General features: G+C 44.8%; 53 protein-coding genes (1 of these 53 cut by a window edge). 41 read left to right on the forward strand and 12 right to left on the reverse strand.

Features of this window, described 5'->3' with window-relative positions; all coding sequences use genetic code 11:
• Nucleotides 1-220, reverse strand: partial view of a bifunctional 2-polyprenyl-6-hydroxyphenol methylase/3-demethylubiquinol 3-O-methyltransferase UbiG gene (gene ubiG / locus C8D85_RS14720; RefSeq protein ID WP_133564099.1) — the start only. The gene continues 509 nt to the left of window position 1, outside the view; the window shows 220 of its 729 coding nt (coding positions 1-220); its start codon is at nucleotides 218-220; the stop codon falls past the left edge of the window.
• 340 nt (nucleotides 221-560) lie between these two features.
• Between ubiG and gyrA the strand changes: the two genes are divergently transcribed.
• From gyrA to rpsA, 6 genes are all read left to right on the forward strand, one after another.
• The gene (gyrA, locus tag C8D85_RS14725) at nucleotides 561-3,248 is read left to right on the forward strand and encodes a DNA gyrase subunit A (protein WP_133564101.1); all 2,688 of its coding nucleotides are present in this window, start codon (nucleotides 561-563) and stop codon (nucleotides 3,246-3,248) included.
• Nucleotides 3,249-3,320: 72 nt separating this feature from the next.
• A complete protein-coding gene (gene serC / locus C8D85_RS14730; protein WP_133564103.1) occupies nucleotides 3,321-4,403 on the forward strand; it encodes a 3-phosphoserine/phosphohydroxythreonine transaminase in 1,083 nt (360 codons plus the stop codon).
• A 22-nt stretch (nucleotides 4,404-4,425) separates the two neighbouring features.
• On the forward strand, nucleotides 4,426-5,547 hold the full coding sequence (gene pheA, locus C8D85_RS14735) for a prephenate dehydratase (protein ID WP_133564105.1): 1,122 nt from the start codon (nucleotides 4,426-4,428) through the stop codon (nucleotides 5,545-5,547).
• 27 nt (nucleotides 5,548-5,574) lie between these two features.
• Nucleotides 5,575-7,779, forward strand: a complete 2,205-nt coding sequence (locus C8D85_RS14740; protein ID WP_133564107.1) for a prephenate dehydrogenase/arogenate dehydrogenase family protein — start codon at nucleotides 5,575-5,577, stop codon at nucleotides 7,777-7,779.
• A gap of 15 nt (nucleotides 7,780-7,794) precedes the next feature.
• On the forward strand, nucleotides 7,795-8,478 hold the full coding sequence (gene cmk / locus C8D85_RS14745) for a (d)CMP kinase (RefSeq protein WP_133564109.1): 684 nt from the start codon (nucleotides 7,795-7,797) through the stop codon (nucleotides 8,476-8,478).
• 166 nt (nucleotides 8,479-8,644) lie between these two features.
• Nucleotides 8,645-10,327, forward strand: coding sequence for a 30S ribosomal protein S1 (gene rpsA / locus C8D85_RS14750; protein WP_133564111.1), 1,683 nt, complete (start codon nucleotides 8,645-8,647; stop codon nucleotides 10,325-10,327).
• 142 nt (nucleotides 10,328-10,469) lie between these two features.
• Here the strand turns inward: rpsA and C8D85_RS14755 are convergent, their stop codons facing one another.
• Nucleotides 10,470-10,730 carry a hypothetical protein gene (locus C8D85_RS14755; protein WP_133564113.1) on the reverse strand — a complete coding sequence of 87 codons (261 nt, stop codon included), beginning with the start codon at nucleotides 10,728-10,730 and terminating at the stop codon, nucleotides 10,470-10,472.
• Entirely contained in the window at nucleotides 10,699-11,448 is a 750-nt protein-coding gene (gene tsaA / locus C8D85_RS14760) for a tRNA (N6-threonylcarbamoyladenosine(37)-N6)-methyltransferase TrmO (protein WP_133564115.1), read from the reverse strand. The genes C8D85_RS14755 and tsaA overlap by 32 nt, the downstream gene beginning before the upstream one ends.
• 131 nt (nucleotides 11,449-11,579) lie before the next feature.
• Between tsaA and C8D85_RS14765 the strand changes: the two genes are divergently transcribed.
• The 13 genes from C8D85_RS14765 (at nucleotide 11,580) to C8D85_RS14825 (ending at nucleotide 23,611) form a co-directional block, all read left to right on the forward strand.
• The gene (locus tag C8D85_RS14765) at nucleotides 11,580-12,836 is read left to right on the forward strand and encodes a glutamate-5-semialdehyde dehydrogenase (RefSeq protein WP_133564117.1); all 1,257 of its coding nucleotides are present in this window, start codon (nucleotides 11,580-11,582) and stop codon (nucleotides 12,834-12,836) included.
• Nucleotides 12,826-13,488: a nicotinate-nucleotide adenylyltransferase gene (gene nadD, locus C8D85_RS14770; RefSeq protein ID WP_228191095.1), complete on the forward strand. Its 663-nt coding sequence runs from the start codon at nucleotides 12,826-12,828 to the stop codon at nucleotides 13,486-13,488. The genes C8D85_RS14765 and nadD overlap by 11 nt, the downstream gene beginning before the upstream one ends.
• A gap of 14 nt (nucleotides 13,489-13,502) precedes the next feature.
• Entirely contained in the window at nucleotides 13,503-13,856 is a 354-nt protein-coding gene (gene rsfS, locus C8D85_RS14775) for a ribosome silencing factor (protein ID WP_133564121.1), read from the forward strand.
• Nucleotides 13,857-13,865: 9 nt separating this feature from the next.
• Entirely contained in the window at nucleotides 13,866-14,333 is a 468-nt protein-coding gene (rlmH, locus tag C8D85_RS14780; protein ID WP_133564123.1) for a 23S rRNA (pseudouridine(1915)-N(3))-methyltransferase RlmH, read from the forward strand.
• A gap of 117 nt (nucleotides 14,334-14,450) precedes the next feature.
• Nucleotides 14,451-16,220 carry a penicillin-binding protein 2 gene (gene mrdA / locus C8D85_RS14785; RefSeq protein ID WP_244937030.1) on the forward strand — a complete coding sequence of 590 codons (1,770 nt, stop codon included), beginning with the start codon at nucleotides 14,451-14,453 and terminating at the stop codon, nucleotides 16,218-16,220.
• Nucleotides 16,217-17,338 (forward strand): rod shape-determining protein RodA, encoded by a 1,122-nt coding sequence (rodA, locus tag C8D85_RS14790; RefSeq protein WP_133564129.1) that lies wholly within the window; start codon nucleotides 16,217-16,219, stop codon nucleotides 17,336-17,338. The genes mrdA and rodA overlap by 4 nt, the downstream gene beginning before the upstream one ends.
• The gene (gene mltB, locus C8D85_RS14795; protein ID WP_133564132.1) at nucleotides 17,338-18,366 is read left to right on the forward strand and encodes a lytic murein transglycosylase B; all 1,029 of its coding nucleotides are present in this window, start codon (nucleotides 17,338-17,340) and stop codon (nucleotides 18,364-18,366) included. The genes rodA and mltB overlap by 1 nt, the downstream gene beginning before the upstream one ends.
• Nucleotides 18,353-19,261, forward strand: a complete 909-nt coding sequence (locus C8D85_RS14800) for a septal ring lytic transglycosylase RlpA family protein (protein WP_133564134.1) — start codon at nucleotides 18,353-18,355, stop codon at nucleotides 19,259-19,261. Before mltB ends, C8D85_RS14800 begins: the two co-directional genes overlap by 14 nt.
• An 82-nt stretch (nucleotides 19,262-19,343) precedes the next feature.
• Nucleotides 19,344-20,492, forward strand: coding sequence for a D-alanyl-D-alanine carboxypeptidase family protein (locus tag C8D85_RS14805; RefSeq protein WP_133564137.1), 1,149 nt, complete (start codon nucleotides 19,344-19,346; stop codon nucleotides 20,490-20,492).
• A gap of 18 nt (nucleotides 20,493-20,510) precedes the next feature.
• Nucleotides 20,511-20,816, forward strand: coding sequence for a YbeD family protein (locus C8D85_RS14810; protein WP_133564140.1), 306 nt, complete (start codon nucleotides 20,511-20,513; stop codon nucleotides 20,814-20,816).
• 3 nt (nucleotides 20,817-20,819) lie between these two features.
• Nucleotides 20,820-21,458, forward strand: a complete 639-nt coding sequence (gene lipB, locus C8D85_RS14815) for a lipoyl(octanoyl) transferase LipB (protein ID WP_133564142.1) — start codon at nucleotides 20,820-20,822, stop codon at nucleotides 21,456-21,458.
• Between the two features lie 8 nt (nucleotides 21,459-21,466).
• Entirely contained in the window at nucleotides 21,467-22,426 is a 960-nt protein-coding gene (lipA, locus tag C8D85_RS14820) for a lipoyl synthase (RefSeq protein ID WP_133564145.1), read from the forward strand.
• Nucleotides 22,427-22,732: 306 nt separating this feature from the next.
• Nucleotides 22,733-23,611 (forward strand): GNAT family N-acetyltransferase, encoded by an 879-nt coding sequence (locus tag C8D85_RS14825; RefSeq protein ID WP_133564147.1) that lies wholly within the window; start codon nucleotides 22,733-22,735, stop codon nucleotides 23,609-23,611.
• Here the strand turns inward: C8D85_RS14825 and C8D85_RS14830 are convergent.
• Entirely contained in the window at nucleotides 23,608-24,285 is a 678-nt protein-coding gene (locus C8D85_RS14830) for a hypothetical protein (protein ID WP_133564150.1), read from the reverse strand. The genes C8D85_RS14825 and C8D85_RS14830 overlap by 4 nt on opposite strands.
• Nucleotides 24,286-24,472: 187 nt before the next feature.
• Here C8D85_RS14830 and parC point away from each other — a divergent pair, with 187 nt between their 5' ends.
• The 3 genes from parC (at nucleotide 24,473) to bfr (C8D85_RS14845) (ending at nucleotide 27,780) form a co-directional block, all read left to right on the forward strand.
• Nucleotides 24,473-26,740 (forward strand): DNA topoisomerase IV subunit A, encoded by a 2,268-nt coding sequence (gene parC, locus C8D85_RS14835; protein ID WP_133564152.1) that lies wholly within the window; start codon nucleotides 24,473-24,475, stop codon nucleotides 26,738-26,740.
• 78 nt (nucleotides 26,741-26,818) lie between these two features.
• The gene (gene bfr / locus C8D85_RS14840; RefSeq protein ID WP_133564154.1) at nucleotides 26,819-27,286 is read left to right on the forward strand and encodes a bacterioferritin; all 468 of its coding nucleotides are present in this window, start codon (nucleotides 26,819-26,821) and stop codon (nucleotides 27,284-27,286) included.
• Nucleotides 27,287-27,297: 11 nt separating this feature from the next.
• Nucleotides 27,298-27,780, forward strand: coding sequence for a bacterioferritin (bfr, locus tag C8D85_RS14845; RefSeq protein WP_133564156.1), 483 nt, complete (start codon nucleotides 27,298-27,300; stop codon nucleotides 27,778-27,780).
• Between the two features lie 13 nt (nucleotides 27,781-27,793).
• On the opposite strand, the gene C8D85_RS14850 is transcribed toward bfr (C8D85_RS14845), so the two are convergent.
• From C8D85_RS14850 to C8D85_RS14860, 3 genes are all read right to left on the reverse strand, one after another.
• The gene (locus tag C8D85_RS14850) at nucleotides 27,794-27,991 is read right to left on the reverse strand and encodes a (2Fe-2S)-binding protein (RefSeq protein WP_133564158.1); all 198 of its coding nucleotides are present in this window, start codon (nucleotides 27,989-27,991) and stop codon (nucleotides 27,794-27,796) included.
• Between the two features lie 144 nt (nucleotides 27,992-28,135).
• Nucleotides 28,136-28,780, reverse strand: coding sequence for a DsbA family oxidoreductase (locus C8D85_RS14855; RefSeq protein WP_133564160.1), 645 nt, complete (start codon nucleotides 28,778-28,780; stop codon nucleotides 28,136-28,138).
• A 10-nt stretch (nucleotides 28,781-28,790) separates the two neighbouring features.
• Nucleotides 28,791-29,468: a DNA-3-methyladenine glycosylase I gene (locus C8D85_RS14860; protein WP_211342208.1), complete on the reverse strand. Its 678-nt coding sequence runs from the start codon at nucleotides 29,466-29,468 to the stop codon at nucleotides 28,791-28,793.
• Nucleotides 29,469-29,602: 134 nt separating this feature from the next.
• On the opposite strand from C8D85_RS14860, the gene C8D85_RS14865 reads away from it, so the two are divergent.
• From C8D85_RS14865 to C8D85_RS14885, 5 genes are read left to right on the forward strand one after another with little or no spacing between them, the layout of a single operon-like run.
• Nucleotides 29,603-30,328, forward strand: coding sequence for a pyridoxine 5'-phosphate synthase (locus tag C8D85_RS14865; RefSeq protein WP_133564164.1), 726 nt, complete (start codon nucleotides 29,603-29,605; stop codon nucleotides 30,326-30,328).
• Nucleotides 30,328-30,972, forward strand: a complete 645-nt coding sequence (locus C8D85_RS14870; RefSeq protein WP_133564166.1) for a tRNA-uridine aminocarboxypropyltransferase — start codon at nucleotides 30,328-30,330, stop codon at nucleotides 30,970-30,972. Before C8D85_RS14865 ends, C8D85_RS14870 begins: the two co-directional genes overlap by 1 nt.
• Nucleotides 30,965-31,261, forward strand: a complete 297-nt coding sequence (locus C8D85_RS14875; RefSeq protein WP_133564168.1) for a DUF1244 domain-containing protein — start codon at nucleotides 30,965-30,967, stop codon at nucleotides 31,259-31,261. Before C8D85_RS14870 ends, C8D85_RS14875 begins: the two co-directional genes overlap by 8 nt.
• A 6-nt stretch (nucleotides 31,262-31,267) precedes the next feature.
• A complete protein-coding gene (locus C8D85_RS14880; RefSeq protein ID WP_244937031.1) occupies nucleotides 31,268-31,960 on the forward strand; it encodes a transglutaminase-like cysteine peptidase in 693 nt (230 codons plus the stop codon).
• Between the two features lie 10 nt (nucleotides 31,961-31,970).
• Nucleotides 31,971-33,923 (forward strand): bifunctional diguanylate cyclase/phosphodiesterase, encoded by a 1,953-nt coding sequence (locus tag C8D85_RS14885; RefSeq protein ID WP_133564170.1) that lies wholly within the window; start codon nucleotides 31,971-31,973, stop codon nucleotides 33,921-33,923.
• A 17-nt stretch (nucleotides 33,924-33,940) separates the two neighbouring features.
• On the opposite strand, the gene C8D85_RS14890 is transcribed toward C8D85_RS14885, so the two are convergent.
• Nucleotides 33,941-34,291 (reverse strand): hypothetical protein, encoded by a 351-nt coding sequence (locus tag C8D85_RS14890; RefSeq protein WP_133564172.1) that lies wholly within the window; start codon nucleotides 34,289-34,291, stop codon nucleotides 33,941-33,943.
• 137 nt (nucleotides 34,292-34,428) lie between these two features.
• On the opposite strand from C8D85_RS14890, the gene C8D85_RS18250 reads away from it, so the two are divergent.
• The 12 genes from C8D85_RS18250 to C8D85_RS14950 all read left to right on the forward strand — a co-directional run bounded on the left by C8D85_RS18250 (nucleotide 34,429) and on the right by C8D85_RS14950 (nucleotide 52,275).
• Entirely contained in the window at nucleotides 34,429-37,935 is a 3,507-nt protein-coding gene (locus tag C8D85_RS18250; protein WP_133564174.1) for a type I secretion system permease/ATPase, read from the forward strand.
• A gap of 2 nt (nucleotides 37,936-37,937) precedes the next feature.
• Entirely contained in the window at nucleotides 37,938-39,272 is a 1,335-nt protein-coding gene (locus C8D85_RS14900) for an HlyD family type I secretion periplasmic adaptor subunit (protein WP_133564176.1), read from the forward strand.
• 98 nt (nucleotides 39,273-39,370) lie between these two features.
• A complete protein-coding gene (locus tag C8D85_RS14905) occupies nucleotides 39,371-40,039 on the forward strand; it encodes a response regulator transcription factor (RefSeq protein WP_133564178.1) in 669 nt (222 codons plus the stop codon).
• A 338-nt stretch (nucleotides 40,040-40,377) separates the two neighbouring features.
• Nucleotides 40,378-41,739, forward strand: coding sequence for a CmpA/NrtA family ABC transporter substrate-binding protein (locus tag C8D85_RS14910; RefSeq protein ID WP_211342214.1), 1,362 nt, complete (start codon nucleotides 40,378-40,380; stop codon nucleotides 41,737-41,739).
• 61 nt (nucleotides 41,740-41,800) lie between these two features.
• On the forward strand, nucleotides 41,801-42,775 hold the full coding sequence (locus C8D85_RS14915) for an ABC transporter permease (protein WP_133564183.1): 975 nt from the start codon (nucleotides 41,801-41,803) through the stop codon (nucleotides 42,773-42,775).
• Nucleotides 42,776-42,785: 10 nt separating this feature from the next.
• The gene (locus C8D85_RS14920; protein ID WP_133564185.1) at nucleotides 42,786-43,628 is read left to right on the forward strand and encodes an ABC transporter ATP-binding protein; all 843 of its coding nucleotides are present in this window, start codon (nucleotides 42,786-42,788) and stop codon (nucleotides 43,626-43,628) included.
• A gap of 1 nt (nucleotide 43,629) precedes the next feature.
• The gene (locus C8D85_RS14925; protein ID WP_133564187.1) at nucleotides 43,630-44,844 is read left to right on the forward strand and encodes an NAD(P)/FAD-dependent oxidoreductase; all 1,215 of its coding nucleotides are present in this window, start codon (nucleotides 43,630-43,632) and stop codon (nucleotides 44,842-44,844) included.
• A 66-nt stretch (nucleotides 44,845-44,910) separates the two neighbouring features.
• Nucleotides 44,911-47,472, forward strand: a complete 2,562-nt coding sequence (gene nirB, locus C8D85_RS14930) for a nitrite reductase large subunit NirB (RefSeq protein WP_133564189.1) — start codon at nucleotides 44,911-44,913, stop codon at nucleotides 47,470-47,472.
• Nucleotides 47,473-47,481: 9 nt separating this feature from the next.
• Nucleotides 47,482-47,805, forward strand: coding sequence for a nitrite reductase small subunit NirD (nirD, locus tag C8D85_RS14935; protein WP_133564191.1), 324 nt, complete (start codon nucleotides 47,482-47,484; stop codon nucleotides 47,803-47,805).
• Nucleotides 47,806-48,018: 213 nt separating this feature from the next.
• Nucleotides 48,019-50,682: a nitrate reductase gene (locus C8D85_RS14940; protein WP_133564193.1), complete on the forward strand. Its 2,664-nt coding sequence runs from the start codon at nucleotides 48,019-48,021 to the stop codon at nucleotides 50,680-50,682.
• On the forward strand, nucleotides 50,679-51,686 hold the full coding sequence (locus C8D85_RS14945) for a glycosyl transferase family protein (protein WP_133564195.1): 1,008 nt from the start codon (nucleotides 50,679-50,681) through the stop codon (nucleotides 51,684-51,686). The genes C8D85_RS14940 and C8D85_RS14945 overlap by 4 nt, the downstream gene beginning before the upstream one ends.
• Nucleotides 51,687-51,690: 4 nt before the next feature.
• A complete protein-coding gene (locus C8D85_RS14950) occupies nucleotides 51,691-52,275 on the forward strand; it encodes a molybdenum cofactor guanylyltransferase (RefSeq protein ID WP_133564197.1) in 585 nt (194 codons plus the stop codon).
• Here C8D85_RS14950 and C8D85_RS14955 read toward each other — a convergent pair.
• Genes C8D85_RS14955 through purM form a run of 3 tightly spaced genes read right to left on the reverse strand, consistent with a single transcriptional unit; the run spans nucleotide 52,247 to nucleotide 54,745 of the window.
• Nucleotides 52,247-53,023 carry a DUF3108 domain-containing protein gene (locus C8D85_RS14955; protein WP_133564199.1) on the reverse strand — a complete coding sequence of 259 codons (777 nt, stop codon included), beginning with the start codon at nucleotides 53,021-53,023 and terminating at the stop codon, nucleotides 52,247-52,249. The genes C8D85_RS14950 and C8D85_RS14955 overlap by 29 nt on opposite strands.
• Nucleotides 53,024-53,033: 10 nt before the next feature.
• Nucleotides 53,034-53,693: a phosphoribosylglycinamide formyltransferase gene (gene purN, locus C8D85_RS14960; protein ID WP_133564201.1), complete on the reverse strand. Its 660-nt coding sequence runs from the start codon at nucleotides 53,691-53,693 to the stop codon at nucleotides 53,034-53,036.
• Nucleotides 53,690-54,745, reverse strand: coding sequence for a phosphoribosylformylglycinamidine cyclo-ligase (gene purM, locus C8D85_RS14965; protein ID WP_133564203.1), 1,056 nt, complete (start codon nucleotides 54,743-54,745; stop codon nucleotides 53,690-53,692). Before purM ends, purN begins: the two co-directional genes overlap by 4 nt.
• Nucleotides 54,746-54,865: 120 nt before the next feature.
• Between purM and C8D85_RS14970 the strand changes: the two genes are divergently transcribed.
• Nucleotides 54,866-55,957: a DUF2066 domain-containing protein gene (locus C8D85_RS14970; RefSeq protein ID WP_133564205.1), complete on the forward strand. Its 1,092-nt coding sequence runs from the start codon at nucleotides 54,866-54,868 to the stop codon at nucleotides 55,955-55,957.
• Nucleotides 55,950-56,183: a hypothetical protein gene (locus C8D85_RS14975; RefSeq protein ID WP_133564207.1), complete on the forward strand. Its 234-nt coding sequence runs from the start codon at nucleotides 55,950-55,952 to the stop codon at nucleotides 56,181-56,183. The genes C8D85_RS14970 and C8D85_RS14975 overlap by 8 nt, the downstream gene beginning before the upstream one ends.
• Nucleotides 56,184-56,246: 63 nt before the next feature.
• On the opposite strand, the gene gltA is transcribed toward C8D85_RS14975, so the two are convergent.
• Nucleotides 56,247-57,530, reverse strand: coding sequence for a citrate synthase (gene gltA / locus C8D85_RS14980; RefSeq protein WP_133564208.1), 1,284 nt, complete (start codon nucleotides 57,528-57,530; stop codon nucleotides 56,247-56,249).
• Between the last annotated feature and the right edge of the window lie 141 nt (nucleotides 57,531-57,671).

A 57,671-nucleotide genomic window follows, 5' to 3' on the forward strand; every position in this document is an offset into this window, starting at 1 on the left:
GAGCAAGCGCTTCTGACAGGATGCCGCCACCACAGCCTACATCAATGGCTTTTTTTCCGTGTAGTGATGCGCGTTCATTGATGTAGTTGGCGCGTAGGGGGTTGATGTCGTGTAGAGGTTTGAACTCACTGTTTTTGTCCCACCAGCGACTTGCAAGCGCTTCAAACTTTGCGACTTCGTCTAAATCTACGTTGGTGCTGTTGGTTTGGTTAGAGGTCATCTCTTAATCCTATTCTGTTAGGGCTACTGCAGTAACGTGTGGTTACTTCCTAGTATTCGTGCGAGTGTTGTTCTTTGGATCAACGCATTATAGCGATTATGTTCATGGCAACAAACTTTGCGTGCCCAAAGTTTGATGTGAAGGAACTTTTTTTCGATGATTTTTATGTGGCGGCTTTGGCTATGATTATGGTGAGCTCATAGTTCATTGATCGTTAAATAAAACCTCTATTGATGATGGGTGTTCACGAAATGCTTGTGGTATAATGCCGCGCTTACAAAAAGATGGCCGGAGCGGTCGTATTGTTATCTCGCTCCAAACATAAGGAACGGTAGTATCTATGGGTGAATTAGCCAAAGAAATTATTCCCGTCAGTATCGAAGATGAGCTGAAAGGTTCTTATCTTGATTACGCGATGAGTGTAATCGTTGGGCGTGCATTGCCTGATGTTCGAGATGGTTTGAAACCAGTTCACCGTCGTGTTTTATACGCGATGAATGAGCTTAAGAACGATTGGAATAAGCCCTACAAAAAATCGGCGCGTATCGTCGGTGATGTGATCGGTAAATATCACCCTCATGGTGATTCAGCTGTGTATGAAACCATCGTTCGTATGGCACAGCCATTTTCAATGCGCTATATGCTGGTTGATGGCCAAGGTAACTTTGGTTCGGTAGACGGTGACAGTGCAGCAGCAATGCGTTACACCGAGATCCGTATGGCGCGTATGTCGCACCATATGCTGATGGATCTGGAAAAAGAGACGGTTGATTTTGTACCAAACTATGATGGTACAGAGTTTATGCCGGATGTGTTGCCGACTCGTATCCCAGGCTTGCTGGTGAACGGCTCTGCGGGTATTGCCGTAGGTATGGCAACCAATATTCCTCCGCATAACCTAGGTGAAGTCATCGATGGCTGCTTAAACGTTATCGATAATCCAGAAGTCACCATCGATGAATTGATGGAGCATATTCCTGGCCCAGACTTCCCAACAGGTGCCTTTATTAATGGTCGTGCAGGCATTGTTGAAGCCTACAAGACTGGTCGTGGCCGCATTTACATGCGTGCTCGCCACCATGTGGAAGACATGGAAAAAGGTAATCGCCAAGCGATCGTCTTCACAGAGATTCCTTACCAGCTAAACAAAGCAAAAGTGATTGAAAAGATCGCTGAGCTGGTTAAAGAAAAGAAAATAGAAGGTATTAGCGAACTACGTGACGAATCTGATAAAGAGGGTATGCGTATCGTAATTGAGCTGCGTCGTGGTGAAAACCCAGACGTGGTTGTAAACAATATCTTCGCACAAACACAGTTGCAGTCCGTGTTTGGTATCAACATGGTTGCTCTAGTGGATGGTCGCCCAGAGCTATTGAACTTGAAACAAGTTCTTGAGTGCTTTGTTAAGCACCGCCGTGAAGTGGTGACTCGCCGTACTATCTTTGAATTGCGTAAAGCGCGTGAGCGCGGGCATGTTCTGGAAGGTTTGGCTGTAGCGCTTGCTAATATCGATCGTGTGATCGAATTGATCCGTCAATCGCCTACGTCTGCAGAAGCAAAAGAAAAGCTGATCTCAGAAACGTGGGAGCCTGGCAATGTCATGGCGATGCTTGAGCGTGCTGGTGCAGATGCATGTCGCCCAGATGATTTGGATGCCGCTTATGGTTTCAATGATGGTGTATACCGTTTGTCTCCAGAGCAGGCGCAAGCGATTCTTGATCTTCGCTTACACCGTCTAACGGGTCTTGAGCATGAAAAACTGCTTGGAGAGTACAAGTCTTTGATCGACTTGATCGCTGAGTTGTTGGAAATCCTTGGCAACCCTGATCGCCTAATGGAAGTGATTCGTGAAGAGCTGGAAGACGCTCGCGATCAATTTGGCGATGCGCGTCGTACAGAGATCCTGACATCCAAGCAAGATCTCACCATTGCTGACTTGATTGATGAAGCGCCAATGGTTGTGACGATTTCTGATACTGGTTATGCGAAAACACAACCGCTAGAAGAATACAAAGCTCAACGCCGTGGTGGCCGTGGTAAATCTGCATCGGGTATGAAGGATGAAGATCATATCAGTCACCTGTTGGTGACCAGCAGTCACGACACGGTCATGCTGTTCAGTAACTTCGGTAAAGTGTACTGGTTGCGTGTGTTTGAGATTCCTGTCGGTAGTCGTGCATCAAAAGGTCGTCCAATTGTTAACTTGCTGCCATTAGCGGAAGGTGAGCATATTTCGGCACTGTTGCCTTTGACTGCACCGGAGAAAACCGATGCGGACAGTGATGTTGATACAGAAGTAGACGAAGCGGAAGACGTTGCAGCAAGTAGCTACATCTTTATGGCGACTGCTAATGGTACTGTTAAGAAGACGGCGATGGAGCATTTCGCTCGTCCACGTTCAAGTGGTTTGATCGCGCTGAAGCTAGATGAAACAGATGCATTGGTAGGTGTTGCACAAACATCTGGCAATGATGACATTATGTTGGTTTCAAGCTCAGGCAAGACTATCCGCTTTAAAGAAACTGATGTGCGCCCAATGGGCCGTACAGCTGCCGGTGTTCGCGGTATCAAGTTGGCTGAAGAGGCGAAAGTGGTTTCTTTGATCGTGCCAAGTGCTGAGCAGGAAACAGCTGTACTGATGGCCTGCGAGAATGGCTACGGTAAGCGTACTATGATCAGTGAATTCCCTGTTTACGGTCGTGGTGGTCAAGGTGTCATTGGTATTCAAGTGTCCGAGCGTAACGGCCCAGTAGTGGGAGCAACGCAGGTTGAAGATACGGATGAAGTCATCTTGATTACGGACATGGGAACCTTGGTTCGTACCCGTGTTTCAGAAATTTCATGTCAGGGACGTAACACACAAGGCGTTACGCTTATTCGACTATCGAATGAAGAGCGTTTAGTGGGTGTGGAGCGTGTCGTAGAGGATGACGATGCAGAAGCTGAAGCCGAGTTGGTGGATGCTGATGTTGAAACAACCGATACAGCAGACGAACTTCAGAGTAATCCCCCAAGCTCTGAAGAGTAAAGTTCTAGGCGCACCTTGAGTGCGCCTTCTTTTGTGCCATAGGGTACATATTTAAATGAGGTTTTAGGCAGAATGAGCCGCGTTTACAACTTTTGTTCTGGTCCCGCCGCGCTTCCAGAAGCCGTATTGGAAAAAGCGCAAGCAGAGTTACTTGATTGGCATGGCAAAGGCGTGTCCGTCATGGAAATGAGTCACCGAAGTGAAGAGTTTATGTCGATTTTAGCATCGACTAAAGCTCGCCTGACGCGTTTGTTAAACATCCCTGACAATTATGAAATTGTTTTTGCTCAGGGTGGTGCGTCAACGCTGTTTGCTCAAATTCCAGCGAACCTGACAAATGGCTTTGATTCCGCGTGTTACTTAGATACCGGTGCGTGGTCGACCAAAGCGATTAAAGAAGCGAAGAAATACACCAATGTGGTATTGGCTGGCTCGACAAAAGATGTGAACTACACATCTGTGCCTGATTTCTCGACCTTGAATCTTGATGAAAAGGCTGCTTATTTGCACTTGACGCCCAATGAAACCATTGGTGGGTTAGAGTTTGCAGACTTGCCTGAAACCAATCTTCCTATCGTGGCAGATTTATCTTCGACCATCTTGTCTCGTGAAATTGATGTGTCTAAGTACGGTTTGATCTATGCCGGTGCGCAAAAAAATGTGGGTCCAGCAGGTGTTGTGATCAACATTATTCGCAAAGACTTATTGGCGCGCAGCAACAATGAAGCACTGCCGAGTGTTTGGTCTTTTGAGAATCTTGCGAAAAACGACTCCATGATCAATACACCGCCAACCTTTGCTATTTATCTGGCTGACTTGGTTTTTGAGTGGTTAGAAGCACAAGGTGGTGTGGCAGCCATGGAAAAAATAAACGTTGAAAAAGCGGATTTGCTTTACAGTGCCATCGATAACAGTGGTTTCTACTCAAACCCTATTGATGTTCGCTACCGCTCGCGGATGAATGTGCCATTTGTGTTGGCGGATGAGTCACTTGAAAAGACTTTCCTAAAAGAGTCTGAAGAAGCCGGGCTTCGCACCCTTGCTGGGCACCGTTCAGTAGGTGGTATGCGTGCAAGTATCTACAATGCTATGCCGATTGAAGGCGTGAAAGCATTGATCGATTTCATGCAAGCATTCGAAAAACGCTACGGTTAATTGTAACTAGGATACACGCTCTATGACGACTAAAAATGATACAACGACGATCACGCTGCCCATGCTTCGCGATCGAATTGATGCGATTGACGCGCAAATTCAAGACTTGATAAATGAGCGCGCAGCCTGTGCGCAAAAGGTAGCTGAAGTTAAGCTAACTGAGCAGGGCGATCAGAATGTTGTGTTTTATCGTCCAGAGCGTGAAGCCCAGGTATTGCGCCGAGTGATGGAGCGTAATAAGGGGCCATTAGGCAATGAGGAAATGGCGAAGATCTTTCGTCAGGTGATGTCGTCTTGTCTAGCGCTTGAGCGTCCAATGCGTATTGCCTTTTTAGGTCCTGAAGGAACCTTTACACAGCAAGCAGCACTGAAACATTTTGGTCAATCCATCATTAGTGCGCCCATGGCAGCTATTGATGAGGTGTTTCGTGAGGTGGAGTCTGGTGCAGCGAATTATGGTGTGGTACCGGTCGAAAACTCTACAGAGGGTGTAGTAAATCACACGCTTGATAGTTTCAGAAATTCACGTTTGAAAATTTGTGGTGAAGTAGAGGTTCGTATTCATCATAACTTGCTGGTTGCGCCGAACATCAATCCTGATGATGTGACACATATTTATTCGCATCAACAGTCTTTGGCGCAATGTCGAGCATGGCTGGATCGTTATTGGCCGCATGCCGAGCGTGTGGCGGTTAGCTCAAATGCAGAAGGTGCACGCCTGGCTGCTGAAGCGGGTAAAAACGGTAAAGCGGTTGCTGCCATTGCCGGTGACATTGCTAGTCAATTGTATGATCTTGTTGTGGTGTCAGCCAATATTGAAGATCACCCAGATAACACGACTCGATTCCTTATTATTGGTAATGAAAAAGTGCCACAAAGTGGCAAAGATAAGACGTCGTTATTGGTTAGTGCCAAGAATGAGCCGGGCGCTTTGTATCGCTTGCTAGAATCCTTTGAACGCCATGGTGTCGACATGACACGCTTGGAAACTCGTCCGTCCCTTATTAGTAAGTGGGGTTATGTCTTCTATATTGATTTCTGGGGGCATTGTGAAGATGAGGCGTGCCATGCAGTGATCGATGAGTTGCGTGAACGAGCGTCAGAAGTAAAAGTTCTAGGTTCATACCCTGTCGCGGTTCTTTAGGCGATAGTTCAGGAAAAGGCACTTGCGATGCAAGACAGTAAGAAAGAATTTGGCAATGTCTTAATTGTCGGTTTAGGCATGATTGGTGGCTCTTTTGCGAAGAGTCTGAAGCTACAAGGCTTGGCGACACTTTTTGGGGCTGACCGTCGAGCGGGTGAGCTAACGCTTGGGGTGTCTACAGGGGTGATTGATCACCCGGCTCAGCTAGACGAAGCGACCATTTCAAACATGGATATCATTATCTTGGCGACGCCTGTGCGTGCCATGGAGTCTGTGCTGACAGAAATCAAACCATTTATTAAGCCTACGACATTAATCACGGATGTGGGCTCCACTAAAGGCAGCGTCGTAGCGGCTGCGAAAAAAGTGTTTGGCGAAGCACCTGCTAACTTCATTCCAGGTCACCCGATTGCGGGTGCAGAGAAAAGCGGTGTCTTGGCTGCGAATCCTCATCTATTTGAAAAGCATATGGCCATTGTGACGCCATTGCCGTATTCCGATCCTGAGTTGTTAGACCGGCTGCACCGTTTATGGCGTGCAGTAGGGGCTGATGTGGTTAGTATGGATGTGGATCACCACGACCATGTGTTAGCGGCGTCAAGTCACTTGCCTCATTTGTTGGCCTATACGCTAGTCGACGCCTTGGCCAATGCGGAACGAAGCCAAGATATTTTCCGCTTTGCGGCCGGTGGATTTAGAGATTTTACTCGAATCGCATCAAGTGATCCGGTGATGTGGCGAGATGTTTTCCTTGCAAATAAGGATGCAACATTAGCCACGCTAGATTTATTTACTGAGCGTTTAGATGAAATGCGCCAAGCGATCGTTGAGGCTGACGGTGCTTCGATGTATGGCGTGTTTACTCGAGCTAAGTCTGCACGTGATCACTTCTTGCGCTTACTAGAGCAGCGAACCTTGGGTAAGCCCCAAGAAAAAGCGGTGGCAATCAGTGTTAGCCCAGCTTCGGCTATCAACGGTGAAATCAAGTTGATCGGTGACAAATCTTTGTCACATAGAGCGCTTATAATGGCCGCCCTTGCCAAAGGGGTCAGTGAATTAAGTAATATTGACCTTACCGGTGATGTCAAAGTAACCATGCAGGCTCTTAAAGATATGGGTGTGGTTATTGAGGAGTTTGGCTATGGAGCAGTTAGGGTTCATGGTGTTGGTCGTCGTGGGCTAAGAGCCCCCATTGCGCCGATCAATGTTCATAACTCTGCAACCTCGCTGTATTTGCTTGCCCCGATATTGTCTGGGCAGACGTTCCACGTGGAAGTGATTGGTGAAGAGACGCTTCTTAATACACCGTTTACGCATTTGTTGGCATTAATGCGAGAAGCAGGGGCTTCTGTTACGAGTGCTGCTGCTGACTGCCTACCATTTAAGTTTGCACCGGCAGAATTGACGCCTGTGAAAATTGAGTTACCTGGACCTCCTTCATCACGCTTGATGTCCAGCGCGGTGTTATTAAGTTTGTTTGCAGAAGGGCAAAGTCAGTTTTCTACGGTATTGCATTTCGATGACCAAGTCCGTGCATTGTTTGCGAGTTTTGGCGTGGGCATTGATGGAGAGTCTGACATTTCGGTTTCAAGTAATGAGCTGAAAGGGACGGCTTTGGATTTGCCTGCAGACATGCAGCAAACACTTTGGTCTGTGTTGCTGGCGACTCTTTTGCCAGGATCGTCGCTTCGCTTAAGTGGTGTTTCTAGTCAAGGGCGTATGGTTAAGGTGCTGTCCTTGTTGCAGGGCGCTGGAGCAAAAATTGATTGGGTGGGTGAACCTATTGATGTGTTCGCTGCTCAAAGTGTTCAAGTGAGTTTTGCTAAACTCTCGTCTTTTAACCTGGATGCTGTGCAATCTTATGAGATGAGAGAATTTTTAACTCAGCTGGCGACGGCTGCGATATATGCAGAAGGTGATAGTCAGTTTGAAGGGATTTCACATTTACCTTATTTCTATGAAGATCGTATCACGACATTTGTAGATGGTGTGAATCACATTGGTGGTGCCGTTGAATGGCACGCCGGAACATTGTTATCAAAGGGATGTACCCCTCAGGGTGGGGATTTGGACAGTGCGGGGAATGAATTGGTTGCATTGGCATTTCTATTGCTTGCAGCCCGTTGCCGCAACGGTGCGACAGTCAGGGATTGTCAGAAATTGTTAGCGCAAATTCCAAACTTAGAAGAAATTGCTGCGCAACTAGGCCTTAAGTGCTTAGTGCAAAGCTAAATAAGAGGAACAGATATGATTAATCAAGCCCCAGTTATTACGATTGATGGCCCAAGTGGTGCCGGTAAAGGCACAGTAAGTCAATTAGTCGCGGAGAAGCTGGGTTGGCATTTGCTTGATAGTGGTGCGCTTTACAGATTGTTAGCGTTAGCGGCGTCTCATCATGGTATTCAATCGGATGATGTTGAGGCGTTGAAAGTATTGGCAGAGCACTTGGATATTCAATTCCAGCAGTCAGAAGAAGGCAAGGTTGAAATTATTTTAGAAGGTGAGGTTGTCACTCAGGCGATCCGAACTGAAATTGTTGGTAATCAAGCGTCAAAACTGGCTGCCATTCCTGATGTGCGTGAGGGGTTGTTGTTGCGACAGCGTGCTTTTGCGCATACGCCAGGTCTTGTTGCGGACGGTCGTGATATGGGAACAGTCGTGTTTCCTGAAGCAAGCATAAAAGTTTTCCTTACCGCTTCACCTGAAGAGCGAGCTCAGCGACGTTTGCTTCAGTTAGAGCAAAAAGGTGAGGTTGTCGATTATCAAGAGCTTGTTAAGAGCATTAAAGAGCGTGATGAGCGTGATGCTAACCGCCCAATTGCTCCATTAGTGCCGGCGGCTGGTGCGGTAGTGATTGACAGTACCGACATGGCGATTGAGCAGGTTGTTGAAGTTGTGCTGGCTGAAGCGGCAAAAGCTTCCTACATTTAAGTATGCAACTGTATTAATGCTCATTCTTTGTGCTAAAATATTGCGATTAAAAATTTAGTCGACTTGGTGCCAGCAAAAGCCAAGTCGCAATCAATGTAAATTAGCCCCACATAAGCTGGCGATGTGGCAGGGAACATTTAGTTGTTCCGTATATATAGGAATCACAATGACTCAAAGCTTCGCAGAACTGTTTGAAGAAAGCCTAAAAAGCGTAGAAATGGCGCCAGGCTCAATTGTTACTGGTATCGTTGTTGACATCGATAGCGACTGGGTAACTGTTCACGCAGGTCTTAAATCTGAAGGCGTTATCCCACGTTCTCAATTCCTAAACGAGAGCGGCGAATTCACTCTAAACATCGGCGACGAAGTTAAAGTAGCTCTTGACGCTGTTGAAGACGGTTTCGGTGAAACTAAACTTTCTCGTGAGAAAGCTAAGCGTGCTGAAACTTGGTCTGTGCTTGAGAAAGCATACGAAGAAGGTGAAATCGTTAAAGGTATCATCAACGGTAAAGTTAAAGGTGGCTTCACTGTTGATATCGCTAACATCCGTGCTTTCTTGCCAGGTTCTTTGGTAGATGTTCGTCCTATCCGTGACACATCTCACCTTGAAGGTGTTGAACTTGAGTTCAAACTTATCAAGCTTGATCAAAAACGTAACAACGTTGTTGTTTCTCGTCGTGCTGTTATGGAAGCGACTAACAGTGCTGAGCGTGAAACTCTTCTTGCTAACCTTGAAGAAGGTCAAGAAGTTAAAGGTATCGTTAAGAACCTTACTGACTACGGTGCATTCGTTGACTTGGGCGGTGTTGATGGTCTTCTACACATCACTGACATGTCTTGGAAGCGTATCAAGCACCCAAGCGAAATCATCGCTGTAGGTGACGAGATCGACGTTAAAGTTCTTAAGTTCGATCGTGAGCGTAACCGTGTATCTCTAGGTCTTAAGCAACTAGGTGAAGATCCATGGGTAGCAATCAAAGCTCGTTACCCAGAAGGTACTAAAGTTACTGCACGCGTAACTAACCTAACTGACTACGGTTGCTTCGCTGAGCTAGAAGAAGGTGTTGAAGGTCTTGTTCACGTTTCTGAAATGGACTGGACTAACAAAAACATCCACCCTTCTAAAGTTGTTCAAATCGGCGACGAAGTAGAAGTTATGATCCTAGACATCGACGAAGAGCGTCGTCGTATTTCTCTAGGTATCAAGCAGTGCACTCCAAACCCATGGGAAGAGTTCGCTACATCTTTCAACAAGAACGACAAGATCTCTGGTGCTATCAAGTCTATCACTGACTTTGGTGTATTCATCGGTCTTGACGGCGGTATCGACGGCCTTGTTCACCTATCTGACCTATCTTGGGATGAAGCTGGTGAAGAAGCAGTACGTAAGTACAAGAAAGGTGACGTTCTAGAAACAGTTGTTCTTTCTATCGATGCTGAGCGTGAGCGTATCTCTCTAGGTGTTAAACAACTAGAGCAAGATCCTTTCGTTGCATTCGTTGCTGAAAACGACAAAGGCGCTATCGTAAACGGTACTGTTGCTGAAGTTGATGCAAAAGGTGCTGTTGTGACTCTAGCTGAAGGCGTAGAAGCTTACTTGAAAGTTTCTGAAATCAGCCGTGAGCGCGTAGAAGATGCTTCTGCAGTTCTTAAAGAAGGTGATGCAGTTGAAGCTGCGATCGTAAACGTTGATCGTAAAGCACGCACTATCGCTATCTCTGTTAAGGCTAAAGACGCTTCTGAAGAGAAAGCTGCTCTTAAATCTCACGCTGAGAAGCAACAAGCTGAAGTTAGCGGCCCGACTACAATCGGTGATCTAATCAAAGCTCAACTTGAGAACCAAAACTAATTTCGACTAAGCAATAGCTGAAAGAATAGTTTATGAAAAAGCGGGCCTTTTTAGGTCCGCTTTTTTTATGTTTTTTCGTGGATCGGATTGACAAATAAACTATACACAGAAGATGTGGATAAATGTGGGTATAGCTCTAAGTTCAGCGAAAAGTGGCCAGCAGCTTTTTGATATCATCTTCATCCCATTCTTCCTTTTCAAGTAACTCGGAAAGTTCTGGGCTATTTTGAATTAGGTCTAAATTCTTTTTAAATTTAGCGAAATGGTATTCTTTTATCAGTTTTTCATCGTATTCTGAGCGATAAAGTGGTTTTGGCTGATCTTCGGGTGTGCCTGACTTCGGTTGATCTGCTTTTAAGTTATTCACAGTTTTATAAGCGCTCAGCATTTTCGACTTGTTCATGTTGCTCACCTACCGGATACTCTATTTGTGTAACGAGGAAATGATCCTCTTTTGCTGTCCACTTAATATTAGCATTCCATAGCTGGTTGCCGTGATTGCGGTTTTCCGAGCCAACTAAATAGGAAGGGCGTGGGTCTTGGCCGATGACTTGTTCAATTAATGGCACTAGATCTCTAGCATAGATAGCTTTGTAGGATTCTGCTTGTTCGAGTGCTAATTCAGAAAATTTGACGCTTTTTAATGTGGTGGGTAGTGGTGCAAAGCCACCTTTTGCATTGGGTAGAGCATCTGCGTAAGGAAGATAAGGTTTAATATCGACGATAGGGGTCTTATCGAGCAGGTCTGCACCGATGATATCAATGAAGACGCGATTGCCGTCCTTTCTCACGCCTTTGACTTCTACAACCGATAATCCTAATGGATTAGGGCGGTGAGTAGCGCGCGTGGCGAAAATTCCCATTTTTTCTTTGCCGCCTAGGCGTGGTGGGCGAATCTTGGCCTTCCAATTATCTGTCATGCACTCGTGGAAAATAAAATGCACCCAGATGTGTGAAAAGCCATCTAGGCCATCTAGTACATCAAGACGGTTAAAAGGCGGTAATAACTCAATCGAAGCGGATGCTTCAGTCACCAAACCAGGTTGTCTGGGGATGCCAAACTTTTGTTTATAACAAGAGTGAACGAGGCCGATTTGCTGAAATGTGAAGGATTGGCTCATGATTATTTCGTTGCTAAGTAATGAATAATACGGAATCAGATAGAATAAGTTGTGTTAGTATACCGCTTATCTATTTTTATAGCGTCCCTACGATGGGAAATGAAATCGCTGGATAAAGAAGAGAGAAAATAATGTCCTTAGAATCTTACATGAACGAAGTTGGTCAAAAGGCTCGCGCAGCGTCGCGCCAATTGACTCGTGCAACCACTGAGCAAAAGAACAAAGCATTGTTCGCTATGGCTGATGCTCTGGAGCATGCACGACCTCGACTGAAAGAAGAGAATGCTAAGGACTTGGAAAATGGCAAACAGAAGGGGTTAGAGCCGGCGTTGCTGGATCGACTTGAGCTAAACGATGCACGCATTGATGGCATGATTGAAGGCTTAAAGCAGGTCGCCACTTTACCAGATCCTGTGGGTGAAATTACCGATATGGTTTACCGTCCTTCTGGCATTCAGCTTGGTAAGATGCGTGTTCCGTTGGGCGTGATCGGTATTATCTACGAGTCTCGCCCAAATGTGACGATTGATGCTGCGAGTCTTTGTTTGAAATCAGGTAACGCAACCATTTTGCGTGGTGGTAGTGAAGCATTTTACTCAAACCAAGCCATTGCTCAGGCGGTTCAGTCAGGTCTTGTGTCAGCCGGTCTACCTGAAGATGCGGTGCAAGTAATCAATACTGTAGACCGTGAAGCAGTGGGCCGTTTGATCTCTATGCCAGAGTTTGTAGACGTGATTGTTCCTCGTGGCGGAAAAGGATTGATTGAGCGCATTAGCAAAGACGCTCGTGTACCTGTGATCAAGCATTTAGATGGTAACTGCCATGTTTACATTGATGATGAAGCAGACCTAGAAAAAGCGTTTAACATTGCCATGAATGCCAAAACTCGCCGTTACGGTGTATGTAATGCGATGGAGTCATTGCTTGTTAACGCGAGTGTTGCGAAAGAAATCTTGCCTCGTTTAGCGGATGCCTTGGCTGAAAAAGGTGTTGAATTAGTAGGTTGTGAGCAAACTCGGGCCATTATTGATGCAGCTCCTGCGACTGAAGAAGATTGGTACACTGAATATCTTGCGCCTAAGTTATCGATTAAGTTGGTAGCTGATATGGATGAAGCCATTGCGCATATTAACCAATATGGCTCGCACCACTCTGATGCTATTGTGTCTCAGAACTATTCAAAGACACGTGCTTTTATGACCGAAGTAGATTCCTCTTCTGTGATGGTTAACGCTTCAACGGCATTTGCCGATGGCTTTGAGTACGGTCTTGGTGCGGAAATTGGTATTTCGACCGATAAGATTCATGCCCGTGGCCCAGTAGGCTTAATTGGTCTAACTAGCCAAAAATACGTTGTACTAGGGGATGGTCACACCCGTGACAACTGAGGTTTCCCAAGCGTTAAAGAAAGGTACGGTTGTGATGGGGGGGACTTTTGATCCAATCCATCACGGCCACCTTCGCTCTGCTGTTGATATTCTTGATTGCTTTCAATTCGAAACACTGCGATTAATTCCATGTTTTCAACCTGTGCATAAGGGTGAGCCGACCGTTAGTGCTGAACAGAGACTGAAAATGGTGGAGCTTGGTATTGCCGCGGATAGCCGGTTAAGTGTTGATGCCCGAGAGATTCTTCGTGCGGGGCCTAGCTATACATTTGAAACGCTGGTCGAGTTGCGTGCAGAGCTGGGGCAAGAGGAGCCTCTCATTATGGTGGTAGGAATGGATAGTTTTCTATCTCTACCAACATGGGCGCGTTGGCAAGATCTGCTATCTGTTGCACATATATTGGTTATTTCAAGGCCAGGCTGGGAGCCTGACTTTATTTCGACCTTAGAGTCTTTTTATGAAAAACATCGAGCCGAGAGCGCGACTGAGTTACAATGCGCGCCCGCTGGTAAGATTTGGATGCAAAGTTTTACGCCATTAGCGATTTCATCCAGCCAAGTACGAAACCTTTGTCGCGAAAAAGCGTCTATTGCTTACTTGGTTCCAGAAACAATACAACGCTTCATTGAAGCACATTCTTTATATAAATAGGGTTATCCGAAACTATGAGCCAAAACCAATTATCTGCTGATCAAATTCTCGAAATTGCTGTTGAATCACTTGAGGATGTGAAGGGCGATAACATCACTGTACTTAACGTCAGTGAACTGACAGATATGATGGACTTTATGGTGATTTGTACTGGTACATCAAAGCGTCACGTAAACTCTTTGGGCCAAAACGTAGTAGAACACGCAAAAAGTAAAGGTCTTCAGCCGCTAGGTAGTGAAGGTCGTGACATGGGCAGTGAATGGGTTCTAGTCGACCTATACGATGTAGTGGTGCATGTGATGACGGAAGAGGCTCGCTCGTTCTACGACCTAGAAAAACTTTGGGATATCAAACCAGAGCAACGTTAAGGCTTTAAAATGCGCGTTAGGTTAATAGCAGTCGGTACAAAAATGCCGAAATGGGTAACCGAAGGCTACGAAGAATACGCCAAGCGTTTGCCGAAAGACTTCGCCCTAGAATTGGTTGAGTTGCCAATGTCGCCTCGTGGTAAGAACACGGACATTGCTAAAGCTATTCAAAAAGAAGGGGATGCAATGCTAGCTGCGATCCCAGCTGGCGATAAAGTCATTGCCCTTGAAGTCTTAGGTAAAGCGTGGAGTACTGAAAATTTGGCCGATCAGACCGCTAATTGGCGCATGGATGGATATAACATCTCTTTGCTAGTCGGTGGGCCGGACGGCTTAGATCCACGCTGTACTGCTCGTGCAGACCAAGCGTGGTCTCTCTCAAAACTGACATTACCTCATCCTATGGTGCGAATACTGCTAGCAGAGCAGATATATCGCGCTTGGACACTGATGAATAATCACCCTTACCATCGGTAGGATTTTGCTTTGGGTAAACACCATCAAGTTTTTCGGAATTATCGCCAAGAACATTCTTTAACGAAACGAAGAGTTGTAGTCGCTGCTGCTTTCGTGTTGTTCATGGTTGGGGTCTTGATGGCTCGTTTGTTTTATCTTCAGGTGATGGAATACGAGCTATACCAAACTAAAGCCAATGATAACCGAGTCATGCTGGTGACTGAGCCGCCACCGCGAGGATTGATTTATGATCGCAATGGTGTCGTGCTTGCTGATAATCGTCCTATCCATAGCTTAACCGTTATTCCAGAACGTGCTGCGAGTTTACCTGAGCTTAAAGCAGCACTTTCGCCTATAGTCGACATTTCGGAAGAGGACTGGAGTGAGTACGAAAGTAAGCTAAAAGAATACCGTCGCCCGTATCAGTCCATTACATTGAAGTCTCAGTTATCTGACGATGAATGGTCTAAAGTCTCTGTTGATCTCTATAAATTAGATGGAGTTCAAGTTGAGGCACAATTAACTCGTTATTACCCGTACGGCGAGGCATTTGCCCATGCAATCGGTTACGTTGGACGAATCACTTCCCGTGACCTTGAGCGTGTGGATAGAATGGCTTATCAAGGCGCTCTTTTCATTGGTAAAACCGGCGTCGAAGAGTATTACGAATCGACATTATTCGGTAAGCCTGGGATATCGAAAGTTGAGGTGAATGCTCGCGGACGTATCATGTCTGAGATAGAGCGACAAAATCCAACGCCAGGTAAAGATTTACACCTATATATGGATGCCCGTCTGCAACAGTATGCCTATGACCTCTTAGGTAACTACAAAGGGGCTGTCGTTGCCATTGATCCAAATAATGGTGGTGTGCTGGCGATGGTTTCTAAACCAGGGTTTGATCCTAATTTGTTTGTCCGAGGCATTTCGGTGGATCAATACGCTGAACTTCGTGACGATAAACGTCTCCCCCTATTTAACCGCGCTTTGCGAGGAGGCTATCCTCCAGCCTCAACGATTAAACCTTTTATGGGGCTTGCTGGGCTTGAATACGGCTTTTCTTCTTGGTCTGAAACCTATTATGCCCGTGGTTATTACCAGATAAATCCAAATGGACGCCGTTATCGCGACTGGAAACGAGGCGGACATGGTTGGATTGATTTAGAACGATCCATAATTGAGTCTGTTGATACGTATTATTACCAACTTGCTCATAAAATGGGGATTACGCCGATTCATACGTTTCTTTCAAAATTTGGTTATGGGCAGTCGTCTATTCTGGATTTAAATGGCGCTAGTAAAGGTTTGCTGCCATCCAATGAATGGAAGAAAGCACGCTATAAAGAACCATGGTATCCCGGTGACTCAGTAAACGTTGGTATCGGTCAGGGCTTCATGGTGGCGACGCCAATACAGATTGCTACAGCCAACGCTGCGATGGCGGCACGGGGTCATATGTATTACCCGCGAATGGTTAATGAAGTTGATAATGCTCCAGCAACCTTTGAGGGCAACGAAGGTGTAGAGCATGAAATTGTTTTAAAAGATCAGCGTAACTGGGAGCGTATGGTTCGAGCTATGGAGAAAGTGATTACGGACGCTCGTGGTACGGGGCGACGTCTACAGGGAACTGAGTACACTATCGCAGGGAAAACTGGTACAGGCCAAGTGTTTAGTTTGGCTGATGATCAGGAATACGACGCTGATAGCTTAGATAAAAGATTGCATGATCATGCTTTATTTATCGGGTTTGCACCGGCCGAGAAGCCTAAAATTGCAGTATTTGCTATTTTTGAAAATGGCGGCAGCAGTTCTAAACCAGCTGATCTAACCAAAGCGCTTTTTGATGCGTACTTGTACGACGATTACCCTCAAGAATATGATTACTTTGAGGAGCAGCGCCGATGAACTGGCAGTTTTACCACCGTTTTATAGCGTTTACGAATGCTAGGTTATGGCGTCTGACACACGTTGATGTTTTATTGCTGGTAGCGCTGTTAATTTTGATGTCAGGTGGCCTGTTTGTTTTGTACTCAGCTTCTGGACAAGATGTCGCCATGGTGGAGCGTCAAGTATTGCGTCTAGGAATCGGTATGGTCACATGTCTTGGTTTAGCGCAGTTGCCACCAAAGTACATGCGTCGAGCTTCTCCCTTTCTGTTTGTCGTATTGGTGGGATTGCTTGCGTGTGTGCTGTTATTCGGTGTCGGGGCAAAGGGTGCTCAACGTTGGTTAGCATTACCAGGTGGGTTGAGGTTTCAGCCGTCTGAAATCATGAAGATTGTCATGCCGATGATGGTTGCATGGTATTTTGCAAACCGTCCATTGCCTCCAAGCTTTAAAGAAATTGTCACGGTGCTTGTGATCATTGCGGTGCCGTCGCTGATGGTCGCTAAACAGCCCGATCTGGGTACCGCTTTGCTGGTCGGCGTGTCTGGTATCTTTGCGCTATTTCTTGCGGGGCTTGGATGGCGTTACATCATTGGTGCCGCGGCAGCTGTGCCTGTGGCGGCATATGGACTGTGGCAGGTCATGCGTGATTATCAAAAACAACGCGTGTTAACTTTCTTAGATCCAGAGAGTGATCCGCTAGGGTCAGGTTGGAATATTATCCAGTCCAAAACCGCTATTGGCTCAGGTGGATTGCATGGAAAGGGTTACCTTGAAGGCACTCAAGCTCAGTTAAACTTTTTACCAGAGAGCCATACCGATTTCATTATTGCAGTGTTGGCAGAAGAGTTTGGCATGATTGGGTGTGCATTATTAATGTGTGCTTATTTGCTGGTGATAGCTAGGGGCTTGTACATTGCCGCTTATGCTGAAGATAACTATGCGCGTTTACTGGCTGGGAGTATAACGCTTACCTTTTTTGTGTACATGTTTGTAAATATTGGCATGGTGTCTGGGATCTTACCGGTTGTCGGTGTACCGTTACCTTTGGTGAGCTATGGTGGTACCTCCATCATTACCATCATGGCGACATTTGGGATTTTAATGTCGATACAAACGCATAAAAGGGCAAGGTAATGTTGAATAGAGTACTGGCACTAAGCTTAACATTGGGTTTATTGGGATGCACTACGGCAGGAAGTCAAGTTGAAGCTCAGACCGCACAAGAGGCATTTCAGCAAGTACCTTATATAAAACAACCAGAAGTTCAGCAATTTATTGACAAGATGGTTTCTGAACATCGTTATGATCGAGCGCTATTAACGGATAAATTTTCCAATACATTTAAGCGCCACCAGGTCATCACAAAATCTGATAATCAGCCTGAAGTGCTGGTGCCCTTCCATAAGTACCGAGCTAACTTCATTGACCCAGTTCGCGTTAAGCAGGGCGTCGCTTTTGCTGAGCGCAATAAATCTTGGTTGCAAAAAGCTGAGAAAGACTATGGAGTCGATTGGCCAGTCATTGTTGCTTTAATCGGTGTTGAAACAGCCTACGGTAAGGTAACTGGTAGCAAAGATGTGTTCACATCATTAACCACTTTATCGTTCGATTACCCCCGACGTGGCGGCTATTTTCAAAGTGAGCTAGAAGCGTATTTGTTGCTTGCTCGTAATCAAGGTTGGTCTATTGGCTCTACTAAAGGCTCTTATAGTGGGGCATTAGGCATGGTTCAGTTTATGCCTAGTAATTACATGAAGCTGGCGGTGGATTACGATCAAGATGGTCGAGTCGACCTTTGGGGATCAGAAGCGGATGCTATTGGAAGCATTGCCAATTACCTGCGTCATCATGGTTGGAAATACCGCGAAAAAGCAGCTATTACAGCCAGAGTAGATAATCTTGAGTCTGTGCAGGAGATGGTGAACAAAGGCCGCGCTCCAATTCTGTCGATGAGAGAGTGGGCTGAAAAAGGGGTGTGGTCAACAACTCACTATAATGGCGCTAAGGCTGGGTTGATTGGTTTGCGAGAAAGTGACAGTCATGTGGATTATTGGTTGGCTTATGAAAACTTTTTCACCATTATGGATTACAACCCTAGTCGACGATATGCCATGTCAGTTTTAGAATTAGCAAATAGGATCGAACAGTATGAAGGTAGCTAAATATCTGGCAGCAGTATCTACTTTGTGGCTGGTTGGTTGTACAAGTACTAGCCACATAAATGGTTCCTCTGTCGATTACGATAAAGCGTCAGGGGGAGGGCGTTACAGTATATTGCAGGATCATGCCCCATCAGGCGATATCAAAGTAGATCATTTGCCAGATCTAGTTCCTAAATATGAACCCAAAAGCCGAGGAGGTAATAAATCACCTTATGAGGTGTGGGGGAAAAAATATTATGTCATGGACTCAGCGGTAGGTTATACGGCCGAGGGGACAGCATCTTGGTATGGGCAGAAGTTTCACGGGCATAAAACCTCAAATGGGGAAACATATGATATGTATGCTTTCTCTGCTGCCCATAAGTCATTGCCATTGCCTACTTATTTAAAAGTGACCAATATTGATAATCAACGATCTGTGATTGTTCGCGTTAATGACCGTGGCCCATTTCACGGTGATCGATTGATTGACTTATCTTATGCCGCTGCAGCGCGTCTGGGCTACCATAAGAAAGGTCTAGCTAGAGTGCGTATCGAAGCCATTACACCGAGGCCTGGGGAGCGATATTCCTCAACGCCTGTTGCCGCTGCTCAGCCAAAGCCAGTTGTTACGCCTAGTGTCGCACCAGTGTCGGCACAAGCACCAGCCAATGCTTTATTGTTTAGCCATCTTCAGCTAGGAGCGTTTTCTCAACAAGCCTCCGCCGCTCGTCTAAAGCAAAGGCTGCTTGAGAAGTTTGATACGGGTATTAATATTGATGTTTTGCATGCTCCAGATGGGCTTTATAAAGTGTTGGTTGGTCCATATGAAAGTGATGCTTTGTTAGAAGATTGGCAGACAAGATTGGATGCAGCAGGCTTTGGCAAAAGTGTAAAAGTAGCGTTAGCTCCCTAGGGGAACTTTATCTAGGCTAGAGATTCAAAGCTCCCTCTAGTATCATTCTCGCCTCACGGATTAGACTAAGACGTTTAAAACTATGAAACGACTGTTATCTCTTTTTATTTTTGCATGTATTTTTGTTACTTCTACGGCCAACGCGGCACCTTCATTAATCCCAGCACCGCCTCAGCTATCGGCCAATAGCTATGTTTTGATGGATGCTTACACTGGTGATGTACTGGTTGAGCACAACAGTCGTGAAGAATTGCCTCCGGCTAGCCTGACAAAACTTATGACAGCCTACATCACTGAATATGAGCTGGCAAAAGGTAATATTTCCTTTAATGATCAGGTGACGATAAGCGAAAAAGCTTGGCGTATGGAGGGCTCACGAATGTTTGTTCGTGAAGGTACTCAAGTGCGTCTAGAAGATTTGATGCGCGGCATCATTATTCAATCTGGTAATGACGCAAGTGTTGCCGTTGCAGAGCACATCGCTGGCGGTGAAGCAGCGTTTGCTGACTTGATGAACCAGCATGCCAAGCTACTGGGTATGAACAACTCTCACTTTGTTAACTCAACTGGTTTCCCCGCTGATGGTCACTATTCAAGTGCATACGATATCGCACTGTTGTCTCGTGCCACCATTGTGCACTTCCCTGAAAACTACAAAATGTACTCAGAGAAATACTTCACCTACAACGATATTCGTCAACCAAACCGAAATAAGTTGTTGTGGCGCGATAAAACAGTAGATGGTCTAAAAACAGGTCATACTGATGCCGCTGGTTATTGTTTAGCCGCCTCTGCTGTGCGTAACGGTACACGATTGATTGCCGTTGTGATGGGAACGAATTCTGATGAAGCGCGTGCTTCAGAAACTCAGAAGCTTTTAAACTACGGATTCCGTTATTACGAAACGCGTAAGTTGTACAGCGCCGGACAAGTGTTGAGTGATGCACGCGTATGGGGTGGTGAAGCAGATACTGTTAAAGTTGGTTTTGCTGATGATGTGTTGGTTACTATGCCTCGTCAAAATGCCGATTCGATTCCAGCATCCCTAGAGCTTGCACCTGAAATCGAAGCTCCGATTGCAGCAGGTGATGTGTTAGGTAAAATTATCGTAGGTACAGCGGATAATGTATTGCTTGAAAGAGAAGTGGTTGCATTAGAGCCTGTAGCGGAAGGCGGTTTCTTTAAGCGTCTATTTGATAAAGTTAAATTGTTCTTTATGAACTTGTTTTAAGTAATGGTATAGCAAAGAATGGCTTTAATTAATAAGCAAGGTGTTGTTGCAGCGGATGCGCCAGATGCCCCTAAAATTGAATTTCCCTGTGACAACTATGTGATTAAAGTTGTAGCGATGGATGTGGCGGATATTCAAGCGACAGTTATTCAACATGTTCGCACTCATGCGCCTGAGTTCGACGAGTCGTCTATTAAGAAGAATGTTTCCTCTAAGGGAAGGTTTGTCAGTTTTGGTCTACGTATTCGAGCTGAAAGTGAGTCACAATTGGCTCGTTTACATGAAGATCTTATGGCAGTCGAAGCCATTAAAATGGTTATGTAATTCATGCCAAACGCAATTCTGTGTCGTGATCTTGGTGTTGTTCCATATGAGTCTACATGGGAAGAAATGAAGCAGTTTACCCAGACTCGTACTAAACAAGACCAAGATCAGATTTGGCTCCTCGAGCACCCATCGATTTTCACGCAAGGACAAGCAGGAAAGGCTGAGCACCTCTTGGATGCTGGGGATATCCCAGTCATTCAGGCGGATCGTGGCGGGCAGGTCACGTATCATGGCCCTGGTCAGTTAATCGCATACATCATGATTGATTTAAAGCGTCTAGGCATTGGTGTTCGTGATCTGGTGACGCTTATTGAAAACTCAATTGTCGATGTCTGCAAGCTGCATGGTATTGAGTCTTACCCCAAGCCGGATGCACCGGGTGTATATGTGAATGGAATGAAAATATCCTCACTGGGCTTAAGAGTCCGTAGAGGATGTTCTTTTCACGGCGTTGCGTTGAATGTAGATATGGATTTAAATCCATTTCTGCGAATTAATCCCTGCGGTTATCAGGGACTTCAAATGATAGATATGAAGCGCTTGCAGCCACAGGTCAGCATGGCGCAAGTTAAAGTTCAGCTAGCCAACATACTGGCTGAACGTCTCGGATATTCTCATCCGATTATCCAACAAGGGTGAATATAAGAATGACTACTCAGCAAAAGCGAGTTGTACAGGGTGAAAAGCTACGTGGCGCAGAAAAAATGGCCCGTATTCCTGTTAAAGTTATCCCAACAGAAGAAATTCCTCGTAAGCCTGATTGGCTTCGTGTGCGTATGCCTGCATCGCCAGAGATTGCTCGCATTAAAAGTACGTTGCGTGAGCATAAATTGGCATCGGTTTGTGAGGAAGCCAATTGCCCTAACTTGGGTGAATGTTTCTCTAACGGCACAGCGACATTTATGATCATGGGTGATATTTGTACTCGTCGTTGTCCGTTCTGTGATGTTGCGCACGGTCGTCCCAATGCTCTGAGTCCAGATGAGCCAAAAGAACTGGCGACAGCCATTCGTGATATGCGCTTAAAATATGTTGTGATTACATCTGTTGACCGTGATGATCTTCGTGATGGCGGTGCACAACATTTTGTTGATTGTATTCGTGAGACACGAGCGCTTAGTCCAAACATTGAGATTGAAACACTGGTGCCAGACTTCCGTGGTCGTATGGATGCGGCGTTAGACATTCTTGAAATTGCTCCGCCAGATGTGTTTAACCATAACCTAGAGTCGATCCCGCGTTTATACCGTCAGGTTCGCCCTGGTTCTGACTACCAATGGTCTCTTGATCTGCTGAAGAAATTCAAAGATCGTTGCCCAGACGTACCAACGAAATCTGGTTTGATGGTTGGAATGGGTGAGTCTTTTGAAGAGATCGTCGAAGTTATGAAAGATCTTCGTGCTCATAACGTAGATATGTTGACTATTGGTCAATACTTGCAGCCATCTAAGCATCACTTCCCGATGGATCGATTTGTTCATCCAGAAGAGTTTGAACGCTACGAGCAAGTGGCGAAAGAGCTTGGTTTTAAGCACGCAGCTTGTGGTCCATTGGTACGATCTTCCTACCATGCTGATAAGCAGGCTCATGGTGAACGAGTTTCATAATGGTTAAAGCTTGGTTACAGGCGGTAGTTTGATTACGAAGAAACGAGAAGTGCGTTGAGTGCTTCTCGTTTTTTTATAAAAAAAGCCCGCCATTAGGGGGGCGGGCTAAACTATCCGTATAGACGCCAAGGGGTAAGCGTCGAATGCATGTCGGAACTAATGACTATGTGGACACTGCAAAAAAGATGTGCGCTGCAATGGCCTAGTTAAGATCTAGCTCACTGTCCTTAATCTTAACTGGTTATATTATAGACAAAGGATTCAGGGCTTGGTTCCAATATTGTGAATATTTTATGAGTATTGTTTATGGAAGGTGACTACGCCACGCCTTATTATGCAGTCAGTATTGAAACATCTGAGCTGCGTGATGATGTAATGTACCGCGTAATGACTGAGAAAGTCATGGATTTGGCAGCTGAGCAGGTGGGGTATCTATACGCTGACTGGGTGGTAGATGAATCGGCAAAGCTTGTTTTCTACTGGCGCAAGAGGGAGCAAGCTGAAGCGTGGATGAATCACTCGATGATGTTGCGTGTGCTATCCATTGGAGGGCAGTTTTGGTTCGATCGTTACAGCTTGAAGTTGCTAGAAGTGCAGAAGGAAAAAGTGGTGCTAAGTCATAAAAGTTGGCAAGACAATGCCAGATTTCCTGTGATTAAAACACCAAGAGGGGTGCTAAAGTTATTGAGCCTAGAAGAAGCGCCATTGTTAAAAGCCTACGTTAATGAGCAACGCGAGCATCTTGCACAGTGGGAGCCGCTTCGAGGTGAGGATTACTACAGTGACGAGACTTGTTATCTTCGTGTAAAGGAAATGCGCCGTGATTTCATTGAGGATAGAGGTTGTGTCTTATGTTTACTGAGTCCTGAGCGGGATCGCATGTTGGCGTACAGCAACTATTCCCAATTCGTGAGAGGTATATCTCAATCCTGTTTTTTGGGCTACAGTCTTGCTGCAGACCTTCAGGGCCAAGGCTATATGCATGAGTGTTTGTCTGCTGGTATTGAATACATTTCGAAAGAGTTAAATATCGATCGGATTCAAGCATGCTACATGCCAAGAAATCACAAGAGTGCAGCCGTGCTAGCGCGCTTGAAGTTCGAGAAAGAGGGAGTCGCACGAAACTACCTAAAGATTAACGGGCAATGGGAAGATCATACTCTGACAGCCTTGACGTTACGTTAAGCTTTACTATGGTCATGTACTTTTATAACTCTACTTTTGCTTGGGTAGGGCGTTGTAATACTGAGATATGTGATCGGTTTGGAGGAACGGTTAAATAGGCTCCTTGAAGTGCCTTTTGTAACAACTATTCCTGACTTTGGGATGACTTGGGCATTTTTTTGATCAAAAGTGATGCTCAGAGCGCTGTCGTAATTAAGTGGTAAGATGAACTGCTCAGATGATTTGAAATAGTAATCCGCTTCTTTGTGTTGGGCGGGTAGCATGATCCACTCAATCTTCCCAAACTCTTTGTTTTCAACAGTCCAGTAGGTTATACCGCTGTTTAGCTTATGCTTGTGTTCGGTGCCACTGGCAAAGCGTTCACACTTCTTTTTCTCCCGCTTTGTTTGCCCTACAAACACCACGATAAACAATCTTACAATGTCTGAAACCGCAACGCATTTTAATGCCTGCTCATGGCTTAGCCATGCCGCTTGATTGGCTTTTAATGAGGTTTCTTCACCTTCCGATTCTAGGAATATTTGTCCGTCGGTGACAGTGACTAGGCTGTCATAGGGGAAAGTAACATTATGATTAGCATGCTCATTCATGGATAGCTGTATTTCATACACTCGCAAACTTTCAGAGTGATGTACTATGTGTTGCCAGCTTTCTTGTCCAAGAGTTGCCTTCATATCATTTGATCCGCGTCTTAGTATCACTAATTAGTTTACAACGTATACAAAAAAACGACTAATACAGATTTAGTGTAGGGTTTCGGTTGCAGGTGAAATGGTGCCTGATTATAGTAGGTAGCAATATTTAAGTTATAGATATGCTTAGGCTTTTTCTAGGCAACCTCATACTGTAAGGACCCTGCTTTTGAGTGAAATGACTAACTTCGAAGCCAATGAAACGCTTTCTTTAAAAGATTATACCGAAAAGGCTTATCTGAATTATTCAATGTACGTCATTTTGGATCGAGCTTTACCGCACATTGGTGACGGACTTAAGCCTGTTCAGCGACGCATCGTGTATGCCATGAGTGAATTGGGGCTGAAAGCCACGGCTAAATACAAAAAGTCAGCAAGGACCGTGGGTGATGTTTTAGGTAAATTCCACCCCCACGGCGACAGTGCTTGTTATGAAGCAATGGTACTGATGGCGCAGCCGTTTTCATATCGCTACCCATTAGTGGACGGTCAAGGTAACTGGGGCGCACCAGATGACCCTAAGTCCTTTGCTGCGATGCGTTACACAGAGTCACGCTTGTCCAAGTATGCCGATGTGCTATTAAAAGAAGTGAATCAAGGTACCGTAGATTGGGTGCCAAACTTTGATGGTACGTTGGATGAGCCTGCTGTTCTTCCAGCTCGATTGCCTAACCTTTTGCTAAACGGCACGACCGGTATTGCAGTCGGTATGGCGACAGATATTCCTCCACATAACCTGCGTGAAGTGGGCGAAGCTTGTATTCATATGCTTAAACACCCCAAAGCAGATCTGGATGAGCTTTTAGAGTATGTGCAAGGCCCAGACTTCCCAACGGGTGGTGAAATCATCACTCCTCGAGATGATCTGCGTAGGTTGTATGAGACTGGTAAGGGACAAGTTAAGGCGCGTGCTCGTTACAGTGTCGAAGAGGGTGAGATCGTTGTGTACGAATTGCCCCATCAAGTTTCTGGTAGCAAGATCCTAGAGCAAGTAGCAGCGCAAATGCAGGCGAAAAAGCTTCCTATGGTGGTGGACCTTCGCGATGAATCTGACCATGAGAACCCGACTCGCTTGGTGATTGTGCCGAAGTCCAATCGAGTGGATATTGAAGGGGTAATGACGCATCTGTTCGCGACCACAGATTTAGAGAAATCTTATCGTGTAAACATGAATGTGATTGGCCTTGATGGCCTGCCTCAAGTGAAAAGCCTGCCGGTATTTATTAGTGAATGGCTAAGATTTCGAATCGGTGTGGTTCGTAAACGCTTAGAGTTCCGCCTTGATAAGGTTTTAAAAAGGCTGCACATCTTAGAGGGTTTGCTGGTTGCCTTCCTAAACATCGATGAAGTCATCGAGATTATTCGAAATGAAGACAAGCCTAAACCGGTTCTAATGGCTCGTTTTGATCTGACGGACACTCAAGCGGAAGCCATTTTAGAGCTGAAGTTACGTCACCTGGCAAAGCTTGAAGAAATGCGTATTCGAGGAGAGCAAGACGAGCTGGAAAAAGAACGTCAGCTTTTAGAAGGTTATCTTGCGTCTGATGCGAAGCTCAAAAAGCTAATCATCAAGGAGATCGAAGAGGCAATTAATGACTTCGGTGATGAGCGTCGTACTCCAATTGTTGAGCGTAAAGAAGCGCAAGCTTTCAGTGAAGAAGACTTGCTGTCAAATGACCCTATCACGGTAGTGTTATCGAAGCAGGGATGGATTCGAGCAGCTAAAGGTCATGAGATAGATGAGCGCGGACTTAGCTACAAATCTGGTGATGAGTTCCTGTTGTCGACCAAAGGGCGCTCTAATCAGACACTGGTCTTGTTGGCTTCAAATGGTCGTACCTATTCAATAAAGGCGCATACGCTTCCTTCCGCAAGGGGGCAAGGAGAACCCATTACCGGGCGCATCAGTTTAGATAAAGACACACATATCGTAGCCGCTGTATTGGATACTGATGAGTCTTATTACCTAGTTGCTTCGGATGCAGGATACGGTTTTGTCGCCAAGCTTGGTGATTTGCATGCGAAAAATAAAGCGGGTAAGGCAACGCTGACATTGCCGACTAATGCGAAAGTCTTGGCGCCAGTGAAAGTGGCAGACCCTGAGCGATCACGAGCAGTTGTGGTATCAAATGAAGGGCGTATGCTTGCATTCAATGTCGCATCATTGCCGCAAATGGCGAAAGGAAAAGGGAATAAACTGATTAGCATTTCATCGGCACGAGCTAAGGATAGAGAAGAATGGGTCTGTTCTCTAGCAACCTTGTTGCCTGAAGATTTGCTGTGCGCACACAGTGGTAAGCGTTTCATGACGTTTGCAGAGAAAGAATTGCTTGATTATGTTGGTGAGCGTGGTCGCCGTGGTTTAAAACTGCCACGAGGTTTCCAACGTATAGATCAGCTAGAAGTTAAGGCAGGGGAAGGGAAGCCTTCTAGTTAGGTTTCTTAGTTAAATTTAGTATTGAAACAAATTGGTGCTATTTTTAAATAGCCACTAAGAATTAAGGGGTATATCCACATGAAAGGCAGTCAAAAAGTTATCGATAGCATGAATGCGCTATTGGAGAATGAGCTGGCAGCGATCGATCAGTACTTCATCCATTCACGTATGTATGATGATTGGGGTTTAAGCAAGCTATATGAGCGCTTGAACCATGAAATGGATGAAGAAAAAGACCACTGTGATTGGCTAATTAAGCGTATTTTGTTCCTAGAAGGTACACCTTGTTTGACTAAGCGCCGTGACTTACTTGTCGGTAGCGATGTTCGCTCCATCATGCAAAATGACCTTACGCTTGAGTTAGAAGTTGTTGCTGCGGTGCGTGATGTAATCGCCATTTGTGAGCAAGAAGGTGATTATCAGACTCGTGAGATGCTTGAGAAATTACTATTCGATACCGAAGAAGACCATGTTTACTGGTTAGAAAAGCAGTTGCGCTTGATGGATACCATCGGTGAGCAAAATTACATCCAGTCGCAAATGTAATAGGAGTTCCTATGAAAGGTGATAAGCAAGTCATTGCCAGCTTGAATAAGGTGTTAGCCAACGAGCTTGTTGGTATTAACCAGTATTTTTTACATGCGCGCATGTTTAAAGATCAAGGCTTTGAGCTCCTAGACAAAGCAGATTACAAAACTTCAATCCAAAAAATGAAAAATGCAGATCGCTTGATTGAGCGTATTTTGTTTTTGGAAGGGCTGCCTAATTTGCAAGATCTAGGAAGACTTCGCATTGGTGAAGATAGCGAGGAAATGATTGCCTCTAATTTGTCTTTCGAATTGGCCACATTGCCTGATCTTCAGACGGGTGTAAAACTTTGCGAAGAGAAGAAAGATTTCATCAGTCGTGAAGTGCTTGAGCACATCCAAGATGAGCAGGAAGAGCAGATTGATTGGCTGGAAACTCAGCAGCATTTGATCAAGACCGCAGGGCTAGAGAATTACTTGCAGTCTCAGATGGGCGAATCTTCCCCAGATTAAGCCTTGCTTTTTCTTAAGCAACTTTGACGAGGAGTTCGTCTGCCAGTTTCAAGAGCTCCTCGTTAAGGATTCCTTTTACGTCCTTACAGCACTTTCCACATTGGTTGCCTACACAATGCTCAGCATAAAGCTCGCGCATGGTCGTGGCGCCTTCGGCAATAGACTTTTTGATTGCTTTATCAGAAACAGCGTTGCAAAGACAAACGTACATAAAATGAAAATCACTCTCAGTTCGATTTATTTTCGATTTTATGTGTAGTGATAATAGTTATCAATAAAATTAAATTTATTTAAACTTGAGGTCTGATAGATTTTCTGTACAAGGGAAATGCAATGCACATAAAGAGAAGGACGCTTATGCGTCCTTCTCTTTTGTAATGTCAGTTAAGATTTCAGCAAAAGTCTCGGGCGGGTGAGCCCCTTGCACTAAGAACTGCTCATTGATGATGTAGGTAGGGACAGATTGGATGTTCAGTTTTACTAACTTTTCCATTTTCTCATCCACTAAGTATTCTGCCTCTCTCGACAACGCATCTTCTATGTCTTCAGGTTGGAAGCCTACTTCTTTTGCAATACGTTCCAGAATACTTTGATCCCCTATGTTCTCACCTTTGGTAAAGTAGGCATAAAAGAGAGCAACCATCATAGGTGTGGCTAAGTTGATTCGACTGGCCTGGGCAATAAATTGATGGGCTAGTTTTGTATTTGGGATGATGTCTTTTTCTGAAAAGTTAAACTCTAAACCAGCTTCATAGCCCACGTTTTGTAAGGCATGAGAGACTTCATTTAACTTTTCTTGGCTACCAAACTTTTTCCCTAGGAACTGAGCTCTAGGTTCTCCTAGTTTGGCTATGTCTGGGTGTAGCTCAAAAGGGAGCCAATGGATATCAAATCGGAAGTCGTCACCTAGATGCTCCATTGCAGCTTTTAAGCGAGTGTAACCAAGGTAACACCATGGACAAACTGGGTCGGCTACAATATCAATAGTTAAGTCGGCCATTTCTTCTCCGTTAGTTGACGCTGTAAGCAATGCACTGACTGATTTGGCAATAGGGTAAGTTGGACTCCTCATGCCAATGATTAAATGCGGATTGCGCTGCTTTTAGTGCAGCCTGAGTATCGCGCCCTGTTGTCAGTATTTGTTGATTACGCAAGTAACCTTCAACGTCTTTTGTTAGTAAAAAAGTATCTTTACCCATGATTCTTAGGGTGTAGGCACCGGTGTTGCCTCCGAGGCGAGCGCCATGCTTTTTAAGGTATTGCCACAACTCAACAATATTATTGCTAGGGTATGTTGCTACAAACTGTGCAAAGCTATCATGTTTAGCCTGAACTTCAGACATCATGATTGCGTTCTCACGGATCGTCATGACTTTACCAAAGTGCCGGATAATACTTGGGTCTTTGGCTTTTTCTTCCCACATTTCATCGTGGATTAGCAGCATTTTTTCCACATCAAATTGGAAGAATGCGTTTTCAAAATTAGGCCACTTATTACGGACTACTTGCCAGTTCATACCCGATTGAAAAATCTTTTGAGTGAAGGCAGCTAGCCAGCGGTCATCTGATATGTTTAGAAGCTGCTGCTCTGACTTGGGGCTAATGAGTTGATTTCTCAATGTTGTCTCACTACCAAAGCGTGAGACAGCCCTGCTGTAAATGTCTGAAAAAGATTCGTATGAAGACAATGTGAACTCCTTCGCAAAAGTGGTGATGATTGTAGCATAAACGTAACTATGACGTTGATCCGCCGTATTTATTTCTTAAAGTCCGGCATGGCTATCGCGTATACTTGGTATGACGTGAAATGATAGGAAAGACCATGACTCATCTAAGTGTAAACCTAAATAAAATTGGCCTACTGCGAAACTCACGCGGCCGTGATTACCCTAATATGTTAACGATGGCCCAGCGTACGTTAGAGCTTGGCGCATTTGGTATTACTATTCACCCACGCCCAGACCAACGACATGCGACTTACCGTGATGCGTACGAATTAAAAGAATTGCTAAAGCAATATCCAGGTCGAGAGCTGAATATTGAAGGTTTTCCTGATGCTAAATTCCTTGAAGTTGTATTAGAGGTTATGCCTGATCAGTGCACACTGGTACCTGATGACCCAAATCAATTGACCTCAGATCATGGTTGGAATGTTGCGAGAGACCAAGATGCCCTGCGCCCTGTAATAGCCAAACTTAAGGAAAAAGGTATCCGAGTTGTGCTGTTTATGGATCCTGAGCCAGAAAACATGGCGATGGCTAAAATGGTTGGTGCCGATCGAGTAGAGCTTTACACTGAATCTTATGCACAAGCATACCAAACCGAGAGAAAAGAAGCCGTTAATCAGCAATACCAAGAAGCCGCGCAAGCAGCATTGGACGCAGGGCTTGGCGTTAATGCTGGTCATGATTTAGATCTAGAGAATGTTGGTCTACTTTGCTCCGAACAACGCATTACTGAAGTCTCTATTGGTCATGCGCTGACAATTGAAGCACTAGAATACGGTTGGGATAATGTGGTTAAACGCTATTTGGAACAATTAGGTTAATGAATAGTGGTCGTGACGGTGTCGCTACCTCTAAGAAGAGAGTGGTATGCCCGCGCTGCCACTATCCTGAAAAGCAATGCATTTGTCATTTGGTTGTGTCCATCAGTGGCGATACGACCGTATGGATTATTCAAGATAAATTGGAAGCAAAACATGCAAAGAACAGCGCTAGACTGTTTAAGCTCTGCTACGCTAATACTAATGTAGTTGCTTTTTCTGATTCGTCAGCCATGCAATGCTTTTATGAACAAGTTGATGTGGATGCTGCGGTTCTGCTCTACCCAAGTGATACTGCGACTGCAATTGAAGTCTTAGATGAAGATAAAGCAAAGCAAATTAGGCATGTTATTTTGTTAGATGGTACGTGGCCTAAAGCAAAGAAAATGTTCTTAACAGATAATCGATTGAAAAGATTCAAGACAGTGAATTTTGCGGCTCCGCCAATGTCTCATTATGAGATACGTAAATCACCTAACGCTAAAGCATTGTCTACCTTAGAGGCTGCGGCGTACTGTTTGGAAGCACTAGGAAGTTTACAAATGTCTAACGTTCGTAACTTTTTTAGTGAGGTAATCGAACTACAATGGCAATTACAGCCAGATTCACATAAACACCGAACAAGTAAAGAGATAAAAAGTGGATAAACAAACTGAACTTGAAGTACAAGCTGCTGCCTTTCGCCGCCTTCTAGAGCATTTAGATGAGCGGAAAGATGTTCAAAACATTGATTTAATGAACTTGGCTGGATTCTGCCGCAATTGCTTAAGCAAATGGTATGTGTCTGCGGCTGAAGAGCGAGGTGTGACTGTGACGTATGAAGAGGCGAGGGAGGTAGTATACAAAGAGCCGTACTCTTCTTGGAAAGAAAAATACCAGAAAGATGCGACTCCTGAGCAGCTTTCCGCCTTTAAAGCGAGCCAGCAAGGCGAGTAGCGCTCTATGACTCGGCACCTAGGTCGTTTCTATTTAGTGTTTGCCCGACGTATACAACTTGTAATGATTGTATGCTCATTAATGGTTGGAGGGTCGGCATCTTACCTGATTGCTGATGTGTCACAAAAATACATTAACCTGGCGAAGCGAATAGGTGCCCAGTACGGTAACCGAGCTGAACTTAGAATCATGGCTTGGAGGCGAACTGTTGAAGAGTCAAGAGGGTTATCTGTTAGTCAGCAGTTACAGAATGTAAACAACTTCTTTAATATGTTGCGGTTTGTAAATGATCAGGAGCATTGGGGGAAAAACGACTACTGGGCAACTCCAATTGAGTTCTTGGCAACAGGTGGTGGTGACTGTGAAGATTTTACCATAGCTAAATATTTTGCCCTCCGGGAGTTAGGTGTTCCTGATGACAAATTGAGGTTGGTATATGTTAAAGCACTGCGTTTAAATCAACACCACATGGTATTAGCGTACTATCACACCCCAACTTCTGTTCCTGTCATTTTAGATAACCTCGATAAGACTATTAAACCAGCGATACAACGCAACGATCTGCTACCAATTTATTCTTTTAATGCAGAAAACTTATGGTTAGCAAAAGAGAAAGGACGTGGTCAGTTAGTAGGAGGCTCCTCTAGACTGAGCTTATGGACGGATTTAAACAACCGGTTAACGGATTTAGAAGGCTAGGAGATCAATTGTGACACTCTTTAGACAGTTATTATTAACCATCGTTTTATTGTTGTCTCTGATGCTTATGGTGGTAATGGCCATAAATTTCCAGACGACGAAAAACTACTTAATTGATCAATTGCGCTCTACGACTCAAGACTCAGCTACCACCTTGAGCATGCAGATATCCGATTTTATGGCGCTTGAAGATTATACGTCGGTAGAAAGTACTGTTAACGCAGTATTTGATAGTGGATATTTTTCTCAGGTAAGAGTGCACGCCTACGCAAACGATGAAAATATTATCCGTAGTAATACAACAGTTATTTCTGGTGTGCCACAAGGGTTCATTGACTTCATCGACTTTGAGGTGCCAACGGCCAGCGCTGTGATATCAAACGGCTGGAATGAGCTAGGGCAGGTGTATGTTACGGGGAGTGCGGGATATGGATATTATCAGCTTTGGCTAGCCACTCGAGATTTACTTATTTCCTTTTTCGCCATAGGTACCGTGTCCGTATTGCTTGGCGGCTTAATGTTACGCTGGTTGTTTAAACCTCTTGCTGAGGTTGAAAAACAAGCGGAAGCAATACAGCAACGTCGTTTTATACAAATGAAAACCTTGCCAAAAACGCGAGAGTTGAAGTCAGTGGTTGAGTCTATGAACCGTATGGCTGCCAAATTAGAGCGTGAATTCGCCGCAGAGGCTCAGACTGCTCAGTGGCTTCAAGCGAAAGCCTTTAAAGACCCTGTTAGTGGTCTAGGGAATCGTAATTTCTTTGAAAGTCAGGCTTCTGCTCATTTCGCAGACACAGATCGTACTTATGATGGCTTAATGCTAATAAGTCTTATCGATCTTGCGAAGATTAATAATGAGATGGGGTATGAAGCGGCAGATAATTTCATTAAAAGCTCTGCTGAAATTTTAGACAGGCATTTAAGCAATTTCCCTAACGCTACCTTGGCTCGTTTAAATGGTGCAGATTTTGTTGCCTTGGTTCCGAACATTGAAACGGATCGATTGAAAGCGCTTGTTGATGCAGTGATGTCTGATTTGCATGACTTGGTGGGGGCGCGTATTAGCTATTCAGATGCAGTAGCCAACATAGGTGCAGTCGTGATCGATGCGTCCGTAGATCGATCTAATGCTATGGCTCAAGCAGATGCGGCATTGCGATCAGCGAAGCAAGCTGGACCAAACAAATTTAGTGTATTCGATTCTGAAACTGGCCAGCAAATGGCTATTGGTAGAATGGCTTGGAAGGAGATGTTAGAGCATGCCATTGCCCACAAAAGTTTCGCTTTACGACGTCAGGCAGTGGCTTCTTCTCATGATCGTAACAAATTGTTACAACAAGAAATATATGCCAGCTTAGAATTTGAAAATAAGCAATATCATGCAGGGTATTTCATTGGTTTGGCAGAGCAGTTTGACCTTGGTGAACAAGTAGACCAGGTCATCATTCAGCGTGTTATTGAAGCAATCCAAGGGACAAGTATTACCGGGCCATTTGTGGTGAACTTATCAGCCTCAGCGTATGCGAAAATGTCTTTTGTAAGTTGGCTGGATAAAACGCTACAAGATCTACCTGACATGGTGAAAAGTAATTTGGCTTTTGAAGTTTCTGAGCAAAGTGTATTAGGGACTGAGGACCATGCATTTTTGTTAGCTCAGACGTTGAAAACTCATCGGGTTAAATTCGGTATCGACAATGTTGGTAAGCAGTTTTCTGCATTCCAATACTTACAGAATTTGATGCCTGACTATGTGAAGGTAGATCCGTCTTATACGAAACTTGCCGTTGGCAAAGAGTCTGAATCATTCTTTATGCATACGCTATGTAAGATGTTTAATAGTTTGAATATTGATGTGATTGCAACGGGTGTGGAAACAGACCAACAGGTAGAAATATTAACGAAATTTGATATCAGCGGAGTTCAAGGTTACGGCATTGGTCGACCAGTACCCTTTGATGAATGAAAAAGCGTAGATGATGCTTAGATTAAAGCATCATCATCACGGATCTCACCAATAAGAGTTTCGTTGTTACCAGAATGAATGCCACGAACGAATTTTCGGCTTAGTAGCTTCTTCTGTGCCGCCATGGGAAGCTCTGTGAATTGGATAAGGCGCTTTTCCGTCAGGAGATCAATCAAGTCTTCGAGGACACGCATCATATCTTGGTCTGAAGAAGTGAGTAGTTCTTGTGAGGATTCTTGGTCTAGTTTGGCAGCCAATATGTCCGCAACAAACGGGTCATGTGGTGATACTAATTGGTTATATTCATCGTCCTGGTAAGGCGCGACATCTATCACATGACCTGATGCGTTGATTTTTGCGTATAACATAGATAGTTCCTTTAGTTTTACTTACATTGGCCGATTATAGTTAATAATAGTATTGTATGTTTCATTATTTAACTTAGCTTGTTGTATTCAGCTTCTCCTTTACTGAAGCAGTTAGGTTAAGAAGAGAGTGTTTTTATATGTCTTTATTTTGGAAAAGAAAGCAGTCTGACGAAACGGGCAAAGAGGCACAACAGGAGGTTGCGCCTAAAAATCGACATGAGCGAACAAAGGAGAATGCTCAATCTTGGTTAAACCTTGATATTAATGTCGATGGAGAGGATGAAAAACAACAATCGCCTCAGCTTTTTCGTGACGGGACAATAGGCTCCCTTGATCCAAGTGAAGCTTCTCAACACCAGCTTGATAAGTTAGATCCAGATTATTTTTCCTTAGAGGCTGGTTCAAAACTTACGACTAAAGCAAAAGATGCAAAATCGATTGATAGAAATTCGGAAGAGCATTCGCAGTCAATACAGCCTAATAAAGCACATGATTCTTCGCTTTATGACTTGGATCGTCAACTTTTTAAGAATGCTGCAGATGACACTGTTGATGAGCAGTCTTCGGCTAAAGTGTCTCACGGTGATGAAAAACAAAAGAACTCAGATTCGCTCAATACCAACAGTCGTGTATTGGCCTTTAAATCAGTCAAACCAACTCGCAAAATTGTTCAGGCAAATATTAAGCCTTCTCAAAAAGCCGTAGCTAAGCATGCTGACGTATCTAAATCGCAGCAAAATGCTGCGCAACAAGTGAAAGAGGCTACACCTCAACAGAGTGCCCCTCGAATTGTAACTAAGCCTAGCCAAAAACTTTCTTTAAACACTCAGAGTTCATCCGCGGGAAATGCCAGTACTACACCTAGTTTGAATAAGGTAGCAAAGGCTGCTGATGAGGGTTCTGAGAATACTTCAAATGATAAACGTTCTGTTGATGCAGTGAGTGCGGCACAAAATACCAGCTTGAAGCGAGACCGTTCTGATCCTGTTACATCTCAAACTCCTAACACTAAAAACAAAGACCCTGAGCCCAAGCGTATAAAAGTTACACCAAAGGTGTCGTTGAATGCATCTAAACAAACAACGAGGGAATCTGAATTAGTTAGTAAACAAGAGACTCCTGTTGCTAGCTCAAACAAGACTGTTGCTAGCTCAAACAAGACTGTAGTGACTAAAACACTAGACGAACAGAATGCTGACTCTATTAACTCTCAACAAGTCGTCTCAAAAAGTGACGACTTACATGAGGCGAGCTCGAGTGTACGTAATAAGGAAAATGTTTTAGCCAGCGAAAATAGTACCAGTGAAAAAATTGATGCTGGAATTTCCAATGAAGAAAGTTTAAATGGCTCTGCAGGTGATGAGAATGTTCACAGTGCTAGCGATGAGAATTCGCAAACACGTGAAGAAAAAGAGGGCGGTCAGGAAGGGAGCCAGAGCCAAGAAGCTTCACTAAAAGACGATGAAATTGGCGCTGAAACAGTTAAAGGCTCTAGCAAATGGCATAAGCATCTTGAAAAGCTCGAAACGGTTGATCCCTTGGTTGATTGCTTAGTGAGTTTATCTAAGCATTTTGATAACCCATACACTGCAGATGGTATTCGAGCTGGTTTACCTATTTCTGATCAAGGAATGACGCCAGAACTCTTTATGCGAGCCGCAAAGCGTATTGGTTTCGTCACTCGTTTTGTGAAACGGCCATTACAGAAAATTGCAGACGTACTTTTGCCAGTTGTACTGCTATTAGAGAATAACCAAGCCTGTGTATTGATAGAAATCGATTCTGAGCATGAGCAAGCAAAAGTATTTCTACCTGAGTCTGGTGAGGGTGAAGTTTATTTACCGATTTCTCAGTTATTAGATATGTACACGGGCTACTGCTTCTTTGTTCGTCCTCAATTTCGCTTTGATAAGCGCTCAATGTCTTCAGCAGAGCAGCAACTCAATGGTAAGCATTGGTTTTGGGGGACGTTAACCTCTTCATGGCGTATCTACCGTGACGTCATTATCGCATCGTTACTGATTAATTTGTTTGCCATAGCAAGCCCATTGTTCGTGATGAATGTGTATGACCGCGTTGTACCCAATAACGCCTTTGATACATTATGGGTGCTTGCGATCGGTGCGACGGTCGTATATGGCTTTGACTTCTTACTCAGGTCACTTAGGTCTTACTTTATTGACGTGGCCGGTAAAAAATCTGACATACTTATGTCTGCAACAATTTTTGCCAAAGTGAATAACATTACAATGGCTTCAAGGCCGAGGTCAGTCGGTGCATTTGCGAAAAACTTGCAAGACTTTGAAAGCATTCGTGACTTTATAACCTCTGCCTCGGTCACAACACTGGTAGACATACCTTTTATGTTTTTGATTGTAGGTATGATCTATTTGATTGGCGGCCCTGTTGGTTATATACCTATCGTAACAATCATTTTGGTGCTGATTTACTCGTTAATCATACAGCGTCCTCTTAAGCGCTCAATTGAAGAGGGCCAGAAAACGTCAATGCAGAAAAATGCCGTTTTGATTGAGAGCTTGGCTAACGCAGAAAGTGTCAAACTGAACAATGCTCAGGGTACTCTGCAGCAGCAGTGGGAACAGGCAGTTGGTAATATTTCAGATTGGGGTCTAAAGACTCGTCAATTAGCACAGTCTAGCTCTTCATTCGCCATGGTTGCCCAACAAATGACGACCGTTGGGATGGTGGTCGTTGGGGTCTATATGATCTCTGAACGAGAGATGAGTATGGGTGCTTTAGTTGCATGTGTGATGTTAACTGGACGAGCTCTAGGTCCAATGTCACAGTTCGCTTCATTAGCTGCAAGATATAACCATGCCAAGTCAGCATACAATGGCTTGAAAGATATCATGGCTTCACCAGTTGAGCAGCCTGATGAATTGAAGTTCGTACACCGACCACGATTTGATGGAAGCTTTGAGTTTGACGGTGTGAGTTTTGCCTATCCAGAGCAAGATCAGGATGCAATCAGCAATATTAATCTGCATATCAACGCTGGAGAGAAAGTAGCCATTATCGGCCGTATTGGCTCAGGAAAATCAACTCTTGGAAAGCTAATGATGGGGCTGTATGCACCTAAAACAGGGGCGTTACGTGCCGATGGTATCGATATGCGCCAAATCAATCCTGTTGATCTACGCCGCAATGTAGGGGCGGTGTCTCAAGACGTTTCTCTATTTTATGGCTCTATCAAAGATAATATTTGCTTTGGCGTTCCGTTTATTGAAGATGAGGCAATTATTCGAGCGGCTGATATTTCGGGCGTGTCTGAGTTCGCTAATAGAAGGCCGTCTGGACTTGATAGCATTGTTGGCGAACGTGGTCAAAACCTGTCAGGTGGTCAGCGTCAAAGTGTAGCGATCGCAAGAGCACTTCTGTTCGATCCAAATATACTTGTCCTAGATGAGCCAACTGCATCAATGGATAACACTACAGAAGCAAGGATGCGTAAGCGTTTGGTCGATGTTGTTAAAGACAAAACACTGATACTAATTACTCATAAATCTTCAATGCTCGATTTAGTTGATAGAGTTGTTGTGATGGATAACGGTAGGATTTTAGCGGATGGACCAAAAGCGCATGTTCTTGAAGCGCTTCGTCAAGGCAAGTTGAAGGTCAGTTAAGTATGTTTAACCGCAAGCAGAAAGTATCGCAGTCTGATTTAACCTTTTTAAGTGATCGCAACGCAGCCATTATGCTCAAAGCACCTAAGGGTAGCCGCATAATATTGTGGAGTATTTTTGTATTTGTCATGGCTGCGATTGTTTGGGCTCATTATACCTCTATTGATGAGGTGACTGTTGGTGAAGGTACTGTAGTACCGTCAAGCCAAGTACAAGTAATTCAAAACCTAGAAGGCGGTATCCTTAAAGCGATAAGTGTTAGAGCGGGGCAGGCTGTTGAAGAAGGTCAGTTGCTGATGACCATCGAAAATACAGAAGCCGTATCGTCTTTACGTGAGCAGCAGGTGGAAAGAATGAACTTGATGGCTCGGGCATCCCGTTTGGCAGCAGAGGCAAGCGGGAGAGAACCTGTGTTTTCGCAAGGTATGCGTCAAGACTATCCTGAAATAGTTAACCGAGAAGAGGACTTATATCAGAATAGGCAAGACTCATTACGTGCGAATCAAGCGGTATTTCAACAACAGATTGCTCAACGTGAACAAGAAATTGTTGAGCAAAGGGCACAATTAGAAAACTTTCAAAGTACCTATGAGCTTGCAAGCCAAGAGCTAAGTTTAACAAGGCCTGCATTTGAAAGTGGCGCAGTTTCTCGAGTGGAATTGTTGCAATTGGAGCGTCAGGTCAATCAGCTACAGGGTGATTTACAGGCTTCTAGATTGGCGATACCTCGTGCACAGTCTGCTCTAGAGGAAGCCCGTACTAAGCTAGCAGAGAGTTCTGCTAAATTTAGAGCCGATGCGCAAGAACAATTGACGGAGGTTAGAGGGCAGTTAGATCAACTTCGAGAATCCAGTGTATCACTTGAGGATAAAGTTGATCGAACATTGGTTCGATCACCTGTCAAAGGCATTGTAAAACAGGTTCAAATCAATACTGTAGGTGGTGTTATCAAGCCTGGGATGAGTTTAATGGAAATTGTTCCTGTAGACGACTCCTTGCTAATCGAAGCTAAAGTGCGGCCTGAGGATGTAGGTTTTATTAAGCCTGATTTACCTGCAATGGTGAAACTTACTGCCTATGATTTTTCCATATATGGTGGGTTAGAAGCTCAGGTTGAAAATATTTCTGCGGATACTATTCTTGATGAAGAAGGGAATAGTTATTACTTGGTGAAGGTTAGAACCAATAAAAATTACTTGGGTACGGAGTCTTCACCCTTGTCCATTATTCCCGGTATGCAGTCTTCCGTGGATATCATCACTGGTAAGAAAACAGTTTTAGACTATCTTCTGAAGCCTATCTTTAAAGCGCAGCAAAATGCGTTACGTGAACGCTAGATACATATATTTTTGACTGTTTTACAAAAGTTAACATTCAGCTGCAACATTCATAAATAAAATTAGTGTGTTGTAACGCTTGGATAAAGGGGCGGATCTTGAAAGTACTCTGCTGGAATACAAATGATTCAGTCTTAGAGCATTGGAATACAGTATGCCCTAAGGGATTTGAATTAGTACAAAGCAATAGCATAGAGACGTCATTTTCACTCATTAATCAAAACGAATTTGATTATTGTTTTGTTTATTTAGATGACAATGAGTTCTCCGTGAAAGTAGAGCAGGTGGTGGAGATACGTGAGCGTCACCCATCACTGAAAATTATTGCTTTCCCTCATCTTAGAAGCCAATCTGCCGCTATTCGTATGCTTTCTAAAGGGGTTAATGGTCAATGTTCCCCTTATATTGCGAAAGAGCAGTTAAAGCTTGTTTTGTCTGTGGTAGATTCGGGTGAAATTTGGGGAGGTAAGGATTTCATTCAGCAATTAATTAAGCAATCTAGTACATCGGTTGAGACATCTGATGATTCTATGCCGTTTGAAGGAGTTGATCTTCTGTCAGAGAGAGAAGTGTCCGTTGCTCGTTTTATTGCTAAAGGGTTAGCTAACAAGGAAGTCGCTAGAGAGCTTGATGTCACAGAAAGAACAGTTAAAGCCCATCTCACAGCAATATATAAGAAGCTTCATATAAAAGATCGTCTTTCATTGGCGCTACTTGTTAAGAAGGGGCAGCGGTCTCAAGAAGATAGCGTTGTTGTTAACGGTTAAATACAGTGCATTAAATAAGGTCAATCTTATATTGTAATGTGCTAAGAGTGTGCGTAAAGAAACCTTGTATACAATTTTACTTACTTAAAATATTGTAAATATTTGAATTATAAGGTTTTTGTTTTTTTGGCATGAACTCTGCTTTACTCAATACATGCTTAGAACAGTTTGTTCCTACAATGACGTAGGCAAATACATTGAAAGCAAAAGGTTTGGCAAAGGCGCCTGCAACCATTCATGGATGCAGGCGCCTTTTTTATTTTTTGGACTTTGAAATGGTATTGGAGTAACAGCGAATGAAAGCCGTATTTAGTACAAAACCAGCCCTATCTAAAGTTATGGGTGCGGTCAAAGTAGCGACAATTGGTGCAACAATTTCTGCATGCTTGGTGACTCAAGCTTATGCTGAGTTAGGCTACCCAGAAAAAGAGGAACTGAAATTTGGCTTCATTAAGCTAACTGACATGGCACCTCTTGCGATTGCTTATGAGAACGGCTATTTCGAAGATGAGGGCTTGTACGTTACCTTGGAAGCTCAGGCTAACTGGAAAGTGCTGCTAGACCGAGTTATTGACGGTCAGTTGGATGGTGCTCACATGCTGGCGGGGCAACCTTTGGGTGCAACCATCGGCTTTGGTACTCAAGCCCACATCATTACTGCCTTCAGTATGGACTTGAACGGTAATGGTATTACGGTTTCCAACGAAATTTGGGAGCAGATGAAGAAAAATATCCCTGTCGGAGCTGATGGGAAGGTTGAGCACCCAATTTCAGCATCTGCACTCAAACCAGTAGTTGAGTCATACAAAGCTCAAGGTAAGCCTTTCAATATGGGTATGGTATTCCCTGTATCCACCCATAACTACGAGTTACGTTACTGGCTTGCAGCGGGTGGTATTAAGCCTGGTTACTACGCGCCACATAAAGGTGACATCAGTGGTCAGCTTGATGCGGATGCCTTGCTGTCAGTGACACCACCACCACAAATGCCTGCTACCTTAGAAGCCGGCACGATTTACGGTTACTGTGTGGGTGAGCCATGGAACCAGCAAGCAGTGTTTAAGGGTATCGGTGTGCCAGTTATTACCGACTACGAGATCTGGAAGAATAACCCAGAGAAAGTATTCGGTGTCAGTAAAGGCTGGGCGGACGAAAACCCAAATACCCATATTCGCGTTGTGAAGGCTATGATCCGTGCAGCTAAGTGGCTAGATGAAAACAACAACGCCAACCGACCAGAAGCGGTGGAAATATTGTCTCGCTCTGAATATGTCGGTGCGGATTACGACGTTATCGCAAACTCCATGACTGGTACGTTTGAATACGAAAAAGGAGACATTCGTGATGTGCCAGATTTCAACGTTTTCTTCCGTCACAATGCTACTTACCCATACTACAGCGATGCCATTTGGTACTTAACTCAAATGCGTCGATGGGGTCAGATTTCAGAGCAAAAGTCTGATAACTGGTACATGGACATAGCTAAGAAAGTTTACCGTCCAGATATTTATGCTGAAGCGGCGAAATCTTTGATCGAAGATGGCGTGATGAATGCATCTGAATTCCCAGACTTCGCAACAGAAGATGGCTTCAAAGCACCACAGTCAGACTTCATTGATGGTGTTGTCTACGATGGTCGTAAGCCAAACGAATACATCGACAGTTTTGAAATCGGCTTAAAAGCGGATCAATCTCTGTAAAGAGTTGATCTAAGTTCAGGTGAATGCCTTCTTTAGGCATTCACCTTGCGGGAGAGAGAATATGAGCGCATTGGTTCATTCACTAAAAACATTTGGTTCACAGCAGTTGTCTGCTTTTCAATTTAAAAATTTACTGATGCCACTGCTAGGTATTGTAGTGTTTTTGTTTGTCTGGCAGGTGGGTGCAGAACGTATCAATACATCATTGGGTAAGTTTCCTGGTCCTGTTGCCGTTTATGAGCAATGGACTGGATTGCTAGCGGACCATCAGCGAGAGCGTTCTAAGGAGCAAAGTTTCTATGAGCGCCAAGAAAAGCGAAATGCAGATCGCGTTGCCAAAGATCCAAACTATGTTCCTAAAGTGCGTGAGTACACAGGTAAACCAACCTTCTTTGATCAAATTTTCACTAGCTTGTATACCGTTTTGGCGGGTTTTGGCTTGGCAACATTGATTGCGATACCGTTGGGCATTGTAATTGGCTTAAATAGTATGATTTACAGTGCACTAAACCCTATTATTCAGATCTTTAAGCCAGTGTCTCCGCTTGCTTGGCTGCCCCTTGTCACCATGGTGGTTAGTGCGACGTATGTGTCTGCTGATCCTATGTTCTCTAAGTCTTTCTTAACTTCGATGTTTACCGTCACGATGTGTTGTATGTGGCCGACATTGATTAATACCGCTGTTGGTGTGGCTGCGATCGAAAAAGATTTGTTAAATGTTTCTAAAGTGCTGCGTTTGAGCTGGCTGACACATGTCATCAAGATTGTTATTCCTTCTTCGATGCCAATGATGTTCACCGGTTTACGTTTGTCGCTAGGTATTGCGTGGATGGTACTAATCGCCGCTGAAATGTTGGCGCAAAACCCAGGTTTAGGGAAGTTTGTCTGGGACGAGTTTCAGAACGGTAGCTCGAACTCACTGGGGCGAATTATGGTGGCAGTTATCATGATTGGTTTCATTGGTTTCTTGCTTGATCGAGCGATGTTATTCACACAACGCCATTTCTCATGGGATAAAACGCAGGTTCTTCGTTAAGGGGTATAGCATGACACATTTAGATATTAGTAAAGTTTCCATTGAATTCCCTACACCGAAGGGCTCTTTTAAAGCGTTAGATGGCGTGAACCTTAAGATTGATAAGGGCGAGTTTGTCTCGTTAATCGGTCACTCGGGTTGTGGTAAGTCCACAGTGTTAAACATTGTCGCAGGCCTTTATGATGCAACCGAAGGTGGTGTGCTGCTTGACGGTAAAGAGGTGAGAGGGCCAGGGCCTGAGCGTGCTGTGGTCTTTCAGAACCACTCATTGTTACCTTGGTTAACATCTTATGAAAACGTTGAACTTGCCGTGAAGCAGGTCTTCAAAGGCAAGAAAAGTAAGAAAGAGATGCATGATTGGATCATGCACAATCTTGAGTTGGTTCATATGACGCATGCTGCGGATAAGCGTCCATCAGAGATTTCTGGTGGTATGAAACAGCGTGTCGGTATTGCGCGTGCCTTGGCAATGGAGCCGAGTGTGTTGTTGATGGATGAGCCATTCGGTGCTTTGGATGCCTTGACGCGAGCACACCTTCAGGATTCCTTGATGGAGATTCAGCGTGATTTGAACAACACCGTTATCATGATCACCCATGATGTGGATGAAGCGGTTCTTTTATCAGATCGTATCGTGATGATGACGAATGGCCCAGCTGCGACGGTTGGTGAAATCCTCCATGTCGATTTAGAACGCCCACGTGATCGTCTTGCGTTAGCGGATGACCCTAAATATGTAGACTACCGTGCTCAAGTTTTGACTTTCTTGTATGAAAAGCAGCGCAAAGTTGAGCCAATCAGCAAACCTAAAAAAGACGCTAAGAGTGAAGATAAACTGGTAGCGAATAGTTAGCATGGCGAGTTTGCAAAAGCGTGTTGTTATCATTGGTGCTGGCATGGCAGGCTCTAAGCTTGCCTATGAGTTGTCGACCTTAGAGCATACTCCGTTCAGAGTGACGCTAATTGGTGAAGAGGCTCAAATTGGTTATAACCGTATTATGCTGTCGTCCGTACTTGCCAAAGAAGTTTCTAGTGAAGAGATCGCTCTGGTAGATGTTGGTGCAATGTCTCAATATGGTGCGGAAATCTTGTCCAGTGATCCGGTAGAAGAAGCCGATTATGAGTGCAAGAAAGTCCGTTTGCGAAGTGGCAGAGAAATCGCCTTTGATTATCTTGTTTATGCAACAGGTGCACGCTCATTTTTACCTAATTGGGCGCAAGTTGATGCAAAAAATGTTGTCGGTTTTCGAGACTGGAAAGATGTAAATGCCTTGTTATCTCTGGCTTCTGGCTCGAATGTGGCGGTAGTTGGAGGTGGTCTGTTAGGTCTCGAAGCAGCGGTGGGGTTAGCTAAGAATGGTCATACGCCAACGGTTATCCAGCGCTCAGATTACATCTTAAATCGTCAGTTGGATGCGCGCTCGGCACACTTATTGCAAGACAATTTACAAGGTAAAGGTGTGAAGTTTCTAACGGGGGCTAACCCTGAATGCTTAGAAGTCGATCACGCTTCCTCGCTTGTGACTGCTATTAAAACAGATAAAGGCCTTATCAACGTGGATATGGTTGTTGTAGCGACGGGTATCTCTCCTGAGATCCAAGTAGCTAAGCAGAGTGGGCTGGAAGTGGACCGTGCTATTTTAGTTGGTGCGGATATGCAGACTTCTGAGCCGGGTGTTTACGCACTTGGGGAATGTTGTCAGTTCGAAACACACACATTTGGCTTGGTGGCGCCAATATGGGATCAGTTAAATGTTCTCGTTAAGACGTTACAGGGCCAATCGGCTGAATTCAGTGTACGGCCGATTTCAACCAAACTAAAAGTGTCTGGTGTAGATCTATTTTCTGTTGGAGAAATACAGAGCGTGCCAGATCAAGAGATCGTATTGTTCGACTCTGGTTTAAATCATTATCGCAAACTAATCGTCAAAGGTGACTGTTTAGTTGGCGCAATTCTTTATGGCAACGTCGCCGATGGTAGCTGGTATTCCCAGCTTATTCAGAACGAAACCAATATTTCTGAAATGTTGGAGTTTCTGGCCTTTGGCGAAGCGTACTGCCAGTCTTAAAACGCTTTTGAAACTCTAACGTCAGATGTTGCCGGCCAATGAGGTCGAGTTAGTAAGGGGAACATAATGACGTCACTCTTGGGTTCAAATCAAACATCCAGATCACAGCTAGTCGTGGTGGGGAATGGCATGGTCGGCCACCATTTCATTGAGCAGTTAATCGAACTGGGGGGCCTTGATGAATACGATATTACGGTGTTTGGGGAAGAGGTTAATCTTGCATACGATCGTGTGCATCTTAGTGATTACTTCAACGGTGCGACCGCTGAAGACTTAGCTATGACAACCAGTGATTACTATCTTAATCATGGTGTGACGTTTTACACCAATACTCGAGTGATTGCTTTAGACAGAGAACAGAAGCTTGTTCTCATCGAAGATGGTGAGGCCGTTTCCTACGATAAACTTGTTTTAGCAACAGGTTCTTATCCTTTTGTACCTCCTATTCCAGGGCATCAACGTGAGAACACATTTGTATATCGTACCCTAGATGATCTGGATGCTATTAAAGCATGTGCCGATAAAGTAAAAACGGGTACGGTTGTCGGTGGTGGGTTATTAGGTTTGGAAGCCGCTAATGCCCTTAAAAACCTTGGTTTGGAAACCAGTGTTGTTGAGTTTGCACCAAGACTGATGCCGGTACAGCTGGATGAAACGGGCGGTGCTGTTCTAAAAGAAATGATCGAAGGGCTGGGCGTCTCTGTACTCACGGCAACGGCTACAAACGACATTGTGGATGGTGAGCAAGCATACCATCGAATGAATTTTGCAGGTGGTGACTTCCTAGAAACGGATCTAATTTTATTCTCCGCGGGTATCCGACCACGAGATGAGTTAGCACGCCAAAGTGAGCTGGAGATCGGCGAGCGCGGCGGCATTGTAATCAATAATCAGTGTATTACCAGTGACGCGGATATCTACGCGATTGGTGAGTGTGCTCTATGGGAAGGTCGCATATACGGATTGGTTGCACCGGGCTATACCATGGCGAAAACCGCTGCAGGGCACTTGATGCGTAATGTTGGAGCTGCATTTACCGGAGCCGACATGAGCACCAAGCTTAAACTTTTGGGTTGTGATGTGGGTTCGATTGGTGATGCCCATGCTATCTCTCAGGGAGCGCGTAGCTTCATTTATCAGGACCAAGTAAATCAAGAGTATCGCAAACTGGTTGTCAGTGAAGATGGCAAGAAAGTCATTGGTGCTGTGCTGGTAGGTGATAACAGCTATTACGATACATTGCTGCAATACTACCTCAACGGTATCGATCTACCTGAGCAGGCGCAGTCACTTATTTTGCCTGCTTCGAATGGCGAGTCTGTTGGCTTAGGCGTGGATGCATTGCCTGCTGCGGCATCGATCTGTTCATGTCATAACGTTACTAAACAAGACATTTCCGATGCTGTGGCGTCTGGAGCGATGAGTGTCGCAGATGTCAAAGGGGCGACCAAAGCTGCGACTGGCTGTGGTGGTTGTGCAGCACTCTTGAAAAAAGTGGTGGATAACGAACTAACGGCCTTAGGGGTTGAGGTCAGTACTGATATTTGTGAACACTTTCCATTTACCCGCCAAGACCTTTACAACCTGGTGAAAGTTGAAGGTATTAAGAGCTTCAAAGCGCTATTAGATAAGCATGGTAAAGGTCACGGTTGTGAGATCTGTAAGCCTGCAGTAGGCTCAATTTTGGCATCAGTTTGGAATGACTATGTCCTTACGAATGACCATATCAGTCTTCAGGATACAAACGATCGTTTCCTTGCAAACATGCAAAAAGATGGTACTTACTCAATCGTACCAAGGATTCCAGGCGGTGAAATTACGCCTGAAAAATTGATCGTAATCGGTGAGGTCGCTAAGGATTACAAGCTTTATACCAAGATCACTGGCGGACAACGTATCGATTTATTTGGTGCGACTTTGGCTCAATTGCCAGAAATTTGGAAGCGTTTAATTGATGCTGGATTCGAAACGGGCCAAGCATATGGTAAGTCTGTTCGTACAGTAAAGTCCTGTGTTGGTAGCACATGGTGTCGCTATGGTGTCAATGACAGTGTTGGAATGGCGATAAAAATTGAGAATCGATACAAAGGATTGCGCTCCCCTCATAAGCTCAAGTTTGCCGTGTCTGGTTGTACTCGTGAGTGTGCCGAAGCGCAGAGTAAAGACATCGGTGTAATCGCTACAGAAGGGGGTTGGAACCTTTATGTCTGTGGCAATGGTGGAATGAAGCCACGTCACGCGGATCTGTTTGCTACTGACCTCGATGACGAAACGCTGATCCGCTACATTGACCGTGTTCTGATGTTCTATGTAAAAACTGCAGACCGTCTGCAGCGTACCTCTGTATGGATGGATGGCCTGGAGGGGGGATTAGATTATCTAAAAGACGTGGTTATAAATGACTCGTTAGGTCTTGGCGATGAACTTGAGCAACAAATGTCTCATGTTGTGGATACTTTCCAGTGTGAGTGGAAAACAACGGTAAATGATGAGAAAGCACTGAAAACATTCCGCCAGTTCGTCAATTATGATGGTACGGATGAAAACGTTGTCTTTGTTCAAGAGCGGGACCAAATTCGTCCGGCGACAGAAGATGAAAAGTATGAACTCATTGCCAAGGCGGTATAGGTGGTCCTTATGAACTGGAACTTAATTTGTACGAAAGATGATTTGGTGGAAGATGCTGGCGTTGCCGCAATGGTGAATGGTGAGCAAGTGGCAATTTTCTATGTGCCTGAAGCGGAAGAGTCGGTCTTTGCTGTCAGTAACTGGGACCCGATTGGTAAAGCCAATGTTATGTCCCGTGGTTTGACCGCTCATTTAGAGGGACAATGGGTTGTCGCCAGTCCCCTATATAAACAGCATTACGTACTTAACTCTGGCCAGTGTTTAGAAGAAGACATCACTTTGAAGGTATGGCCGATTAAATTGGTGGATAACGACGTATATCTAGCCAGTTAAGAGAGTGTGAGCTTTTTTGGTGCGTTTTACTGTCAAAAGGCTTGTGTAATTCCCCAATGTAAGGCGATTTGTTTGTTTTTGATGGCAAATACTTGGCCTAATTATTGCTAAAACTAATATGTTCAGAATATCCAGTGTTGGGATTCTGCTGTTTGGCAAAGTAGCCCTGAATTCCGCAAGGAATCAGGGCTTTTTTTATGTGTAGAGGAAAGTATGTCAGCTTTAACTACCTGTCCATACTGTGGCGTAGGCTGTGGTGTAAAAGTCTCTGTAGCAGAGCAGCCCGAGAACGGTTTTTCTAGCCTAACGGGCGATGATTCACACCCAGCTAATTTTGGCCGTTTATGTGTTAAAGGCAGCAACTTAAAAGATACGTTAGTCCATGAAGATCGGCTTTTGACACCACGTGTTGATGGTCAAGATGTTTCATGGCAAGAAGCTACTGACTACATAGCCGAGCGCATTCAGCGAGTGGTTGAACAGCATGGTCCTGATGCTTTTGCGTTTTATCTATCCGGCCAGATTTTGACGGAAGACTACTATGTCGCTAATAAATTGGCGAAAGGTTTTATCGGAACCGCCAATGTCGATACGAATTCCAGACTTTGCATGGCTTCGGCAGTGGTTGGCTATAAACGAGCATTCGGCTCCGACACGGTACCTTGCAACTATGAAGATTTAGAAAAGTGCGACCTGCTAATCATGGTGGGTTCAAATGCTGCTTGGACTCATCCTATCTTATTCCAAAGAATTGCCGCTGCTAAAGCGAAGCGCCCAAAAATGAAAGTGGTCGTGATTGACCCCCGTAAAACGGCGACGTGTGATATTGCAGACTTACATTTAGCTATTCGTCCGGGGTCTGATGCGGCGATCTTTAATTTTCTGCTGGCGGAATCTGAGCGTCGTTTTGTGACCAATGGCGAATACATAAAACAACATACTAATGGGTTTGATGCCACCTTGGCGTCGGCTCAACGATCAGCACCGAATGCGAAAACGGTTTCTGTACATTGTGGTGTTAGTGAAGAAGATCTAGAGCGGTTAGCGACTTGGTGGGCAACAACAGACAAAACGGTGAGCTTTTATTCTCAGGGCGTTAATCAGTCCTCCTCTGGGGTAGATAAGTGTAATGCCATTATTAATTGTCATTTGGCGACAGGGCGAATAGGCCAAGAAGGAATGGGGCCGTTCTCAATCACAGGACAGCCGAATGCCATGGGGGGGCGAGAAGTCGGCGGCTTGGCAAATCAGCTAGCGGCGCATATGGACTTCGCAACACCGAACGCAATCGAGTTGGTCCAGCGCTTTTGGCAAGCTCCTAATATGGCACAGGAAAATGGTCTGAAGGCCATTGATATGTTCCAAGCGGTTGAACAAGGGAAAATCAAAGTTCTTTGGATTATGTCGACAAATCCGATGGTTAGTTTGCCTGATACAGAACAGGTGCGCCGTGCACTAGAGAAATGCGAGTTGGTCATCGTCAGTGATTGCAAGCAATCTACCGATACTACTGCCTACGCGGATGTGTTACTGCCGGCCTTGCCTTGGAGTGAAAAGGACGGAACGGTTACCAATTCTGAACGGCGCATATCAAGACAGCGCGGATTGCTCCCTGCGCGAGGTGAAGCGAAAGCCGACTGGTGGGCGATTTGTCAGGTTGCTGGTGCGATGGGGTATCAGAGCGCATTCAGCTATCGTTCGGTACATGATATTTTTCGTGAGCATGCCGCTCTGTCGGGTTTTGAAAACCATGGTAAGCGTGACTTTGATATCAGTTTATTTAGCAACATTAGTGAGCAAGCCTACCAAGACTTATTGCCAATCCAGTGGCCGGTGACAAAGGAAAGCCCGAATGGTACTGCGAGAATGTTTACCGACGGGAGGTTTTTTACGGCGGATCGTAAAGCAAACTTCATCCCCATTGATGTAAAAGAGCCACAGATTGCTCCTGATGAAGATTGGCCTTTTGTACTCAATACCGGCAGGGTTCGTGATCAATGGCACACCATGACGAGAACCGGTGATGCGGCCATTTTGTCACGACATATAGATCAGCCTTACGTTGAAATTCACCCGCAGGACGCTGCAGCGTTATCGATCGCAGACCACCAGTTAGTTCGCCTAACGTCTCTATATGGAGAAGCAGTTCTGAGAGCAAAACTGTCTGATCAGGTGCTGCCGAAGAATGTGTTTGTGCCCATTCATTGGACCAGACAATTTGCCAGTCAGTCGGTAGTGTCATCGCTGATCCCACAAATTGTGGATGCGCTCTCGGGGCAACCAGAATCAAAACATGCAGTGGTGAACTTGCAGCCTGTTGAAAACATTCGTTACGGCTATTTGGTATCGACAGCATTAGAGATTGTTGAGGGCTTCGAGTATTGGTGCAGAGTGCCAACGGATTTCGGAGAGCGGCTTGAGTTTGCTTACCAAGATGAGCTTTGTATGGCGGAACTGAACCTTGTCATCGAAGCGGCGTCTCCTGGTGGTGAGTGGCTTGAGTATGAGAACCCGATTAATCAGCATGTACGACGTGTTTATTTTGTAGATGGTGTTCCTAAAGCTGTTTTGTTGACACAAGCAACTCCAAATCTTCCGGTATCAAATTGGTTGGAGGAGCAGGTACTTCAATGTGAAGCGTTAACGGCTAACGAGCGTTTAGCGCTATTAGTGGGGCGCGCTTCGGGTGCAGTTGATAAAGGCGCCATCGTTTGTTCTTGCTTCCAAGTGGGTGAAAAGCAAATTTTACAAGCCATTGAAAGCGGGCAAGACAGCGTTGCTAAGCTAGGGGAAGCGTTGCAATGTGGAACAAACTGCGGCTCTTGTATCCCAGAGATTAAACAATTATTACCTAATATCGTAGAGGTGGTGTCATGAGTGCAGATTTCACGCAATTTATTAAGATCTTAGGTAAAGGTAAGAAAGGTGCTCGCACATTAACCATGGACGAAGCGGAGCTGGCAATGTCGATGATGTTGGCAGGACAAGCGTTACCCGAGCAGGAAGGGGCCTTTTGGATGTTGATCCGCATTCGTGAGGAGACCGTTGAGGAGACCGTTGGTTTTACCAAAGCTGTCAGAGCACATTTAGCAAAACAGATGCCTAATGCTAAGGTGGATATTGATTGGCCTGCTTATGCAGGAAAGCGCAATGAACTGCCTTGGTTCTTGCTTTCTGCACTTGCACTAGCTGATGCTGGCTATCAAATCGTCATGCATGGGCACTCTTTTAAAGGAGAAGGGCGACTATACGTTGATGAGGTTATCCAGTCTTTAGGTCTGCCATTTCTAACGGAGCAGAATGCTCATCTATTGGAAGACCACCTTGCGCAACATCGCTTTCTTTATTTACCGCTTGCGAGCATCGATAAGCGCCTGTCCAAAATGATGGATTTAAAGCTGTCCTTAGGCTTGCGCTCACCGGTTAACACAGTGGTTCGAATGATGAACCCGTTGCAAGCGAAGCACAGTGTGCATGGTGTGTTTCACAAAGGCTATGATGATTTGCACGCACAAGCCTGTTTGCAGCTTGAAGATCCTTCTGTATTGATCTTCAGAGGGGGCAACGGTGAAGCTGAAATTAATCCAGAAAGAGAGGTCACATTGGCAACTGTTCAGGATGGGCAATTAAAATGGGATAAATGGGCACGTTATGAGCACGAACATACCCGTAACAAAGACAATTTATCCATTGAGCGCCTGATTGATCATTGGACAGGTGTCTCGGTCGACCCATTCGGTGAAAAAGCGGTTTTGCAAACTATGGCGGGCGTACTGGGATTAATCCATAATGAGCCGGATCAGGCTCACTGTTTAGAGCTGGCAGCTTTACTCTGGCAGTCAAGGCATCGTGAGTATTTGCAATACAATCAAGTAGTATAGGTCTATGGTTTCAAGGGACGATGTTTCAGTTTTGATTTTGGCGGGTGGGCAGGCTCTGCGTATGGGAGGCGTCGACAAGGCGCGTCAGCTTTACCAGGGTGTTCCTCTGATTGAACATGTCATATGTGCGGCACAGCCCTTTACCAATCGTATTGTAATAAGCGCCAACCAGAATATTGAGTACTATAAAACATTGGCTGATGACGTCGTTGTTGATCAACCTCCTTGGCAAACTATCGGTCCATTAGGCGGCTTGTTTGCCATGTTGCCGAGTTTAGAAGATCAGCAGTCTATTCTGATTTTACCTTGTGATACGCCTCGGATTTCAACGCTTGCATTAGAAAGTTTGTTGGCTGCCTCGAAAGCCGCACCGAGTAAGGTTCATTGTCTGAAAACGGAAAATGGGTGGCAGCCTCTGCATGCAGTTTTACCTGTCGCCCGTTTAAAGCAATGTTTATCAGAGTATTTGGATAGAGCTGAGCACTTCGGGGTAATGGGCTTTTATAACTTTCTTGGGTGCGAGTCCGTTTATTGGGATCGACAGGAGGAATTGCTCAATATTAATCGTATTGAGGAGTTGAATCTTTAGTTGTAGTGGATTGTTCTACTTTATCCACATTGAGAGTATACGACTCTCCCTTTTCAAAGTGCTCCATCTTAACAAGCAAATAGTCGAGTTTTGGAGCGAACCAGAAGTACTGATGGCGTTTGTCTGAGAGGTTGTCAGTACGAATGACCTTGATTGTTTCAAGCTCTCCTAATTTTGTCTGCACTAACTCTTTTGCTTTGGTTTCGAATGTGTATTGCTTAAGCTTGCCTCCATCAGCAATATTATAAGCAAGCTGTTCTCTCCCGCTTAACAGGTCATATCGCAGTTGTAACTGAAGTGTTAGACGATCTAGTGAAATATCGTCAATGGGCATTTTCCAAGTGTTATCTTTTACCGTGTTCGACGCTACCATTTCATCCCAATCAAACTCTACTTTGACATTTTTACGTTTACCTAGGATTCTTGAACTGTAGTGGTACTCAGTTGGACGTAAGCTCCCTGATTGGAGGCTGAACAGGCTCGTTTCTTTTAAAGAGGCTAGCAGTGTGTCGACATGAAAGTTGAATTGCCAAAGGTCTGCCGCTTGCTTGGTCAGTGTTTGGGTGCCTTCGACTTTAAGGGTAATGCCTTTTTTGTACAGTGTGCTGTAGGTGACCTGATAAGGTGCGAAAAATTCAGGCTCTGATGCAGGGATGGGGGCTCCCGAATTCTGTGAAATGTCTTCGGCGTAAGAGGGTACTATCAAGAGCAAACACGTTGCGATAAAAGATGTTCTGATAATACCCATCTTGTTATTCCTAATGTTCGTTTAAATCCGTTGTGTAACGAACGCCTGACTCAGGCAAAGGTTGTCCATCTAACATGGCTTGGCCACTTTCCAGTTTCAGCCTACCTGAACTGAACCATTTAACACTGAGTGGATAAATGATGTGCTCAAGAGCATGAACTTTTTGAGCTAAAGAGTCTGCCGTATCGTTTTCGTTAATCTCAGTACTTGCTTGTAAGACCACTGATCCTGCATCAAGTTCCGAAGTCACAAAATGAACCGACACACCATGCTCCGATTCGCCCGCATCAATTGCACGTTGATGAGTATTCAGGCCTTTGTATTTCGGTAACAAAGAAGGGTGAATATTCAACATGCGGCCTTCATAGTGGCGCGTGAATTCTTCGGTAAGAATACGCATAAATCCAGCCAGTACAACCAGCTTAGGTTGATATTGATCAATCAGGCTCATCAGAGCTTGATCAAATAACTCTCGGCTTTCAAATTGCTTATGATCCAAGGCGTGGTTTGCAATGCCAGCTTGACTGGCACGCTCTAATCCGTACGCAGACGCTTTATTGCTGATAACGGCTTTGATATCAATGTCTAATTGACCTTGCAGGCTTTGATCAATCAAAGCCTGCAAATTACTGCCGCTGCCAGAAATTAGCACAACGACTGGAAAACTCATGCAGAAGCCTCAAGGTCAGAGATCACAACCTCTTTTCCGGCTTTCTCACGAATTTCACCGATTACCCATGCGTTTTCGCCTTCGGCTTTAAGAATTGCAAGAGCGTTTTCTACATCTGCTTTATCGATCGCAAGTACCATACCGACACCACAGTTTAGTACGCGGTACATTTCTTCTTGCTCAACGTTGCCTTGCTCTTGTAGCCAATCAAAGATGGCAGGACGAGTCCAGCTTGCAGCATCAATGTAGGCCGCAGCACCTTCAGGAAGAACGCGCGGGATGTTCTCAAGTAGACCGCCACCCGTGATGTGTGAAAGTGCTTTTACGTTTACTGACTCCATCAATTTAAGGATAGATTTAACGTAAATTTTAGTCGGCGCAAGTAGAGCATCTTTTAGCGCTACGCCGTCAACTTCTTGATCCAGCTTGGCACCACTTACTTCAAGGATCTTACGGATCAAAGAATAGCCGTTTGAGTGTGGGCCAGATGAGCCAAGTGCGATCAGGGTGTTGCCTGCTTCAACTTTGCTACCATCAATGATTTGGTCTTCTTCAACCACACCAACACAGAAGCCAGCTAGGTCGTAATCACCGTCATGGTACATGCCAGGCATCTCTGCAGTTTCGCCACCAACTAGCGCACATCCAGATTGAAGACAGCCTTCACCGATGCCTGTTACAACGTCCGCAGCAACATCAACGTCTAGTTTGCCTGTTGCGTAGTAGTCAAGGAACAACAGCGGTTCGGCACCTGCAACAACAAGATCGTTAACACACATCGCTACCAAGTCGATACCAATCGTATCGTGCTTGTTAAGGTCCATTGCCAAGCGTAATTTTGTACCCACGCCATCAGTACCAGAAACTAAGACAGGGTTTTTGTACTTTTGAGGTAGTCGTGTCAGTGCGCCAAAGCCACCTAAGCCACCTAGTACTTCAGGTCGGCGTGTTTTTTTACTGACGCCCTTAATACGTTCAACCAATTCGTTGCCCGCGTTAATGTCTACGCCTGCGTCTTTGTAACTAATCGAGGTTTTTTTCGATTCGGTCATTGCCTATGCCTTATCATGGTGTGGGAAAAGCGGCATTTTAACACAGTGGAAAATAAGGGCTATGGTTCTTTGCATAGAAGACAGTAGAATAGAGAAAATACGATATGAAAGGGGATAGTTTTGAAGCGTATTGTTTGTTTATGGTTGCTGATGTTGTCGTCCCTCGGGCATGCGGTACAAGTATCAAATTTGTATTCCGCCGTTGTCCAAGTACCCGCCAGCTTAGATGATCGCCAGCTACTAAATCGTGCATTTAATGAAGCGATTGATGATGTGTTGGCGCGAGTTTCCGGGCAACAACAAGATATTTCTTCTCGTGTAACTCAAAAAGCACATCAGTCTGCAGCCAGTTGGGTGGCACAGCACTCCGTTCAAGATGTGATTGATACCATCGAGGGTGCGGATGGTCCTGAAGCGGCCAAAGAAATCAATGTCACTTTTTACAAAGAGTCGGTTGATTCGTTCTTATATGATAACGACCTACCTGTGTGGGGAGAGAATAGACCAAGTATTTTGGTTTGGTTGATAGAAGATCAATCAGGTCAACGTCAAATGTTTGGTGCGAATCAGCCGTCTTCGGCACTATCTAAGTTATTTGATGACGCGAAGCACTTTGGTTTGCCTGTTTATGCGCCTTTAGTGGATGCGACAGATAGGCAAACACTAAGCTCAAGTGCTTTGTGGGGGTTCTTTGAAGAAGATATTTTAGCAGCGAGTCAGCGTTACCAAACGGATGTTGTCTTGGCGATACGTCTGAGTGAATATCGTGGTGAAGCCGTAGTTGAGTCAATGCTGCTTACACCAAATCAGTCATCTCGTTTGATTTCTGCAACCAAGCCAACGCAGCAAGAAGCGGTAGAAGAGGTTTTGGTGCGTTTAGCTGCTTTGCTTTCTGATCGCTATGCTTCTATAAAAACGCTTACTCCGCAAGAAATGTATGTTCAAGTAGATGGGGTTCGTAACTATACGGCGATGTCCACCTTGCGTCAGTATATTTCATCAATGGGAATCGTGAAGCAGGTTCAGTTAAAAAGCATCGTTGAAGGGCAGGTTGGATTAGATATCTTACTTAATGGTACGCCTGAAAAGTTCGCTAATACTGTGGCGTTAAACTCTGTATTAAGCAGCAGCTTACAAACTGCTGGTATGACAGATCCATTGTTGAATTCTCTTCATTATCAGTACACAGGTAAAGGTAAAATAAATGACTAACGAGGTTGACGTTACACCAATAGAGAAGGACTTCTTTGCTCGCTCTCCAGAAGAGCAGAGCGACTTTTTGCAACAGACTTGGTGCAACCAATGTATGGAAATGGATTTAGGTATGAAAAATCCACAAGAGTTTGAAGCTGGAGAGCGTAATTGGATTGAAGGTGAGTGCGTTAAGTGCGGCTCTAAAGTTGTGACCGAGCTTGTTTTTGAAGATGACGAAGAATAAAACTTCATCTCCCTAATGCAAAAAAAAAGCGGCTTAAAAGCCGCTTTTTTTATGATTAACCAATTACTTATCGGTTGGGTAATCGCGTTCTGTGTGTCCCACGTACAATTGACGAGGACGGCCGATCTTGTAGTTGCCACTGATCATTTCGTTCCAGTGTGAGATCCAGCCGATCGTGCGAGACATCGCAAAGATCACCGTAAACATTGACGTTGGGATACCGATGGCTTTCATGATGATGCCAGAGTAGAAGTCAACGTTAGGGTACAGCTTACGTTCCACAAAGTAAGGGTCTTCAAGGGCAATTTGCTCAAGGCGTTTAGCAATCTTAAGCATTGGGTCATCTGACTGACCAAGCTCCGCAAGTACTTGATCACAGGTTTCACGCATAACTTTCGCACGAGGGTCGAAGTTCTTGTAAACGCGGTGACCGAAGCCCATTAGACGGAATGGATCGTTTTTGTCTTTCGCCTTAGCAATGAATTCATCAATGTTCGATTCATCGCCAATTTCTTCAAGCATGTTCAAGACCGCTTCGTTAGCACCGCCATGGGCTGGGCCCCAAAGCGTAACGAAACCAGCTGCAATACACGCAAACGGATTGGCGCCTGATGATCCTGCAAGACGAACAGTAGATGTAGATGCGTTTTGCTCGTGATCCGCATGTAGAATAAAGATGCGGTCCATGGCCTTAGCGAACACTGGGTTAACTTTGTATTCTTCACAAGGTGTTGCAAACATCATGTGAAGGAAGTTCTCTGCGTAGCTCAAATCGTTACGTGGGTACATGGTCGGTTGACCTTTAGAGTACTTGTAACACATCGCCGCAAGAGTCGGCATTTTAGAAATCAAGCGGAATGCTGCGATTTCGCGGTGTTTTGGATCGTTAATATCCATGTGATCTTGATAGAAGGCAGATAGAGCACCTACAAGACCCACCATGATTGCCATAGGGTGAGCATCGTTGCGGAAGCCGTCTAAGAACTTCTGCATGGACTCAGCAACCATTGTGTGGTTTTTAACAGTTTCTACGAATTCAGCTTTCTGCGTAGCGCTAGGAAGCTCTCCGTACAAAAGTAGGTAACAAGTCTCAAGATAATCTGAGTTTTCTGCTAGATCGGCGATTTTGTAACCGCGATGTAGTAAAACACCTGCTTCACCATCGATATAAGTGATCGCAGATTCACATGAGCCAGTCGACATGAAGCCAGGATCGTAAGTAAAGACGCCATGAGAACCTAACGTTCTTACATCTATTACGTCTTGTCCAGCTGTGCCTGATAATACAGGAAGTTCAATCGGTTGATCGATACCGTCTACTGTTATGCGAGCTTTTTTGTCAGCCATTTTTGGTCTCCTTCGTACTCTGGTCCGGGCAAAGAGCCTTGAATTAGCTCTCCAGGCCCAGAAGGTGCGGAAAAAATACTTTCTTAGTGGTTACAAAGTCAATTAGACAAATTTCTTAGCGTTTATTAGATCCTAGTAATT

It is taken from the genome of Marinomonas communis (genome assembly GCF_004363305.1).
Classification (GTDB): domain Bacteria; phylum Pseudomonadota; class Gammaproteobacteria; order Pseudomonadales; family Marinomonadaceae; genus Marinomonas; species Marinomonas communis.

What these genes read in the sequence shown, in the direction of transcription:
- gyrA (WP_133564101.1), top strand. Translation starts at nt 561, where the DNA reads ATGGGTGAATTAGCCAAAGAAATTATTCCCGTCAGTATCGAAGATGAG.
- serC (WP_133564103.1), top strand. Translation starts at nt 3,321, where the DNA reads ATGAGCCGCGTTTACAACTTTTGTTCTGGTCCCGCCGCGCTTCCAGAA.
- pheA (WP_133564105.1), top strand. Translation starts at nt 4,426, where the DNA reads ATGACGACTAAAAATGATACAACGACGATCACGCTGCCCATGCTTCGC.
- C8D85_RS14740 (WP_133564107.1), top strand. Translation starts at nt 5,575, where the DNA reads ATGCAAGACAGTAAGAAAGAATTTGGCAATGTCTTAATTGTCGGTTTA.
- cmk (WP_133564109.1), top strand. Translation starts at nt 7,795, where the DNA reads ATGATTAATCAAGCCCCAGTTATTACGATTGATGGCCCAAGTGGTGCC.
- rpsA (WP_133564111.1), top strand. Translation starts at nt 8,645, where the DNA reads ATGACTCAAAGCTTCGCAGAACTGTTTGAAGAAAGCCTAAAAAGCGTA.
- C8D85_RS14755 (WP_133564113.1), bottom strand. Translation starts at nt 10,730, where the DNA reads ATGAACAAGTCGAAAATGCTGAGCGCTTATAAAACTGTGAATAACTTA.
- tsaA (WP_133564115.1), bottom strand. Translation starts at nt 11,448, where the DNA reads ATGAGCCAATCCTTCACATTTCAGCAAATCGGCCTCGTTCACTCTTGT.
- C8D85_RS14765 (WP_133564117.1), top strand. Translation starts at nt 11,580, where the DNA reads ATGTCCTTAGAATCTTACATGAACGAAGTTGGTCAAAAGGCTCGCGCA.
- rsfS (WP_133564121.1), top strand. Translation starts at nt 13,503, where the DNA reads ATGAGCCAAAACCAATTATCTGCTGATCAAATTCTCGAAATTGCTGTT.
- rlmH (WP_133564123.1), top strand. Translation starts at nt 13,866, where the DNA reads ATGCGCGTTAGGTTAATAGCAGTCGGTACAAAAATGCCGAAATGGGTA.
- mrdA (WP_244937030.1), top strand. Translation starts at nt 14,451, where the DNA reads ATGGCTCGTTTGTTTTATCTTCAGGTGATGGAATACGAGCTATACCAA.
- rodA (WP_133564129.1), top strand. Translation starts at nt 16,217, where the DNA reads ATGAACTGGCAGTTTTACCACCGTTTTATAGCGTTTACGAATGCTAGG.
- mltB (WP_133564132.1), top strand. Translation starts at nt 17,338, where the DNA reads ATGTTGAATAGAGTACTGGCACTAAGCTTAACATTGGGTTTATTGGGA.
- C8D85_RS14800 (WP_133564134.1), top strand. Translation starts at nt 18,353, where the DNA reads ATGAAGGTAGCTAAATATCTGGCAGCAGTATCTACTTTGTGGCTGGTT.
- C8D85_RS14805 (WP_133564137.1), top strand. Translation starts at nt 19,344, where the DNA reads ATGAAACGACTGTTATCTCTTTTTATTTTTGCATGTATTTTTGTTACT.
- C8D85_RS14810 (WP_133564140.1), top strand. Translation starts at nt 20,511, where the DNA reads ATGGCTTTAATTAATAAGCAAGGTGTTGTTGCAGCGGATGCGCCAGAT.
- lipB (WP_133564142.1), top strand. Translation starts at nt 20,820, where the DNA reads ATGCCAAACGCAATTCTGTGTCGTGATCTTGGTGTTGTTCCATATGAG.
- lipA (WP_133564145.1), top strand. Translation starts at nt 21,467, where the DNA reads ATGACTACTCAGCAAAAGCGAGTTGTACAGGGTGAAAAGCTACGTGGC.
- C8D85_RS14825 (WP_133564147.1), top strand. Translation starts at nt 22,733, where the DNA reads ATGGAAGGTGACTACGCCACGCCTTATTATGCAGTCAGTATTGAAACA.
- C8D85_RS14830 (WP_133564150.1), bottom strand. Translation starts at nt 24,285, where the DNA reads ATGAAGGCAACTCTTGGACAAGAAAGCTGGCAACACATAGTACATCAC.
- bfr (WP_133564154.1), top strand. Translation starts at nt 26,819, where the DNA reads ATGAAAGGCAGTCAAAAAGTTATCGATAGCATGAATGCGCTATTGGAG.
- bfr (WP_133564156.1), top strand. Translation starts at nt 27,298, where the DNA reads ATGAAAGGTGATAAGCAAGTCATTGCCAGCTTGAATAAGGTGTTAGCC.
- C8D85_RS14850 (WP_133564158.1), bottom strand. Translation starts at nt 27,991, where the DNA reads ATGTACGTTTGTCTTTGCAACGCTGTTTCTGATAAAGCAATCAAAAAG.
- C8D85_RS14855 (WP_133564160.1), bottom strand. Translation starts at nt 28,780, where the DNA reads ATGGCCGACTTAACTATTGATATTGTAGCCGACCCAGTTTGTCCATGG.
- C8D85_RS14865 (WP_133564164.1), top strand. Translation starts at nt 29,603, where the DNA reads ATGACTCATCTAAGTGTAAACCTAAATAAAATTGGCCTACTGCGAAAC.
- C8D85_RS14870 (WP_133564166.1), top strand. Translation starts at nt 30,328, where the DNA reads ATGAATAGTGGTCGTGACGGTGTCGCTACCTCTAAGAAGAGAGTGGTA.
- C8D85_RS14880 (WP_244937031.1), top strand. Translation starts at nt 31,268, where the DNA reads ATGACTCGGCACCTAGGTCGTTTCTATTTAGTGTTTGCCCGACGTATA.
- C8D85_RS14890 (WP_133564172.1), bottom strand. Translation starts at nt 34,291, where the DNA reads ATGTTATACGCAAAAATCAACGCATCAGGTCATGTGATAGATGTCGCG.
- C8D85_RS18250 (WP_133564174.1), top strand. Translation starts at nt 34,429, where the DNA reads ATGTCTTTATTTTGGAAAAGAAAGCAGTCTGACGAAACGGGCAAAGAG.
- C8D85_RS14900 (WP_133564176.1), top strand. Translation starts at nt 37,938, where the DNA reads ATGTTTAACCGCAAGCAGAAAGTATCGCAGTCTGATTTAACCTTTTTA.
- C8D85_RS14910 (WP_211342214.1), top strand. Translation starts at nt 40,378, where the DNA reads ATGGGTGCGGTCAAAGTAGCGACAATTGGTGCAACAATTTCTGCATGC.
- C8D85_RS14915 (WP_133564183.1), top strand. Translation starts at nt 41,801, where the DNA reads ATGAGCGCATTGGTTCATTCACTAAAAACATTTGGTTCACAGCAGTTG.
- C8D85_RS14920 (WP_133564185.1), top strand. Translation starts at nt 42,786, where the DNA reads ATGACACATTTAGATATTAGTAAAGTTTCCATTGAATTCCCTACACCG.
- C8D85_RS14925 (WP_133564187.1), top strand. Translation starts at nt 43,630, where the DNA reads ATGGCGAGTTTGCAAAAGCGTGTTGTTATCATTGGTGCTGGCATGGCA.
- nirB (WP_133564189.1), top strand. Translation starts at nt 44,911, where the DNA reads ATGACGTCACTCTTGGGTTCAAATCAAACATCCAGATCACAGCTAGTC.
- nirD (WP_133564191.1), top strand. Translation starts at nt 47,482, where the DNA reads ATGAACTGGAACTTAATTTGTACGAAAGATGATTTGGTGGAAGATGCT.
- C8D85_RS14940 (WP_133564193.1), top strand. Translation starts at nt 48,019, where the DNA reads ATGTCAGCTTTAACTACCTGTCCATACTGTGGCGTAGGCTGTGGTGTA.
- C8D85_RS14945 (WP_133564195.1), top strand. Translation starts at nt 50,679, where the DNA reads ATGAGTGCAGATTTCACGCAATTTATTAAGATCTTAGGTAAAGGTAAG.
- C8D85_RS14950 (WP_133564197.1), top strand. Translation starts at nt 51,691, where the DNA reads ATGGTTTCAAGGGACGATGTTTCAGTTTTGATTTTGGCGGGTGGGCAG.
- C8D85_RS14955 (WP_133564199.1), bottom strand. Translation starts at nt 53,023, where the DNA reads ATGGGTATTATCAGAACATCTTTTATCGCAACGTGTTTGCTCTTGATA.
- purN (WP_133564201.1), bottom strand. Translation starts at nt 53,693, where the DNA reads ATGAGTTTTCCAGTCGTTGTGCTAATTTCTGGCAGCGGCAGTAATTTG.
- purM (WP_133564203.1), bottom strand. Translation starts at nt 54,745, where the DNA reads ATGACCGAATCGAAAAAAACCTCGATTAGTTACAAAGACGCAGGCGTA.
- C8D85_RS14975 (WP_133564207.1), top strand. Translation starts at nt 55,950, where the DNA reads ATGACTAACGAGGTTGACGTTACACCAATAGAGAAGGACTTCTTTGCT.
- gltA (WP_133564208.1), bottom strand. Translation starts at nt 57,530, where the DNA reads ATGGCTGACAAAAAAGCTCGCATAACAGTAGACGGTATCGATCAACCG.